Annotated in this window: 52 protein-coding genes, 1 tRNA gene and 3 pseudogenes (1 of these 56 cut by a window edge); 20 read left to right on the top strand and 36 right to left on the bottom strand. The window is 66.6% G+C overall.

Features of this window, described 5'->3' with window-relative positions; all coding sequences use genetic code 11:
- From ACSFCA_RS07195 to fdhD, 6 genes are all read left to right on the top strand, one after another.
- On the top strand, positions 1–687 hold the 3' portion of the coding sequence (locus tag ACSFCA_RS07195; RefSeq protein ID WP_258353295.1) for an ABC transporter ATP-binding protein. Its footprint begins 102 nt before the window's first position; the window shows 687 of its 789 coding nt (coding positions 103–789); its start codon lies beyond the left edge, outside the window; it ends in the stop codon at positions 685–687.
- A 35-nt stretch (positions 688–722) separates the two neighbouring features.
- Positions 723–1,004, top strand: coding sequence for a YlcI/YnfO family protein (locus ACSFCA_RS07190; RefSeq protein WP_258353296.1), 282 nt, complete (start codon positions 723–725; stop codon positions 1,002–1,004).
- The gene (locus ACSFCA_RS07185) at positions 1,001–1,315 is read left to right on the top strand and encodes a type II toxin-antitoxin system RelE/ParE family toxin (RefSeq protein ID WP_258353297.1); all 315 of its coding nucleotides are present in this window, start codon (positions 1,001–1,003) and stop codon (positions 1,313–1,315) included. The genes ACSFCA_RS07190 and ACSFCA_RS07185 overlap by 4 nt, the downstream gene beginning before the upstream one ends.
- 112 nt (positions 1,316–1,427) lie before the next feature.
- The gene (locus ACSFCA_RS07180) at positions 1,428–3,788 is read left to right on the top strand and encodes an FdhF/YdeP family oxidoreductase (RefSeq protein WP_435459389.1); all 2,361 of its coding nucleotides are present in this window, start codon (positions 1,428–1,430) and stop codon (positions 3,786–3,788) included.
- 28 nt (positions 3,789–3,816) lie between these two features.
- Positions 3,817–4,104, top strand: a complete 288-nt coding sequence (locus ACSFCA_RS07175; protein WP_093058009.1) for a hypothetical protein — start codon at positions 3,817–3,819, stop codon at positions 4,102–4,104.
- Between the two features lie 31 nt (positions 4,105–4,135).
- Positions 4,136–5,053, top strand: a complete 918-nt coding sequence (gene fdhD, locus ACSFCA_RS07170) for a formate dehydrogenase accessory sulfurtransferase FdhD (protein ID WP_435459390.1) — start codon at positions 4,136–4,138, stop codon at positions 5,051–5,053.
- Here fdhD and mnmH read toward each other — a convergent pair.
- Genes mnmH through ACSFCA_RS07145 form a run of 5 tightly spaced genes read right to left on the bottom strand, consistent with a single transcriptional unit; the run spans position 4,987 to position 9,398 of the window.
- Positions 4,987–6,057, bottom strand: coding sequence for a tRNA 2-selenouridine(34) synthase MnmH (mnmH, locus tag ACSFCA_RS07165; RefSeq protein WP_435459391.1), 1,071 nt, complete (start codon positions 6,055–6,057; stop codon positions 4,987–4,989). The two genes, fdhD and mnmH, sit on opposite strands and share 67 nt — an antisense overlap.
- A gap of 33 nt (positions 6,058–6,090) precedes the next feature.
- Positions 6,091–6,891, bottom strand: a complete 801-nt coding sequence (phnE, locus tag ACSFCA_RS07160; RefSeq protein ID WP_435459392.1) for a phosphonate ABC transporter, permease protein PhnE — start codon at positions 6,889–6,891, stop codon at positions 6,091–6,093.
- Positions 6,888–7,718 carry a PhnE/PtxC family ABC transporter permease gene (locus tag ACSFCA_RS07155; protein ID WP_435459393.1) on the bottom strand — a complete coding sequence of 277 codons (831 nt, stop codon included), beginning with the start codon at positions 7,716–7,718 and terminating at the stop codon, positions 6,888–6,890. Before ACSFCA_RS07155 ends, phnE begins: the two co-directional genes overlap by 4 nt.
- The gene (locus ACSFCA_RS07150) at positions 7,715–8,530 is read right to left on the bottom strand and encodes a phosphonate ABC transporter ATP-binding protein (protein WP_435459394.1); all 816 of its coding nucleotides are present in this window, start codon (positions 8,528–8,530) and stop codon (positions 7,715–7,717) included. Before ACSFCA_RS07150 ends, ACSFCA_RS07155 begins: the two co-directional genes overlap by 4 nt.
- A 10-nt stretch (positions 8,531–8,540) precedes the next feature.
- Positions 8,541–9,398 carry a putative selenate ABC transporter substrate-binding protein gene (locus ACSFCA_RS07145; protein ID WP_435459395.1) on the bottom strand — a complete coding sequence of 286 codons (858 nt, stop codon included), beginning with the start codon at positions 9,396–9,398 and terminating at the stop codon, positions 8,541–8,543.
- A 74-nt stretch (positions 9,399–9,472) separates the two neighbouring features.
- On the opposite strand from ACSFCA_RS07145, the gene selD reads away from it, so the two are divergent.
- Positions 9,473–10,540, top strand: a complete 1,068-nt coding sequence (selD, locus tag ACSFCA_RS07140) for a selenide, water dikinase SelD (RefSeq protein WP_258353309.1) — start codon at positions 9,473–9,475, stop codon at positions 10,538–10,540.
- A gap of 147 nt (positions 10,541–10,687) precedes the next feature.
- Here the strand turns inward: selD and ACSFCA_RS07135 are convergent.
- The 11 genes from ACSFCA_RS07135 to ACSFCA_RS07085 all read right to left on the bottom strand — a co-directional run bounded on the left by ACSFCA_RS07135 (position 10,688) and on the right by ACSFCA_RS07085 (position 23,647).
- Positions 10,688–10,780 (bottom strand) — tRNA-Sec (locus ACSFCA_RS07135).
- Between the two features lie 14 nt (positions 10,781–10,794).
- Positions 10,795–12,702, bottom strand: a complete 1,908-nt coding sequence (selB, locus tag ACSFCA_RS07130) for a selenocysteine-specific translation elongation factor (RefSeq protein WP_435459396.1) — start codon at positions 12,700–12,702, stop codon at positions 10,795–10,797.
- Between the two features lie 13 nt (positions 12,703–12,715).
- Positions 12,716–13,921, bottom strand: coding sequence for a ferritin-like domain-containing protein (locus ACSFCA_RS07125; protein ID WP_435459397.1), 1,206 nt, complete (start codon positions 13,919–13,921; stop codon positions 12,716–12,718).
- Positions 13,887–14,747 (bottom strand): phosphate/phosphite/phosphonate ABC transporter substrate-binding protein, encoded by an 861-nt coding sequence (locus ACSFCA_RS07120; protein WP_435459398.1) that lies wholly within the window; start codon positions 14,745–14,747, stop codon positions 13,887–13,889. Before ACSFCA_RS07120 ends, ACSFCA_RS07125 begins: the two co-directional genes overlap by 35 nt.
- 11 nt (positions 14,748–14,758) lie before the next feature.
- Positions 14,759–15,874, bottom strand: coding sequence for an acyl-CoA dehydrogenase family protein (locus ACSFCA_RS07115; protein ID WP_258353313.1), 1,116 nt, complete (start codon positions 15,872–15,874; stop codon positions 14,759–14,761).
- A 35-nt stretch (positions 15,875–15,909) separates the two neighbouring features.
- Positions 15,910–17,358 carry an L-seryl-tRNA(Sec) selenium transferase gene (selA, locus tag ACSFCA_RS07110; RefSeq protein WP_435459399.1) on the bottom strand — a complete coding sequence of 483 codons (1,449 nt, stop codon included), beginning with the start codon at positions 17,356–17,358 and terminating at the stop codon, positions 15,910–15,912.
- A complete protein-coding gene (gene fdhE / locus ACSFCA_RS07105; RefSeq protein ID WP_435459400.1) occupies positions 17,358–18,386 on the bottom strand; it encodes a formate dehydrogenase accessory protein FdhE in 1,029 nt (342 codons plus the stop codon). The genes selA and fdhE overlap by 1 nt, the downstream gene beginning before the upstream one ends.
- Before the next feature lie 10 nt (positions 18,387–18,396).
- A complete protein-coding gene (locus ACSFCA_RS07100; RefSeq protein WP_435459401.1) occupies positions 18,397–19,020 on the bottom strand; it encodes a formate dehydrogenase subunit gamma in 624 nt (207 codons plus the stop codon).
- A gap of 10 nt (positions 19,021–19,030) precedes the next feature.
- Positions 19,031–19,984, bottom strand: a complete 954-nt coding sequence (gene fdxH / locus ACSFCA_RS07095) for a formate dehydrogenase subunit beta (RefSeq protein WP_435459402.1) — start codon at positions 19,982–19,984, stop codon at positions 19,031–19,033.
- Positions 19,985–20,167: 183 nt separating this feature from the next.
- Positions 20,168–23,245 carry a formate dehydrogenase-N subunit alpha gene (gene fdnG, locus ACSFCA_RS07090; RefSeq protein ID WP_143047794.1) on the bottom strand — a complete coding sequence of 1,026 codons (3,078 nt, stop codon included), beginning with the start codon at positions 23,243–23,245 and terminating at the stop codon, positions 20,168–20,170.
- 96 nt (positions 23,246–23,341) lie between these two features.
- Entirely contained in the window at positions 23,342–23,647 is a 306-nt protein-coding gene (locus ACSFCA_RS07085) for a hypothetical protein (protein WP_435459403.1), read from the bottom strand.
- A 200-nt stretch (positions 23,648–23,847) separates the two neighbouring features.
- On the opposite strand from ACSFCA_RS07085, the gene ACSFCA_RS07080 reads away from it, so the two are divergent.
- The 3 genes from ACSFCA_RS07080 to ACSFCA_RS07070 all read left to right on the top strand — a co-directional run bounded on the left by ACSFCA_RS07080 (position 23,848) and on the right by ACSFCA_RS07070 (position 28,501).
- Complete coding sequence (locus ACSFCA_RS07080) at positions 23,848–26,364, top strand: ABC transporter permease (RefSeq protein WP_435459404.1); 2,517 nt, start codon at positions 23,848–23,850, stop codon at positions 26,362–26,364.
- A 93-nt stretch (positions 26,365–26,457) separates the two neighbouring features.
- Positions 26,458–28,191: an ATP-dependent nuclease gene (locus tag ACSFCA_RS07075; protein WP_435459405.1), complete on the top strand. Its 1,734-nt coding sequence runs from the start codon at positions 26,458–26,460 to the stop codon at positions 28,189–28,191.
- On the top strand, positions 28,169–28,501 hold the full coding sequence (locus tag ACSFCA_RS07070) for a hypothetical protein (protein WP_258353322.1): 333 nt from the start codon (positions 28,169–28,171) through the stop codon (positions 28,499–28,501). The genes ACSFCA_RS07075 and ACSFCA_RS07070 overlap by 23 nt, the downstream gene beginning before the upstream one ends.
- A 22-nt stretch (positions 28,502–28,523) precedes the next feature.
- Here ACSFCA_RS07070 and ACSFCA_RS07065 read toward each other — a convergent pair whose 3' ends face one another.
- On the bottom strand, positions 28,524–29,438 hold the full coding sequence (locus ACSFCA_RS07065) for a LysR family transcriptional regulator (RefSeq protein ID WP_435459406.1): 915 nt from the start codon (positions 29,436–29,438) through the stop codon (positions 28,524–28,526).
- A 107-nt stretch (positions 29,439–29,545) separates the two neighbouring features.
- Here ACSFCA_RS07065 and ACSFCA_RS07060 point away from each other — a divergent pair, with 107 nt between their 5' ends.
- A complete protein-coding gene (locus tag ACSFCA_RS07060) occupies positions 29,546–31,057 on the top strand; it encodes an MFS transporter (RefSeq protein ID WP_435459407.1) in 1,512 nt (503 codons plus the stop codon).
- A gap of 1 nt (position 31,058) precedes the next feature.
- Here ACSFCA_RS07060 and ACSFCA_RS07055 read toward each other — a convergent pair whose 3' ends face one another.
- The gene (locus tag ACSFCA_RS07055) at positions 31,059–31,955 is read right to left on the bottom strand and encodes a LysR family transcriptional regulator (protein WP_435459408.1); all 897 of its coding nucleotides are present in this window, start codon (positions 31,953–31,955) and stop codon (positions 31,059–31,061) included.
- Positions 31,956–32,078: 123 nt separating this feature from the next.
- Between ACSFCA_RS07055 and ACSFCA_RS07050 the strand changes: the two genes are divergently transcribed.
- The 3 genes from ACSFCA_RS07050 (at position 32,079) to ACSFCA_RS07040 (ending at position 34,054) form a co-directional block, all read left to right on the top strand.
- Positions 32,079–32,822, top strand: a complete 744-nt coding sequence (locus tag ACSFCA_RS07050) for an SDR family oxidoreductase (RefSeq protein WP_435459409.1) — start codon at positions 32,079–32,081, stop codon at positions 32,820–32,822.
- Between the two features lie 45 nt (positions 32,823–32,867).
- Positions 32,868–33,764, top strand: coding sequence for an SDR family NAD(P)-dependent oxidoreductase (locus ACSFCA_RS07045; RefSeq protein WP_435459410.1), 897 nt, complete (start codon positions 32,868–32,870; stop codon positions 33,762–33,764).
- A 65-nt stretch (positions 33,765–33,829) separates the two neighbouring features.
- Positions 33,830–34,054 carry a SlyX family protein gene (locus ACSFCA_RS07040; protein ID WP_007839244.1) on the top strand — a complete coding sequence of 75 codons (225 nt, stop codon included), beginning with the start codon at positions 33,830–33,832 and terminating at the stop codon, positions 34,052–34,054.
- Positions 34,055–34,060: 6 nt separating this feature from the next.
- On the opposite strand, the gene trhA is transcribed toward ACSFCA_RS07040, so the two are convergent.
- From trhA to cyoA, 8 genes are read right to left on the bottom strand one after another with little or no spacing between them, the layout of a single operon-like run.
- Positions 34,061–34,750: a PAQR family membrane homeostasis protein TrhA gene (trhA, locus tag ACSFCA_RS07035; protein WP_177142429.1), complete on the bottom strand. Its 690-nt coding sequence runs from the start codon at positions 34,748–34,750 to the stop codon at positions 34,061–34,063.
- Between the two features lie 36 nt (positions 34,751–34,786).
- Positions 34,787–35,332 (bottom strand): response regulator transcription factor, encoded by a 546-nt coding sequence (locus tag ACSFCA_RS07030; RefSeq protein ID WP_435459411.1) that lies wholly within the window; start codon positions 35,330–35,332, stop codon positions 34,787–34,789.
- Positions 35,313–36,746, bottom strand: a complete 1,434-nt coding sequence (locus tag ACSFCA_RS07025) for an ATP-binding protein (RefSeq protein ID WP_435459412.1) — start codon at positions 36,744–36,746, stop codon at positions 35,313–35,315. The genes ACSFCA_RS07030 and ACSFCA_RS07025 overlap by 20 nt, the downstream gene beginning before the upstream one ends.
- Positions 36,703–37,500, bottom strand: coding sequence for an SURF1 family protein (locus tag ACSFCA_RS07020; protein ID WP_435459413.1), 798 nt, complete (start codon positions 37,498–37,500; stop codon positions 36,703–36,705). The genes ACSFCA_RS07025 and ACSFCA_RS07020 overlap by 44 nt, the downstream gene beginning before the upstream one ends.
- Complete coding sequence (gene cyoD / locus ACSFCA_RS07015) at positions 37,500–37,898, bottom strand: cytochrome o ubiquinol oxidase subunit IV (protein ID WP_258353332.1); 399 nt, start codon at positions 37,896–37,898, stop codon at positions 37,500–37,502. Before cyoD ends, ACSFCA_RS07020 begins: the two co-directional genes overlap by 1 nt.
- Positions 37,895–38,548 (bottom strand): cytochrome o ubiquinol oxidase subunit III, encoded by a 654-nt coding sequence (cyoC, locus tag ACSFCA_RS07010; protein WP_258353333.1) that lies wholly within the window; start codon positions 38,546–38,548, stop codon positions 37,895–37,897. Before cyoC ends, cyoD begins: the two co-directional genes overlap by 4 nt.
- Positions 38,541–40,544: a cytochrome o ubiquinol oxidase subunit I gene (gene cyoB / locus ACSFCA_RS07005; protein WP_435459414.1), complete on the bottom strand. Its 2,004-nt coding sequence runs from the start codon at positions 40,542–40,544 to the stop codon at positions 38,541–38,543. Before cyoB ends, cyoC begins: the two co-directional genes overlap by 8 nt.
- A 1-nt stretch (position 40,545) precedes the next feature.
- Complete coding sequence (cyoA, locus tag ACSFCA_RS07000; RefSeq protein ID WP_093077606.1) at positions 40,546–41,571, bottom strand: ubiquinol oxidase subunit II; 1,026 nt, start codon at positions 41,569–41,571, stop codon at positions 40,546–40,548.
- Between the two features lie 179 nt (positions 41,572–41,750).
- On the opposite strand from cyoA, the gene ACSFCA_RS06995 reads away from it, so the two are divergent.
- From ACSFCA_RS06995 to ACSFCA_RS06985, 3 genes are all read left to right on the top strand, one after another.
- Positions 41,751–43,091, top strand: coding sequence for an MFS transporter (locus tag ACSFCA_RS06995; RefSeq protein ID WP_258353336.1), 1,341 nt, complete (start codon positions 41,751–41,753; stop codon positions 43,089–43,091).
- A 73-nt stretch (positions 43,092–43,164) separates the two neighbouring features.
- Positions 43,165–43,851, top strand: coding sequence for an HAD family hydrolase (locus ACSFCA_RS06990; RefSeq protein WP_435459415.1), 687 nt, complete (start codon positions 43,165–43,167; stop codon positions 43,849–43,851).
- A complete protein-coding gene (locus ACSFCA_RS06985) occupies positions 43,848–44,036 on the top strand; it encodes a hypothetical protein (RefSeq protein ID WP_435459416.1) in 189 nt (62 codons plus the stop codon). Before ACSFCA_RS06990 ends, ACSFCA_RS06985 begins: the two co-directional genes overlap by 4 nt.
- A gap of 120 nt (positions 44,037–44,156) precedes the next feature.
- Here ACSFCA_RS06985 and ACSFCA_RS06980 read toward each other — a convergent pair.
- The 8 genes and pseudogenes from ACSFCA_RS06980 to ACSFCA_RS06945 form a co-directional block, all read right to left on the bottom strand.
- A pseudogene (locus tag ACSFCA_RS06980) lies at positions 44,157–45,103 on the bottom strand (IS3 family transposase).
- A gap of 474 nt (positions 45,104–45,577) precedes the next feature.
- Positions 45,578–45,841 (bottom strand): annotated as a pseudogene (locus tag ACSFCA_RS06975) (helix-turn-helix domain-containing protein); the annotation flags it as partial.
- Between the two features lie 137 nt (positions 45,842–45,978).
- On the bottom strand, positions 45,979–46,194 hold the full coding sequence (locus ACSFCA_RS06970) for a hypothetical protein (protein ID WP_435459417.1): 216 nt from the start codon (positions 46,192–46,194) through the stop codon (positions 45,979–45,981).
- Between the two features lie 486 nt (positions 46,195–46,680).
- Positions 46,681–47,682, bottom strand: a complete 1,002-nt coding sequence (locus tag ACSFCA_RS06965; protein ID WP_435459418.1) for an isopenicillin N synthase family dioxygenase — start codon at positions 47,680–47,682, stop codon at positions 46,681–46,683.
- On the bottom strand, positions 47,679–48,422 hold the full coding sequence (locus tag ACSFCA_RS06960) for an amino acid ABC transporter ATP-binding protein (RefSeq protein ID WP_435459419.1): 744 nt from the start codon (positions 48,420–48,422) through the stop codon (positions 47,679–47,681). Before ACSFCA_RS06960 ends, ACSFCA_RS06965 begins: the two co-directional genes overlap by 4 nt.
- The gene (locus tag ACSFCA_RS06955; protein WP_435459420.1) at positions 48,419–49,129 is read right to left on the bottom strand and encodes an amino acid ABC transporter permease; all 711 of its coding nucleotides are present in this window, start codon (positions 49,127–49,129) and stop codon (positions 48,419–48,421) included. The genes ACSFCA_RS06960 and ACSFCA_RS06955 overlap by 4 nt, the downstream gene beginning before the upstream one ends.
- A gap of 13 nt (positions 49,130–49,142) precedes the next feature.
- Positions 49,143–49,838 carry an amino acid ABC transporter permease gene (locus ACSFCA_RS06950; RefSeq protein WP_258353340.1) on the bottom strand — a complete coding sequence of 232 codons (696 nt, stop codon included), beginning with the start codon at positions 49,836–49,838 and terminating at the stop codon, positions 49,143–49,145.
- Positions 49,839–49,926: 88 nt separating this feature from the next.
- A complete protein-coding gene (locus ACSFCA_RS06945; protein WP_435459421.1) occupies positions 49,927–50,754 on the bottom strand; it encodes an ABC transporter substrate-binding protein in 828 nt (275 codons plus the stop codon).
- A gap of 186 nt (positions 50,755–50,940) precedes the next feature.
- Between ACSFCA_RS06945 and fabV the strand changes: the two genes are divergently transcribed.
- The 3 genes from fabV to ACSFCA_RS06930 are packed head-to-tail and all read left to right on the top strand — an operon-like array spanning position 50,941 to position 53,846.
- Positions 50,941–52,137: an enoyl-ACP reductase FabV gene (fabV, locus tag ACSFCA_RS06940; protein ID WP_435459422.1), complete on the top strand. Its 1,197-nt coding sequence runs from the start codon at positions 50,941–50,943 to the stop codon at positions 52,135–52,137.
- A gap of 27 nt (positions 52,138–52,164) precedes the next feature.
- The gene (locus tag ACSFCA_RS06935; protein ID WP_093057971.1) at positions 52,165–52,584 is read left to right on the top strand and encodes a group II truncated hemoglobin; all 420 of its coding nucleotides are present in this window, start codon (positions 52,165–52,167) and stop codon (positions 52,582–52,584) included.
- A gap of 38 nt (positions 52,585–52,622) precedes the next feature.
- Positions 52,623–53,846 carry an NAD(P)/FAD-dependent oxidoreductase gene (locus ACSFCA_RS06930; RefSeq protein WP_435459423.1) on the top strand — a complete coding sequence of 408 codons (1,224 nt, stop codon included), beginning with the start codon at positions 52,623–52,625 and terminating at the stop codon, positions 53,844–53,846.
- An 11-nt stretch (positions 53,847–53,857) separates the two neighbouring features.
- Here ACSFCA_RS06930 and ACSFCA_RS06925 read toward each other — a convergent pair whose 3' ends face one another.
- Both ACSFCA_RS06925 and ACSFCA_RS06920 read right to left on the bottom strand, forming a co-directional pair.
- Positions 53,858–54,514, bottom strand: a complete 657-nt coding sequence (locus ACSFCA_RS06925) for a Smr/MutS family protein (protein WP_258353344.1) — start codon at positions 54,512–54,514, stop codon at positions 53,858–53,860.
- Positions 54,514–54,666: pseudogene (locus tag ACSFCA_RS06920) on the bottom strand (JAB domain-containing protein); the annotation flags it as partial. The pseudogene ACSFCA_RS06920 and the gene ACSFCA_RS06925, both read right to left, overlap by 1 nt.
- Positions 54,667–54,781 lie beyond the last annotated feature (115 nt).

Raw genomic sequence — 54,781 nt, 5'->3', positions numbered from 1 at the left:
CCGTCGGGCGCGGGCAAGTCGCTGACCTTGCAGGCCATTGCCGGCCTGCTGCATCCTTCGTCGGGCCACGTGCGGCTCGACGGCCGCACGCTGTACGACTCGGCCCAGGGCATCGACGTGCCCGCGCCGGCGCGGCGCATCGGCTACTTGTTCCAGGACTACGCGCTGTTCCCGCACCTGAGCGTGCGCGAGAACGTGGCCTTCGGGCTGACCGCATGGCACCGCCGCAAGCCGGCTGCGAAAGACGCCGAACGCGTGCACGCCCTGCTCGAAAGCTTCGGCCTCGCGGCGCTGGCCGACAGCCGACCGCAGAGCTTGTCGGGCGGCCAGCAGCAGCGCGTGGCGCTCGCGCGTGCGCTGGCCTGCGAGCCGCAAGTGCTGCTGCTCGACGAGCCTTTTGCTGCGCTCAACCCGATGCTGCGCGCGGAGCTGCGCAACGAACTTGCGCAGGTGCGCAGGCAGTGGGGCATTCCGGTGCTGATGATCACGCACGACATCGAGGACGTGCTCGCGCTGGCCGACGTGGCCTTCGTCTACAAGGATGGGCAGGTGGTGCGCGAGATCGACCTGCACAATGCCGAAAGCCGCGACTTTGCGCTGCGCGATATCGCTGGCGTGCAGGCTGTGGAAGAGACGCCGTTGCGCAGCAAGTTGCGCGGGCTGCTGATGCAAGACGTACGCGGCTGACGTTTGTGTATCGCATAAGCGATACAATTTTGGCGATGAAAACCGCCACCATCCCTTCCGTGCGTGTCGAGCCCGAGTTCCGCGACGAAGTCGAGCAAGTGCTCGGCAAGGGTGAATCCTTGTCCCAGTTCGTCGAGGCAGCCGTCCGCGCCTGTGTTCTGCAGCGAAAGAGCCAGGCCGAGTTCGTCGCCCGTGGCATGAAGTCGTTGGCGAGCGCGCGCCGCAGCGGCGAGTATGTCGAGGCTGGCGAAGTGATGCATCGTCTCAAGGCAAAACTCGAAACGGCAAAGAAGCAGCAGAGCGCGGCGCGTCGGTGAGCTACTCGGTCCGGTTCACGCGCCAGGCGGCTGACGACTTGGAGCGGCTGTACGACTTTGTCCTCGAGCGAGAGCTCGCGAGGGGCGGCGATCTGGAGTTGGCCTCGCGGGCCCTCGAGGCTATCGAGCACGGCATTGCCACACTCGGTTTTTCGCCCTTCACTTGCCGCAAGGCGGGCGACAGCCCCTTCATCCGCGAACTTGTGATTCCCTTCGGTGCCAGCGGCTACGTCGCATTGTTCGAAATAGAAGCGAACGACTCGATCGTCGTGGCCGCTGTCAGGCATCAGCGGGAAGACGATTACCACTGAGCGAGCAAGGCCGCGGAGGCCGCTACGGCGATGCCCTTCATTTCCTTTTTGAATCGCCGCATGTCCCGATTCAATTTGACGCTCCGCAGGCCCACGGCGAACACTCGCCGGCATGAGCAGTGAGCAGAAGATCGAGTTTTACAAGGGCCCTGCGGGCGGTTGGGGCGCACTGCGCAGCGTGACGACTGCGCTGCTGCGGCAGGACATTCCCATCAAGGGCGCGAAGACGCTGCTGTCGGCCAACCAGCCCGACGGCTTCGACTGCCCCGGCTGCGCCTGGCCCGACCGCAACCATGCCTCGACCTTCGAGTTCTGCGAGAACGGCGTCAAGGCCGTGGCCGCCGAAGCCACCGCGCGCCGCGCCGGCCCCGAGCTGTTCGCCAAGCACACTGTGGCCGAACTCGCTGCGCAAAGCGACTTCTGGCTCGAAGACCAGGGCCGCCTCACGCACCCCATGGCCTACGACGCGGCCAGCGACAAGTACGTGCCCATCGAATGGGACGACGCCTTCGCGCGCATCGCCCGGCATCTGAACGCGCTGCCCGACCCGAACCAGGCCATCTTCTACACCTCGGGCCGCGCGAGCAACGAGGCGGCCTTTCTGTACCAGCTGTTCGTGCGCGAGTACGGCACCAACAATTTTCCCGATTGCTCGAACATGTGCCACGAGCCCAGCGGCAGCGGCATGCGCCCGCAGTTCGGCGTGGGCAAGGGCACAGTCACGCTCGACGACTTCGAGAAGGCCGACGCGATCTTCATCTTCGGCCAGAACCCCGGCACCAACCATCCGCGCATGCTCGGCGAGCTGCGCTCGGCTTCCAAGCGCGGCGCGCGCATCGTGAGCTTCAACCCGCTGCGCGAGCGCGGCCTGGAGCGCTTTGCCGATCCGCAGGACAAGCTCGAGATGGCGACCATGGGCTCCACGCCCATCAGCACGCACTACTTCCAGCTGCGCGTGGGCGGCGACTTCTCCGTCATCAAGGGGATGATGAAGCACGTCATCGAGCGCGAAGACGAAGCGGTCGCGCGCGGCGAGCCCTCGGTGCTCGACCATGAATTCATTGCCACGCACACCACCGGCTTCGACGCGCTGGCAGCTGACCTGCGCGCCGAGTCGTGGGACATCCTGGTGCAGGAGTCGGGCCTGAGCGAAGCGCAGATCCGAGCCGCAGCCGACGTGTACCTGGGCGCCAAGCGGGTCATCGCCTGCTGGGGCATGGGCATCACGCAGCACCAGCATTCGGTCGCCACCATCCAGATGATCGGCAACTGGCTCATGCTGTGCGGCCACATGGGCCGCGAGGGCGCGGGCGCCTGCCCGGTGCGCGGCCACAGCAACGTGCAGGGTGACCGCACCATGGGCATCTGGGAAAAGCCGCCTGCAGCCCTGCTCGACCGGCTGCAGAAGGTGTTCGACTTCGAGCCGCCGCGGCAGAACGGCGTCGACACGGTCGAGGCCATCCGGTTGATGCTCGACGGCAAGGGCAAGGTGTTCTTCGCGCTCGGCGGCAACTTCGCGGCGGCCACGCCCGACACCTACCAGACCTGGAAGGCGCTGCAGCAGTGCGACCTGACGGTGCACGTGACCACCAAGCTCAACCGCAGCCACGTGGTCCACGGGCGCGAGGCGCTGATATTGCCTTGCCTGGGCCGCACCGAGATCGACATGCAGGCCGCCGGCCCGCAGGGCGTGACGGTGGAAGACTCGATGAGCATGGTGCACATCTCGATGGGCATCAACCCGCCTGCGTCGCAGCACCTGCTGTCGGAGCCGGCCATCGTGGCGCGGCTCGCGGCCGCCACCATCGGCGCGCGAAGCAAGACGCCGTGGCTGTGGCTCATCGAAGACTACGCACGCATCCGCGACAAGATCGAAGCCGTTTTCGACGACTTCAAGGACTTCAACACGCGCGTGGCGCACCCCGGCGGCTTCCGCCTGCGCAACACCGCGAGCGAGCGCGTGTGGAACACCGCGTCGAAGAAGGCCGTGTTCTTCACGCACGCCGTGCCGCTGGACACCCATTCGCATCGCGCCCGCGCGCGCTTCGCGAAGAAGGGCGACACCATCGTCTTCACGCTGCTGACCACGCGCTCACACGACCAGTACAACACCACCATCTACGGCATGGACGACCGCTACCGCGGTGTGTTCGGCCAGCGCCGCGTGGTGTTCATCAACAAGGAAGACATCGGCAAGCTCGGCATGAAGGACGGTGACTGGGTCGACATCCAGACCGTGTGGAACGACGGCCAGGAGCGCCGCGCCGACCGCTTCAAGCTGGTGGCCTACGACATTCCGCGCGGCAACATCGCGGCCTACTACCCCGAGACCAATCCGCTGGTGCCGCTGTCGGCTGTGGCGGAGAACGCGGGCACGCCGACTTCCAAGTCCATTCCCGTGGTGCTGGTGCCGCACGAGCTGCCGATCCAGAAGCTGGCGGAGGACCAGGCGGACGGGATGGTGGCTGCATGAGCCACCGGGCCGCTGCGGAGGTGATCGGATGAGCGCCTTGCTCCAGGACGACCTTTCCGTGGCCATCCTGCGCATGCTCGCGCAGGCGCCGGACGATGCTGGTGTTTCGCTGCCGCGCCTCGGCAAGCGGCTCGGACAGGGCGCGAGCGTGCTGATGCGTCGGCTCACATTGATGGGCGATGCAGCCATCGGCGGCGTGCGCGGCCCCGGCTGGGTCCGCGTGGAGCAGCAGGACGGCCGCTGGGTCGCACACCTCCAGGAGCCCGGACGGGCGCAGGTGCAAACGCTGCCCCCTGAAGACGAAATGGGCGACTGAGCCGACAATGGCAGGCCCACCCGGAGCCACCATGTCGCAGCCAGACCTCGCCGATTCCGAAGACACCCTGCCGCCGCTCTCACGGCACGCCGTGCACGTCTTCGGCGAGCGCGGCGTTGGGCCCGAAGGCGTGGTGCGCGACGACACCTTGGCGGCTGAGGTGCCGGTGGCGCTGGTGTTCAACGGTGTCTCGCACGCGGTGATGATGGCCACGCCGCAGGACTTGGAAGCCTTCGCGCTCGGCTTTGCGCTGAGCGAAGGCATCCTCGACACCGCCGCCGATTGCCGAGGCATCGAAGTGCAGACGGTTGATGCCTCCGATGCCGGCCTGCCCGAAGGCATGCCAGGCATCGAGGTGCAGCTTGAAATTTCCACCCGCAGCTTCGAACGCCTGAAAGACCGCCGCCGCAGCCTCGCAGGCCGTACCGGCTGCGGCGTGTGTGGCGTCGAGAGCTTCGCGGGACTTGATTTGTCACCGCAACGCGTGCCGCAACACGACTGGATCGAACGCGTCGACCTGGCGACAGTGCTGCGCGCCTTCGCCGCCATGTCGCCGCGCCAGATCCTCAACGCCGAAGCCGGTGCGATCCATGCCGCAGCGTGGGCCACGGTCGACGGCGAACTCACCGACCTGATGGAAGATGTCGGCCGTCACAACGCGCTCGACAAGCTGCTCGGCAAGCTCGCGCTGGCAGGGCGCCTTGAGGAGCCGGGTTTCGTGCTGATGTCCAGCCGCGGCAGCCATGAGCTCGTACGCAAGTGCGCGCGCCTCGGCATTGCGGCGATGGCGACCATCTCTGCGCCGACCTCGATGGGTGTGCGCATGGCCGAGCTTTGCGGCTTGCGTTTCTGGGGGCTGTGCCGTGCGCCGCGTGGTGTGCTTTATGCCGATGGGTTTTCGCTCTTGTCGAGAGCCAGCACGGCATCAGCCACCGCTTCGATTCCCTGATCCGACAGATCCGCCGCCGCCACGTTGCGGCGGCTTTCCCACGCCCGAAAGTGCAGCTCCTGCGACTTCTGGTAATGCGGGTCGTAATGCAACGCCATCAGCTCCGCAAACAGATGCGGCAGATCGGCTTCGCGCGCCCACTGCTGCCAGCGCGCCACCGTCTCCTTCCCCTGCATTTCCTTCAGCACACCCATCTTGTCGGCGAGCGCATCGCGGTCGTCGCCTAGATAGGCGTAGTCGCGCAGCAGATAAGCCAGCCGCGCCTCGCGCGTGGCCGCCACCTCGATGCACTGCGCCGCCCGCATCCGCGCCACCAGCGACAACGGCAGCGACAGCCGCCCGATCCGGATGCTCTCGCCCTCCACATACAGCGGGCGCGAAAGATCGACGGTTTCCAGCACCGCCGCGATAAGCGTCTCGAAGTGCTTCTGCGAAGGCTGCGCCACACCCGGCAGCGAGCCGAGCAGCGAGCCTTTGTGACTGGCGAAGTCTTCCAGGTCGAGCACCTGCGCGCCGCGCGCGGCCAGCGCGTGCAGTACGCGGGTCTTGGCGCTGCCGGTGGCCCCGCAGATCACGCGCAGGTCGAGCTTCGGGGTCAGCGTGTCGATCTGCGAGATCACGTGCCGGCGAAAGCTCTTGTAGCCGCCGGCGAGTTGCTGCGCGTCCCAGCCCACAAGGCGCAGCCAGGTGACCATCGAGCCGCTGCGCATGCCGCCGCGCCAGCAGTAGACCAGCGGTTTCCAGTTCTCGGGCCGGTCGGCCAGCGTGTCGCGTAGATGCCGCGCGATGTTGGCCGCGACCATCGCGCCGCCGATGCGCCGTGCCTCGAAGGCGCCGGTCTGCACGTAGACGGTGCCGACGATGCGGCGCTCTTCGTCGTCGAGCACCGGGCAGTTGATTGCGCCGGGAATGTGGTCGAGCGCGAACTCGGCCGGGGAGCGGGCGTCGATCAGCGTGTCGAAGGCGTGGCGGTCGCCGACCCGCACGGGCTGGCGATGACTCATGGCAGGAACCTCATGCCCCCGATTGTCGGGTAGTCAGGCGTACGCAGGCCCGAGGCCACGGCGCAAGCGAGCGCTCGCAAAGTCGACGAAGGTCACCAGTACGAACATCGCGATCAGCACCGTCATCGCCTGCTGCTGCTGGAAGATCGACAGGTGGAAGTACAGCAACTGTCCCAGCCCGCCGCCGCCCACGAAGCCCAGCACGGCCGCCATGCGGATGTTCATCTCCCAGCGGTAGAGCGTATAGGCCACCCACTGCGGCAGCACGATGGGCAGGCTGGCGTAGCTGAAGGCGGTGACGGGGTTGGCGCCCGAGAGCGTCAGTGCGTGCTCGGGTTCACGCGGGGCGTTTTCCAGCGCTTCGGCGAACAGACGGCCCAGCACGCCCGTAGTGTGCAGCGACAGCGCCAGCGCGCCAGCAAACGGGCCGATGCCGGCGGCCAGCACCATCAGCGCGGCCCACACGAGTTCGGGCACGCTGCGCAAGAAGTTCAAGACGAAGCGCGCCACATGGCGCGGCAGCCAGCCGGCGCGGCCCGAGGCCGGCAACGCGAGCACCGCGCCCGCTATGGCCGCCAGCACCGTGCCGAGTGCGGACACGGCAAGCGTCTGCAACGCGCCATTACGGACCTTGGCGAGAAACTCTGGCGACACATCGGGCGGGAAGAACTCGGCAATGAACTTGCCCATGAGTCGGAGCGACTCCGACGAGCCCAGCGCGCGGTAATCGATGCCCAGATAGACAAAGCTCGCAATCACCGCCACACCGATCAGCAGCAGGGCAATGCGGCAGCGCCAGCAGGGCGGCGGGCGTGGGGGCAGCGTCGTTGTCATGCCAGCAGCCTCCGCAACGCATTGCTCAGCAGGTCGGCCAGCAGCACCAGCGCCAGGAACACCAGCAGGATGCTGCTCGCCTCGCCACCGTTGAGCATCTTCATCGACTGGTCCATCAACTGCCCCAGCCCGCCCGCGCCGACGAAGCCCATCACCACCGACGCACGCACCGCGCATTCCCAGCGGTACACAGTGTATGAGGCCAGTTCCTGCGCCGTGTTCGGCAGCAGCCCATAGCAAAGCGCCGCGAGCCGGCCGCTTCCGCTTTCGAGCAGGGCTCGCGCGGGGCGTGTGTCGGTCGATTCGAGGATCTCGGCGTAGACCTTGCCCAGCATGCCGCCGTAAGTGATGGCTAGTGCCAGCACGCCCGCGGCGGGACCGAGCCCGAGCGCGCGCACGAAGAGCAGCGCCCAGACGATTTCGGGAATCGCGCGCAGCACCATCAGCAGCCAGCGCGCGGCCTGCCGCACGATGCCCGCCTGCACGCGACCAGGCCCGGGGCCGATGCGCGAGATGGAGAGCGCGCGCGTCGTCACGAAGCCCAGCGGTGCGCCGATCAGCAACGCCAGCGCGGTGCCGGCCGTGGCCATGGCCAGCGTTTCGAGCGTGGCCTTGAAGAGCAAAGCGAGAAAAGCGGACGAGCCCTCGGGCGGAAAGAAGCCCGCCAGGAAGCCGCCGATGACCGCGAGATTGCTGCCGGCGAACAGCGCCCATGGCTTGAATTCGGACAGCGCCAGCATCGGCCATGCGATGACGAGCGCGGCGATACACGCGGCCAGCCGGCGCGCGGCGTGTGGGTCGCGGTGGGTGATGGCGGTGCTCGTCAAGGGCAGTCCGGCCGATGGAAGGCCGCTTCCATTGCCGCACTTGCAGGCTGCGGCCGCTGCGTTGCGATGCCGCCTTCGCTTGCATAGAGCGCGTCGAGCATCGTGGCCGTTACTTGTGCGGCGGGCAGGTCGAACATCACCTGTCCGTTGCGCATGCCGACGATGCGCGGGAACCAGCGCAGCGCGAGGTCCACCGCATGCAGCGAGGCCATCAGCGTGGCACCCGTCGATTCGCTTTGCGCGACAAGCTGGCCGATGGCGGCGTCGGCCAGCGTGGGGTCGAGCGCGGACACGGGCTCGTCGGCCAGCAGCAGGGCGGGGCGCTGGTACAGGGCCCGCGCGATGCCCACGCGCTGCAGCTGGCCGCCGGAGAGGCGATCGCAGCGGTCGAACAGACGGTCTTCCAGCGACAGGCGCGACAGTACTTCGTGCGCCCCGGCAAAGTCAGAGGGATGAAAGAGCGAGCCCAGCGCGCGCAGCGTAGACCACTCGCCGAGCCGGCCCGCGAGCACGGCGGTAACCACGCGCAGGCGCGGCGCGATAGGCGGCGACTGGTGCACAGTGCCGATGCGGGAGCGCAGTTTCTTCAGCGCCGCGGCCCGCAACTGCCACGGCCTGGCGCCCAGGGCCTGAACCTCGCCTTCCGTGGGCCGCAGCGCCGCGCCAAGCACACGCAGCAGCGTGGTCTTGCCGGCACCCGAGGGCCCGATGACGGCGATGCGTTCGCCATCACGCGCGGCCAGCGTCACCCCCGCCAGCGCTCGCTGGCCGTTGGGGTGCACGACACCCGCGCCTTCCAGCGAAAAACTCATCCGCGCAAACTCACTTGATCAAACCCGCCGACTTCCCCGCCGTCTCGATGCCGTCGTAGTTCGACGACTTGGTCGGAATGAACTTGCTCGCGCGCTGCAGCGCCATGATTTCCTTTTGCGCCGGGTTGGCCGGATCGAGCTTCAGGAACGCGTCGGTCAGCTTCTTGGTGATGGCCGCATCGAGCCCCGGACGCACCGTCCAGTTGTAGTCGTAGTAGGTCGGCGTGGTCGCCAGCACGCGCACCTTGGCGGCGTTGGGGTTCTTCGACTCGACCAGCTTGTCCCACACCGATGCGTTGAGCACACCTGCTTCGGCGCGCGATGCGGCCACGAAGGCCACCGTGGCGTCGTGCGCGCCCGAGAACGCGACCGTCTTGAAGTCTTTCTCGGGGTTGATGCCGGCCTGCAGCAAAAAGTAGCGCGGCATCAGGCTGCCCGAGGTGGACGAGGGCGCGCCGAAGGCGAATGTCTTGCCCTTCAGGTCGGCCAGCGTCTTGGCGGGGCTGTCGATGGGCACGATGAACTTGCTGGTGAACACTTCGTCTTCCGCACGCTGCACGATCGGCACCGCGCCGCCGTTGGTGCGAATGCGCGCCTGCACGAACGTAAAGCCGCCGAGCCACGCCAGGTCGATCTTGTTGGTGGCCAGGCCCTCGACCACGGCGGCGTAGTCGGTCACAGGCGTGAACTGCACGTCCATGCCGGTTTCCTTCTTGAGGTAGTCGCCCAGCGGCGTGAACTTGCGCTGCAGCTCGGTGGGGGCCTCGTCGGGAATGGCCGAGACGCGCAGCACGCCCTGGGCGAGGGCGCCGAAGCTGGCGACGGAAAAGGCCAGCGCGAGCGCCACCTGGGTGAGAGTCTTCTTCATGGATGTGCCTCGAGGACGTGCGGGATAGGAAAGGACGGGATTGTAGAAAGCAGGGCCGCTTCGATAATCAGCCCATGAACCCAACGCTCATGAACCCGCTCGCGCCTTTGCGCCTCACGAGTTTTTCGCATGGTGGCGGCTGCGGCTGCAAGATCGCGCCCGGCGTGCTGTCGCAGATCCTCAAGAACCATGCGGGCGGCATGATCCCGCCCGAGCTCATGGTGGGTATCGAGACCGCCGACGACGCGGCGGTCTACAGGCTCAACGACCAGCAGGCGCTGATCGCGACCACCGACTTCTTCATGCCCATCGTGGACGACCCCTACGAGTTCGGCCGCATCGCCGCGACCAACGCGATCAGCGACGTCTACGCGATGGGCGGGCGGCCGATCATGGCGCTGGCGCTGGTGGCCATGCCGATCAACCAATTGCCGGTCGAAGTCATCGCCGAGATCGTGCGCGGCGGGCAGGACGTGTGCCGCGCAGCCGGCATCCCGATTGCCGGCGGCCACACCATCGATTCGGTCGAACCGATCTACGGGCTCGTCGCCATGGGTCTCGTGCACCCCGACCGCGTGCGGCGCAATGCAGATGCGAAGGCGGGCGACGTGCTGGTGCTGGGCAAGCCGCTGGGCGTTGGCGTGCTGTCGGCCGCGCTCAAGAAAGAACAGCTCTCCGAGACCGGCTATCGCCAGTTGATCGAGAACACGACGAAGCTCAACACGCCCGGCATCGCGCTGTCGGCCCTGGGCGGCGTGCATGCGTTGACCGACGTCACCGGCTTCGGCCTGGCCGGCCACACGCTCGAACTGGCGCGTGGTGCGGGGCTCACGGCGGTGGTCGAATGGTCGAAGGTGCCGTTGCTCGACAACGTGGTGGTGATGGCCGCCGAGGGCATGGTCACCGGTGCCTCGGGGCGCAACTGGGCCGGCTACGGCGCCGACGTGGAGCTGGCCGCCGGCCTGCATGCCACCGTGCAGAACCTGCTGAGCGATCCGCAGACCTCGGGCGGCTTGCTCGTGAGCTGCGCGCCCGAAGCGGTCGATGCGGTGCTGAAGATCTTCCGTGATGAAGGCTTTGGGCAAGCGGCTGTCATCGGCCGTGTCGAGGCGGGAGAGCCCTCGCTGCGCGTGGTGCCCTGACAGAGCGGTCCTATGCCGACTCGTCGAGTGGGCAGTCGCCGTCGCGAGCGGTTCGAGCTTGCGCCGAGAAGCGCAGACGTACATGGGTACGTCGAGCATCGCAGGTGCAAGATCGGACCGCGCAGCAGGCGAATGCCCGCTCGACGGCGGAAGGGGGAAGGAGTCGAACCTTCCCGGCGACGACTGGCGCCACCCACTGGGTTTGAAGCCCAGCCGCCCCACCAGGGACGATCCCCTCCCATGACTCCTGTTGCTCATGGGCTCGCCCTGAACAACGACGTATCGGGCCGCAGCAGGTGCGTGTCCTTCACGCGCCGCGTATAGCCCACACGGTCAAAAAATTCGAGCAACTGGATCGCGCGCTTGCGCCCCAACCCAGTCGCATCGCGAAAACTCGCGGCCTGCAGTCCTTCCGGGCCATCGAGGCAATCACGTGCCATCGCTGCCAGCCGCTCGACAGTCGCCAGCGGATAGTACAAGTCCTTCACCACCTGAAAGACCTCGCCACGCCGCGCGAGGCTCGCGAGCGTCTGCCTCACCATCGGCTCGCTCACCGCACAGTCCTTGGCAAGATCGCGCACCCATGGCGGATCGAAGCCGCCATCGGCCAGGCTGGGCAATAGCTTCTGCGCGAGCTTCTGTTCGGCTTCGCCAAGGCGCGCTGCATGGTCCGGCAGATGCAGCCAGGTGCCGCTGCGCACCAGCGCGCCGCGCGCGACCAGCGCGTCGAGCGCATGGCGCCACAGCGCATCGTCGGTGCGTGGCCCGGCCAGCCGCTTGAGGCGGCGCGCATCGGGTCCGACCTCGTCAGGCGCGGTGCGATGAAAGTCTGCGAGGCGCCCGGTAATCTGCTCTTCGAGCATGTCCAGATGCGTTTGCGCGATGGCCGTGTGCTCGATGCGCACGGCATCGCCGGGCAGCGACAGCGCGGCTTCATCGGCCAGCGAGAGAGCGCGCGCTATTCGCGCGGTGTCGACGCCGAGCGGTGCGTTATGCAGCAGCGCCGCCACGCGCGCGTCGCGGTCGTCGATAGCCCATGCCGCCAGCGTGCGCAGGCGCTCGGGCGTGCGGCGGTAGCGCACCGGTGCGAACGGGTCGAGCACGCGCACACCGGCCACGGTGCGCGTGGCCGAGGCATCGCGCAGCACGCCGCGGTCGCCATGCCATGCGCCGATTGCTTCCCGCAGCACCAGCTGGGCAAAGGCCGTCTCGCCGGGCGCGAGCGCATCGCGGTCGAGCAGCGCGACCGACGCCATCACATCGCTCGCGCCAAGGTGCGCATGCACCGTCGCGCCCGAGCGCAACGGCTTGGCCTCGTCGGGCCACAGCGTGAGCAGCACGTCGATGCGGTCCGTGGCGAGGGCGATGCCCGGTGCGCAGACCCAGTCGCCACGATGCATCTCGTCCTTGGTGACGCCAGCCAATGCCAGTGCGCAGCGTTGGCCCGCATGCGCCGATTCGGTCTTCTGGTTCTGTGCGTGGATACCGCGCACGCGCACCGTGCGGTCGCCGGGCACCACGCTCAGTTCGTCGCCGATGTGCACCGTGCCGCTGAAGACCGTGCCAGTGACCACGGTGCCGACGCCCGACAGCGTAAAAGCGCGATCGACCGCGAGGCGAAACGCCAGGTCGTCTTCGCGCGCACGCTCCTGGCGCGCCACGTCGAGCAGCCGTTCGCGCAGCGCTTCGATGCCTTCGCCGGTCGTCGCCGATACCGCCAGCATGGGCGCCTGCGCGAGTGGCGTGGGCGCAAGCAGCGCGGCAATGTCCGAGCGCACCTCGGCAAGCCGCGCCTCGCGCACGGCCTCGTCAATGCGGTCGATCTTGGTGATAGCCACAGTCGCCTCGCGAACGCCCAGCAGCGCCACCACTGCCAGGTGCTCGCGCGTCTGTGGCATCACGCCGTCATCAGCTGCCACCACCAGCAGTGCATGGTCGATGCCGGTGGCACCGGCCAGCATGGTGTGCAGCAGGCGCTCATGGCCCGGCACGTCGACGAAGCCGAGCGACACGCCATCGGGCACATGCAGGTACGCATAGCCGAGTTCGATGGAAATGCCGCGCCGCTTTTCCTCGGGCAGCCGGTCGGTGTCGACGCCGGTGAGCGCGTGCACCAGCGTGGTCTTGCCGTGGTCGATGTGGCCTGCGGTGCCGATGATCATCGTGGGGGCGTCGTCACATGAAATTGCGGGTGTGCAGCTCGGACAGCCGCTGCGCCTCGTCGCGGTCGAAGCCCAGCCGCGCAAGGCGTGCGCGGCGGCCGGCCGCCATGTCGCGCTGCAGCTGCTGCACGGCCGCGTGGCCGCGCGCGACGGCGGACGGCGACAACTCGCCCGCGGCCAGCAGCACCAGTGCGTCGAACACTTCCTCGTTGAGGCCCGCCGTGCTGGCGAGCGTGTCGTAGCGCACCTCGATGGCGTTGCGCAGCCGCGCCTGATAGTCGGGCTGCACCGAGAGCCGATATTCGAGATGCGCCATGCCGAAGGCGACGTGGCGCGCCTCGTCGCGCGCCGTCAGCCGCGCGATCTGCCGCGTCACCGGGTCGGGCGCGTTCGCCTGCAGGAAGTTGAGCAGGTTCACGAAGCTGCCCTCGCCGAGCACAGCCAGCAGGAAGGTGGCGACGGAAAAATCGGGCGCATCGAACAGCGTGCGCAGCGAGGCCTGCCCGCCGGCCGTCGACAGCGCGGGCTGGTGGCCGCGCAGCGTGGCGCGGCGCGTGAAGACTTCGACGTGACGCGCCTCGTCCGCACATTGCAGCGCGAGCAACTGCAGCACCTCGCGGAAGTGAGGATGAATCTGCCCGAGATGGCGCGCCGGCACCAGCAGCGCGGCGTTCTCGTTCTCGATGAGGTAGGTCATCACCTGCACGACCGCTGCCTCCACGGCGGGTGGCAGATCGAAGGGCGCGTCCCAGTCGATGGCCGTGCCCGGGTCCCATTGGGCTGCTGCGGCCTGCCGGTAGAGCTCGCCCGCCGTCGCGGCCCACACTTCGTCGCGGCGGTGCAGGGCGAAGAAGAAGGGCGGGCTGCCGGCCTCCACTGTGGCGCCGCGCGCCGCCAGGCCCCAGCCGGGCGCGGCGTCTTCGGCGGGCGCGCCGTTGGCGTCGCCTTGCGCGGCGCCGGTCGATTGCGCGCCGAGCCAGCGGCCCTCGGCATGCGGGCCGCGTGTGACCAAAGCCTCTTCCGTTGCCTCGAAGCGCAGCGGATGCCCCTGGCTGCGGCACCACGCTTCCAGGTGCATCCGCCAGTCCGGCGATTGCCCGCGCACGCGCAGCTCGCCGCCCACCGGCCTTTCAGCCAGCGCGCGGCGGATGAGCAGCAGGGCGCCCTGGTCGAGGCCCAGCGACTCAATATCGATAGTCGGGGTTGGTGATGCGGCCATCGCCGTCGTAGAAGTGCTCGTCGTCCACCGCGCGTTCGAGCAGCGCGTAGCCGCTGGTGCGTCCGGCGCGCCATTCGCGCAGGCCTTCGAGTTCGAGCAGCGGGCGCACCTGCGGGTCGTCCCAGCGCATCGCCATCAGCAGCGACACGAAGCGGTCGATCAATGCGGCCGGTGCGCCGGGGCTGGTGGTGAAGTTGCAGTGGTCGTACGCCCCGGTGCGCGCGAGTACGCGCGTGCTGCCCGATGGCAGCGTGCCGTCGAGGCCGAAGGCCAGGTGGTTGCCGTCGATCAGGCAACAGGCGTCGACCTCGCCGGCCATCAGCGCGATGGCCGCGTCGCGCTCGCCGCCGATGTGGTCGCCATGCTTGCCGCCGAGCACATCGAAGTAGCGCACCTGGAAGTCGCGCGACTTCACCATGCCTTCCGTGCGCAGGTGATCGAGCGGGATCAGCGTGGCCTGCGGTGAATCGAGCGCGCCCAGCCCGATGGTCTTGCCGCGCAGATCGGCCAGCGACTGCACCGTGCTGTCGGCACGCACGACGATAGCCGAACGCAGGTCGCAATCGGTGTCGCGCATCGCCACGGCCTGTACCTGCTGGCCACGACTGCGCGCGATGCGCTCGGCGCGCACCCAGGCCAGCGGGGAGTTCCATGCGAGGTGCAGCGTGCCGTCGAACTGCGCCTCGACCTGGCTTTCGTAGTTCGAATACAGCACGTAGTCGAAGGGCAGGCCGTTCTTCGCGAAGAAGGCCTTGAAGCCCTCCCAGATAGTGACGACCTTGGGCGCGTAGGCCACGGCGCCCATGATCAGCGTCGGTTCGGACATGGCGCGGTTCCTCAAAACAGAGGCAAGCCGGTGATGGCCTTGCCGATGAAGTCGTACAGCACGTCGGAGGTCGGCGCCATCACGCTCGATGCGCGCGCATCGCGGAACAGCCGCTCGATGCCGGCTTCCTTGCGGAAGGCCGCGCCGCCGCACACGCGCATGGCGATGTCGGTGACTTCGAGCGCGGCTTCGGCTGCGGCCGCCTTCACTTCGAGCACGCGCAGCATGGTGTCGGGGCGGCCAGCGCCGATGGCGGCCACGGTGTCGTCGAGCAGCGCCTGCACCATGTCGGTCTTGATGCGTGCGCGCGCAAGGTAGGCGCGAATGGTCGGCAGATCAGCCAGCGACGAATCGAGGTGCACGTGCTTCGTCTGGCTCACATGGCCGATGGCACGGCTCAGGGCGCCTTCCATCAGGCCCGTCGAGCAGGCGGCGCTGAGCACCGAGAACCATGGCAGCACCACGCCCATCATGGTGTCGAAGCCCTTGCCGTCTTCGCCGAGCCGGGCGCTGGCCGCGATGCGCACATCCTTCGCGGTGATCGGCGTGGAGGCGTTGCCGCGCAGCCCCAGTCCGTCGAAGCGGCCGGGCTGGCTCAGGCCGTCGGACTTCGCGTCGACCAGCCACAGCGTGCTGGCACCTTCGGCCGCGAGCGGCTTGCTCGACCACACGTAGCTGTCGGCCTCGAAGGCGGACGTAACCCAGCTCTTGCGTGCGTCGAGCACCACGTTCGCTCCATCTGCACGGGCGGTGCCGGTGGGCGCCCAGAAGTGGCTGCGCGAATCCGCTTCCGAAAAGGCCAGCGTGCTCAGGTGCTTGCCCTCGGCAATCGCACGGCGCACGGCCTCGGGGCCTTGCTGTTCGAGCACGGCCGTGGCGCAGTAGTGCATGCACACGACCATCGCGGTGGACGGGCAGGTCTGCGCGATGCGCGACACCACCTGCGCGGCTTCCTTCAGGCCCAGGCCCTGGCCGCCGACCGACGTGGCCGAGACAAGCCCGAGCAGGCCGGCCTGGCCCAGCGCCTGGATCGTCTCTCGTGGAAAGCGTCCCTCGCTGTCGGTGCGCTGGGCCGAGGGCTGCAGCGTTTGCGTTTCGATACCGGCGAGCACTTCGAGGGGATTCATCGCTTTCTCCAGACAGGTGGGTTGAGGGAATCGATCTACCGAAGCCGCTCGCGCAGTGCGCCGAGCTGGGCGGTGAAAGGCGCGCTGTCTTCGAGGCAGCGCAGGTCGAGCAGAAGGCGGTCTTCCGCGATGCGGCCGATTACCGGCAGCGGCAGGCTGCGCAGCGCGGTGGCGAGGGCGTCGAGCGCGGTGCCGAGGCCCTTCTTCGACGTGCCGGCCGGCGCTAGCGCCAGCCCGGCCGAGGGCAGGCGTTCGACCGGCAGCGAGCCGGAGCCGATCTGCCCGAGCAGCGGCACGACTTCGACGGTGAAGCGCGGCGACACCGCCGCCTGCACGGGCGCTTTCAACGCCTCGGCCATCTCGCGGATCGCATCGGCGGGCCGTGTGAGCAGCCGCAGCGTCGGCAGATCTTGCGCGAGCCGCTCCGGCCGCAGGTACAGCGACAACGTGGCTTCGAGCGCCGCCAGCGGCAGCTTGCTCATGCGCAGCGCGCGCTTCATCGGAAACTTGCGGATGCGGCCCACGGCGGCCTTGCTGCCGACGATGAGCCCGGCCTGCGGACCGCCCAGCAGCTTGTCGCCCGAGAAGGTGACCACGTCGCAGCCGGCCGCAAGCATCTCCTGCGGCAGCGGCTCGCGCGGCAGGCCGTAGTGCGCGAGGTCGACCAGCGAGCCGCTGCCCAGGTCGGTCGCCAGCGGCACGCCGCGTGCATGCGCGATGCCGGCGAGCGTGGTTTCGTCGACGGCGGCGGTGAAGCCCTGCACGGCGTAGTTGCTGGTGTGCACCTTCATCACCAGCGCCGTGTGTTCGTTGATGGCGCGCTCGTAGTCCTGCGGATGCGTGCGGTTGGTGGTGCCGACCTCGACCATGCGCGCGCCCGCGCTGGCCATCACGTCGGGCATGCGGAAGGCGCCGCCGATCTCGACCAGCTCGCCGCGCGAGACGATCACTTCGCGATCGCGTGCCAGTGCCGCGATGGTGAGCAGCACGGCGGCCGCGTTGTTGTTGACCACCGTGGCGGCCTCGGCGCCGGTGATGCTGCACAGCAGCTCTTCCACCAGCGAGTCGCGGTCGCCTCGGCTGCCGGTGGTGAGGTCGTATTCGAGGTTGTTGGGCGATGTCATCACCGCGAGCAGCCGCTGCAGTGCCGCGTCGGCCAGCAGCGCGCGGCCGAGGTTGGTGTGGATGACGGTGCCGGTGAGGTTCAGCACGGCGCGCATGCGCGGTGCGAGGCGGGCCTGGATGCGCGCGGCGAGCGCATCGCCAAGTGCGTCGTGCCGCACCTCGGTGACCATCAGCTTGCCGGCCAGGGCCCGCGCGCGAAGCCCTTCGAGCAGGGCCCGTGCTTCCTTCACCACTAGCGTATGGCCATGCTCGGCCAGCAATGCGCCCGGCACGGCGAGGCGCAGCAGTTGATCGACAGAAGGCAGATCCTGGGGCCTTGCCGTCGAGCCGTGGACCACGGACTCTTCGGGCGCTGCCATCAGCCGCCTCCGCCGTCGTCGGGGATCTCGGGGTCGCCGAACAGCAGCATCAGGTTGTGGCCGCTGCGTTGGTGACCGGCTTCGGACACCAGCAGGTCGAGCGTGACGCTGGCGAGGTCGTCTGCGACGGGTTCGACCTCGGGGTCTTTTTCCATCGCGATCTGCTTGAGGTAGTGGCCGCAGCTGTCGCAGCACTCGGCCTTGACAGCGCCTTCGCGCGCGCCGGTGGCTGGCAGTTCCACTCCGGGCTGCGGGGAGAGCGATTCGAAGTGAATGCCCTTGGTGCTTTCGCAGTGCGTGCACTTGATGCGCACGTAGTGCCACTCGGTGCTGCACAGCGAACAGTGCAGGTAGCGAAAGCCCGCTTCGTCGGCGCCGATGCGCGTGATGCTCACGGTGGGCACGCTGCCGCAGCAGGGGCATTCGTTGCCGGGGTCGGTGCGGCCGAAGATGTTTTCGCCGTCGCGTTCGGCCACCTGCAGCACGAGCTGCGTCCAGTAGGCCTGCAGTCCTGCGGCAATCAATGGTGCGGCTGCGAGGTCGAGGCCGAACATGATGCGGCGCGAGAGCCGGTCGGCCTGCTCGTTGATCCACGCATCATCGGTCGCCACCACGCGGTCGAGCGTGTCGCGCGCGGGGCCTTCGGGCAACCGTGCGCGGAAGAGGCCGAGCAGACGGCGAAGCTCCTGCAGCCACACCGGATCGCGCGTCCAGCCGAAAGCGGGCATCGGCGGTTTCAGCACCTTCGATGCGGCTTCGAGCGAATCGGATTCGGGCAACGTGACCGGTGCGTAGTCCTGCAGCACCTGGTGCTGCGCCTGCGCAAGATCGGCGATGAAGATCAGGTACTCCCGCATCGAATGCGAAGCCGCGAGCTGGCGCAGCCGCAATTGCCGGTCGGAGAACACGAGAGACCGAACCGGCAAACGCAGGAACGGCATCTGCCGTCCGGCCTGCATCGCGATCTGTTCGGGATCGAGGATGCGGGTGGTCCGGATCGGCGGTGGGCTGCCGGTGGAACTCGTCATCGGGGCAGTATCACTCACCTCGCGTCATTTTGCGATGCCACAGAGGATGGTTGAGCTTGGCCCATCCCTCCGTGACGGTGCCGCGCGTCATCGCGCGCAGCGTGCCCTTGACCCAGATGGCCGCGTAGATGTGCGTGATGACCGAAAGAATCAGCACCACGGCCGACACCGAATGCACCACCACCGCGATGCGCCGAAGGAGGATCGGGAAGAACCCGACGAACCACGGGCTCCAGAACATGAAGCCCGTCACCAGCAACAGCAGCAGGCTGACACCGAAGGCCCAGAACACCAGCTTCTGCCCCGCGTTGTACTTGCCCACCGGCGGCATGCTCGACTTGTCTCCCTTGAGCATCTTCGGCGCGTTGGCGATCCACTCGCGGTCCCCGCGGTCGAGGATGTTCTCGCGCCACATCGTGAAGAACAGGAACACGAAGCCCAGCACCATCAGAAGGCCCATGAACGGATGCAGGATGCGCGTCCATGGCCCGCCGCCGAACAGCGTGCTCAAAAAGAACAGGCTCGGGTGGAAGAAGGCCAGGCCCGAGAGCGCGGCCGCGAAGAACATGATCGCGACGAACCAGTGGTTCATGCGCGTGGCGTCGCGGTAGCGGCGAAGGTAGTAGCGTGTCATCGCGTTCTCCTCATGCACGGGGCGCGGTGGATGATGCAGGCGGCTCCTCGATCACCACCACGTCGTCGGGCTTGCCGTCGCGGTCGGCATCTGGATGCTCGTCCTTCGGCTCGATCGGGCCGGTCTTCATGTAGTGGAAGAAGCTGCCCACCACGGCGCCGATCATGGCGACCATCGCGAGCGGCTTGGCCACGCCCTTCCACAGCGACACCAGCGGGCTGATGTGCGGGTCTTTGGGCAGGTCGGCATACAGGCCGGGGCGGTCGGCATGCTGCAGCACGTACATCACATGCGTGCCGCCCACGCCGGCCGGGTCGTACACACCGGCGTTGGCAAAGCCGCGCTCCTTCAGGTCGACGATGCGCTCCGAGGCGTACTCGTGCATGTCTTCCTTGGTGCCGAAATGCAGCGCGCCCGTGGGGCAGGCCTTGACGCATGCCGGCTCCAGGCCCACGCCAACTCGGTCGGAGCACAGCGAGCACTTGTAGGCCTTGTTGTCGGCCTTGCTGATGCGCGGTACGTCGAAGGGGCAGCCGGTGACGCAGTTGCCGCAGCCCACGCAGTGCTCGCTGATGAAGTCGACGATGCCGTTGCTGTACTTGACGATGGCACCCGGCGCCGGACACGACTTCAGGCAGCCCGGGTCGTCGCAGTGCATGCAGCCGTCCTTGCGGATCAGCCATTCGAGCTTGCCGGCCTCGGGTTCGACTTCGGAGAACTTCATCACCGTCCATGAGGAAGGCGTGAGGTCGACCGGGTTGTCGTAGGTGCCGTGCATGGTGCCGACCTCATCGCGCAGGTCGTTCCACTGCATGCACGCGACCTGGCAGGCCTTGCAGCCGATGCAGGTCGACACGTCGATCAGCTTGGCCACCTGCTGCACCTGCGGGCGGCTGCGGATGTCGGGCGACGGCGTGGTCGTGGCCGAGCGGGCGGCGATGTCCAGGGTTTGGAGAGAGGACATCAGCGGCTCCGGTTTTCTTCTTGTCCCCTCTCCCTTTGCGGGGAGAGGGTTAGGGTGAGGGAGGCGGCCTTGCAGGCGTCATCGGCCATTCCATCGCCGTCGGCCCTCACCCCAGCCCTCTCCCGCAAGCGGGAGAGGGAGCAAGTCCGGGCGCCGTGGTCATGCATGGTGCTGTGCTTCATGTCATGCCTTCTCGATGTTCACGGTGAACGACTTGTACTCGGGCGTCTGTGTGTTCGCATCGCCCACGAACGGCGTGAGCGTGTTCACCAGATACCCCGGTTTGGCGACGCCGACGAAGCCCCAGTGGTTCGGCAACCCCACCGTGTGCACGGTGCGTCCATCGACCTGCAGCCCGACGATGCGCTTGGTGACCAGTGCTACTGCCTTGATGAAGCCGCGCTTGCTCGACACCTTCACCATGTCGCCATTGGCAATGCCTTTGTCCTTCGCCAGTTCTTCGCCGATCTCGACGAACTGCTGCGGCTGGATGATGGCTGAGGTGCGCACGTTCTTGGTCCAGTAGTGGAAGTGCTCGGTGAGCCGGTAGCTGGTCGCCACGTACGGGAAGTCCTTCGGCACGCCGAGACGCTCGAGGTCGCCCTTGAAGATGCGTGCCGCGGGGTTGGCGCGCGCCTTCTCGTTGTTCGGGTGCATCAGGTTGTTGACCAGCGGCGACTCGAAAGGCTCGTAGTGCTCGGGCAGCGGCCCTTCGGCCATGCCCGTTGGTGCGAAGAGCCGCGCCACGCCTTCGGCCGTCATGATGAAGGGGCGCACCGCGTCGGCTTCCGTCGGGTTCGCGTCGGGCCGGATGTCGGGAACGTCGGCGCCGGTCCACTGCTTGCCGTTCCACGCGATGAGGCCGCGCTTGGCGATCCACGGCTTGCCGGTGGCCGGATCGGTCGAGGCACCGTTGTAAAGGATGCGCCGGTTCGCCGGCCAGGCCCACGCCCAGTTCTGCACCATGCCGATGCCGTACGGGTCGGCGTTGTCGCGCCGGGCCATCTGGTTGCCGGCCTGCGTCCATGCGCCGCTGTAGATCCAGCAGCCGCTGGCGGTGCTGCCGTCGTCGCGCAGCAGGCCGAAGCCCGAGAGCTGCTCGCCGGCCTTGGCTGTTGGCGGCTTGGTCGGGTCCTTCGGGTCGAGCAGGTCGGTCAGCGCGCGGCCGTTGTATTCCATCGCCAGTTCTTGCGCGGAAGGCGAGTGCGGAATCTTGTAGGGCCAGGTGAGGTTGACGATCGGGTCGGGGTACGCGCCGCCGTCCTTCGCGTAGGCCGTGCGAATGCGGTTGAAGATGCCCGCGATGATCTCGATGTCGCCCCTGGCCTCGCCCGGCGGCTCCGCGCCCTTCCAGTGCCATTGCAGCCAGCGGCTGGAGTTGGTGAGCGAGCCGTCTTCCTCCGCGAAGCAGGTGGAAGGCAGGCGGAACACCGTGGTCTGGATGTCGGTGGTCTTGACGTCGTTGAACTCGCCGAAGTTGCGCCAGAACTCGCTGGTCTCGGTCATCAGCGGATCGATGGTGACGAGGAACTTGAGCTTGGACAGCCCGTCGACGATCTTCTTCTTGTCCGGGAACGAGCCCACCGGGTTGAAGCCCTGGCAGATGTAGCCGTTGAGCTTGCCCTGGTTCATGAGCTCGAAGGCCTGCAGGATGTCGTAGAGCTTGTCGATCTTCGGCAGGTAGTGGAAGGCCCACTCGTTCTCGGCCGTGGCCGCGTTGCCCCACCACGCCTTCTGCATGCTGACGAAGAACTTCGGGTAGTTCTGCCAGTAGCTCATCTGGTTGGGGCGCAGCGGTTTCAGCGCGCGGGTCTTGTAGTAGACGTCCAGCGTCTGCTCGCTGTCACGCGCCAGCGACATGTAGCCGGGCAGCGAGTTCGACAGCAGCCCCAGGTCGGTCAGGCCCTGGATGTTGCTGTGGCCGCGCAGCGCGTTCATGCCGCCGCCGGGCACGCCGATGTTGCCCAGCAGCAGCTGCACGATGGCGCCGGTGCGGATCATCTGCGAGCCCTGGCTGTGCTGCGTCCAGCCCAGCGCGTACATGATGGTCATGGTTCGCGTGGAGGTGCTGGTGCTCGCGATGTACTCGCACACCTTCAGGAACTTGTCCTGCGGCGTGCCGGTGATGCGGCTCACCAGCTCGGGCGTGTAGCGCGAGTAGTGCCGCTTCATCACCTGCAGCACGCACTGCGGGTCCTGCATGGTCATGTCGACCTTGGCCATGCCCTGCTCGTCGAGCGCGTAGCCCCACGACTTGGGGTCGTAGTTGCGCTTCTCGGCGTTGTAGCCGCTGAACAGGCCGTCCTCGAACTTGTAGTCAGGCCCGACGATGAACGGCGCGTTGGTGTAGTTGCGCACGTACTCCGTCTGGATCTTGTCGTTGCCCAGCAGGTAGTTGATGACCCCTGCGAGGAACGCGATGTCCGAGCCCGCGCGTATGGGTGCGTAGTAGTCGGCCATGGCGGCCGAGCGCGTGAAGCGCGGGTCGACCACGACAAGGCGCGCCTTGTTCTGCTTCTTGGCCTCGATAACCCACTTGAAGCCGCACGGATGCGCCTCCGCGGCATTGCCGCCCATGATCAGCACGACATCCGCGTTCTGGATGTCCTGCCAATGGTTGGTCATCGCACCGCGTCCGAACGTCGGGGCCAGACTGGCCACCGTAGGTCCGTGTCAAACGCGTGCCTGGTTGTCGAACACCAGCATTCCGGTCGAGCGGAATGCCTTGTGCGTGATGTAGCCCGTTTCGTTGGACGAGGCCGAGGCGCAGAGCATGCCGCTGCTGGTCCAGCGGTTCACGGTCTTGCCCTCGGCGTTGGTGGTCTGGAAGTTGGCGTCGCGGTCAGCCTTGAGCAGCTTGGCGATGCGGTCGAGCGCCTCGTTCCAGCCGATGCGCTTCCATTCGGTGCTGCCGGCTTCGCGTACCTCGGGGTACTTCAGGCGGTTGGGGCTGTGCACGAAGTCGAGCAGTCCCGCGCCCTTGGGGCATAGCGTTCCGCGGTTCACGGGGTGGTCGGCATCGCCCTCGATGTGGAGGATGTCGGACACCACGTTCTTGGCCTTGTCGCCAAGGCTGTACATGATGAGCCCGCAGCCCACCGAGCAGTACGGGCAGGTGTTGCGGGTCTCGGTGGTGCGCGCGAGCTTGAAGTTGCGGGCCTCGGCCAGCGCGGCGGTCGGCGAGAAGCCGAGCGCCACGATGCTGGAGCCGACCAGCCCCGCGCTGCTGACGCGGAAGAATTGCCGGCGGTTCATGTCCATGACGTGACCTCCTGCAGCGGTGAAGTGGGGTGTTTCATCGTGATCTTCTTTTTTTGCCGGGAAACTTGATTGATTGAATGAATCAGGCTGGCCGCGCTACTTGGGCGCCGCAGTGCCGTCGCCACCGCTCGGCGCGGGCGCCGCGCCGCCGGAAGAGCCGCCACCGCCCGGGCCGCTCATGCCGCCGATGGCTGTGCCGCCTTCGGACGGGCCTTTGTGGGAAGCGGAGGATTCGACCTTGTCGCCGGACTCGGCGGGCTTGATGCCCGTCGGACTCGCGCCGGTGGTGCCACTGTCGGCCTTCGGCGTTGGGACCGTGGGAACCTTGGGATCGCAGGCACTCGCCAGCAGGCCTGCGACCAGGCACAGGCTGACGATCTGCAAGCGCTGGCATCGTGGCATCGACACTCCTTGGGGAAGGATGGGTCTGACAACGGGGCTGTTTTTATGGCCTCGTCTGCGCTCACCGGGAGTGCCCGGTTTGCGACAAACGGGATACGTTTGTCGCATCATGCGACAGCATCCTGTCGGGATCAAGGCCCGAAAGGGCGCAATAACCCTTGAATCCAGCCGCGCCCCTGACCGTCGGCTATCGTTCGCGCATGAATGCCTCCCTCCGCCTGGGTTGGCGCACGCTCTGGCGCGACCTGCGCGCCGGCGAACTGCGCCTGTTGATCGTTGCCGTGGTGCTGGCCGTGGCCGCGCTCACGGCTGTCGGCTTCTTCGCCGACCGCCTGCAGGGCGGGCTCAAGCGCGACGCGCGCCAGCTGCTGGGCGGCGACGCGGTGATCGTCAGCGACAACCCGACGCCCGAGGCCTTCGTGGCGCAGGCGAAATCGCTGGGCCTGGAAGGCAGCGGCACCTACGGCTTTCCGACCATGGCGCGAGCCGGGGACGCACAGGGCGGCGCCAGCAAGCTGGTGGCGCTGAAGGCCGTGGCCGCTGGTTACCCACTGCGCGGCAACCTGCAGACCTCCACCACTATCGACGGGCCGGGCGCCGTCACGCGCGACATTCCGCCGCCGGGCGAGGTGTGGGTCGACGCCTCGCTGCTCGACTCGCTCGCGCTCAAGGTCGGCGACACGATGCTGCTGGGCGACACCGGCCTGCGCGTCGGCCGCGTCATCACGCTGGAGCCCGACCGGGGCGCCGGCTTCATGAGCTTCTCTCCGCGCGTGATGCTCAACCAGGCCGACGTACCGCGCACCGGGCTCGTGCAGCCCGCCAGCCGAGTCGGCTATCGCTACGCGGTGGCAGGCAGCGACGCGGCGGTGAAGCGTTTTTCCGACTGGGCCGACGCCACCATCAAGAAGGGCGAGCTGCGCGGTGTGCGGCTCGATTCCTTCGAGGGCGGCCGCCCCGAGATGCGCCAGACGCTGGACCGGGCAGAGAAATTCCTGAGCCTGGTCGCGCTGCTCGCGGCGCTGCTGTCGGCCGTGGCGGTGGCGCTGGCCGCGCGCGGCTTCGCGGCCAGCCATCTCGACGACTGCGCGATGCTGCGGGTGCTGGGCCAGAGCCAGCGCACCATCGCCGTGGCCTATTCCTTCGAGTTCGCGGTGATCGGCATCGTGGCCAGCGGGCTGGGCGTGGCGATCGGCTTCGCGGTGCACTACGTGTTCGTGCTGCTGCTGGCGGGGCTGGTCGAAACCGCGTTGCCGGCGGCCACCTTGTGGCCCGTGGCCTTCGGGCTCGGCATGGGACTCACGCTGCTGTTCGCCTTCGGCCTGCCGCCGGTGCTGCAACTGGCCCGCGTGCCGCCGCTGCGCGTGATCCGGCGCGACGTGGGCGGGCTCAAGCCGGCGTCGCTCGCGGTGCTGGGCGTCGGCGTCGCTGGCTTCGCGGCGCTGCTGATGGCGGCGAGCAGCGACATCAAGCTGGGGCTGATCGCGGTCGGCGGCTTCGCGGGTGCGGTGGCGGTGTTCGCGCTGCTGAGCTGGCTGGCGGTTAAGGTGCTGCGACGCAGCGTCAACGAAACGACGGCGCCGCGCTGGCTGGTGCTGGCCACACGGCAGATTTCGGCGCGGCCGGCGTACGCGGTGGTGCAGGTCAGCGCGCTGTCGGTCGGCCTGCTGGCGCTGGTGCTGCTGGTGCTGCTGCGCACCGACCTCGTCGCGAGCTGGCGCCAGGCCACGCCGCCCGATGCGCCGAACCGCTTCGTCATCAACGTCATGCCCGACCAGAGCGATGCCTTCCAGAAATCGCTGCGCGACGCGGGCGTGGGCAAGTTCGACTGGTACCCGATGATTCGCGGCCGGCTGATCGCCATCAACGACAAGCCCGTGACGCCCGACGACTACGCCGAAGACCGCGCCAAGCGCCTGGTGGACCGCGAGTTCAACCTGAGCAACAGCGTGAATGCGCCCGCGCACAACGCCATCACCGCGGGCAAGTGGACGCCCGATGCGCAGGGCGAGGTGAGCGTGGAAGAGGGCCTGGCCGAGACGCTGGGCCTGAAGCTCGGCGACATGCTGCGCTTCGACATCGGCGGCATGCAGAACGAGGCGCGCATCACCTCGCTGCGCAAGGTCGACTGGGGCTCGATGCACGCCAATTTCTTTGTGATGTACACGGTGGCCTCGCTGGCCGACGTGCCTACCACCTACATGGGCGCCTTCCGCGCGCCCGAGACACGGGGCTTCGACAATGCACTGGTGCGCAGCTACCCGAACGTGACCAACGTCGACATGAGCGCCACCATCAACCAGGTGCAGCGCGTGCTCGACCAAGTGATACGGGCGGTCGAGTTCCTGTTCGGCTTCACGCTCGCGGCCGGTCTGGTGGTGCTGTTTGCGGCGGTGACGGCCACGCGCGAGGAGCGGGCGCGCGAATTCGCGGTGATGCGCGCGGTGGGTGCGCGCGCCAGCCTGCTGCGACAGGTGCAGCGCGCCGAGCTGGTGGGCGTCGGGCTGCTCGCGGGTTTTCTCGCGAGCATCGTGGCTTCGGCGATCGGCTGGGCCCTGGCGCGCTTTGTGTTCGAGTTCACCTGGACTGCCTCGCCGATCGTGCCGGTGGCGGGCGCGCTGGCCGGCGCGGTGCTGGCGCTGGGCGCGGGATGGTGGGGCCTGCGCGATGTGCTGCGGCGCCCGGTGGTCGACACGCTGAGGCGCGCTGCCGAGTAGCCATCTTTTTCTTCAGGGTCGAGCCGAACGGGGTCGTGGAATGCAATACATTCCCCGACCCCGTATTCAATTCACTCGGAAGAATCTTTCTACATGCGCTTGGCGTCATTCCAGATCACCAACTTTCGCTCGATCAACGACAGCGGCCTCATCGACTCCACACAGATCACGGCGATCCTCGGTCGAAATGACAGCGGCAAATCGAACCTGCTGCGCGCACTCCACAGCCTGAACCCCGCAGAGGGCCTGGCCGAACTCAGCCCCATCAAGGACTTTCCCCGCCACCGGCGCCTGGAAGAGTGCACCGGCGACACCCCGGTCGTCTTCACGCGCTGGAGCCTGGACGAGAGCGAGCAGGCCGAGCTCGTCGAGATCCTGCCGCGCGCTGCGGGCGTGCGCCACGTCACCGCGGCCCGCGGCTATGACACGGCACGCTGGGCCGGGCTCGAAGGGCTCACGGCGCTGTCGCTCGACGTGAGCGACATCAAGGGCAAGGTCCGCAAGATCGTGCCGGCCGTGAAGGCCGCCGCCGAAAAAGTCGCCGAGGAAGCAGCGAAGGCCACGCTCGAGCAGGAGGCCGACACCTTCGACGCCGCGATGATCATGAGCCCCGACTACATCAAGTGGTCGGCGGGCGCGGTCAAGGCGGCGCAGGCCCTGCGCAAGGCGTTGGCCGTGGCGGGCGCCGAGCTCAGCGACAAGCAGGAGCAGATGCTGGCCGAGCTGGAAGACATGGCCCTGTCCATCTCCAACGACACGCCCGCGCTCGCCCGCGCGCAGGCCTGGGTGATCGGGAAGCTGCCGCGCTTCGTCTACGTCGACGAATACCCCGCGCTGCCCGGTCGCCAGAACATTGCCGAGTACCTGGGACGCCAGGGCTGGGGCCAGCTCACGCCCGAGCAGCAGAGCTTCGGCAAGCTGTGCAAGGTCGCGGGGCTCGACCCGCAGAAGCTGCACGACCTGCTCGAAAAGAACGACCAGGCCACGCGCAACCAGCTTGTCAACCGTGCCGGCTCGGTGGTGACGGCAGAGATCCGCCGCCTCTGGAAAGACCGCCCGCTGAAAGTGCGCTTCAACCTCGACGGCCAGTACCTCGACACGCTGGTGTCCGACCCGAACGGTGCCTACGAGGTCGAAGTGAACCTCGACGAGCGCAGCCGCGGCTTCCAGTGGTTCTTCTCGTTCTACATCGCGTTCTTCGCCGACACGAAGGGCGGACGCGCGGAAGACGCGGTGCTGCTGCTGGACGAACCCGGCCTGCACCTGCACCCCCACTCGCAGGCCGACCTGCTGGCGCACTTCGAGAAAGACTTCGGCAACCAGATCATCTACACCACGCACTCGCCGTTCATGGTGCCGACGCACCGGCTCGATTCGGTGCGCACGGCCAGCCTCGGCGAGACCAGCGGCACCACCGTGAGCAATGCCGCGGAGGGCGACGAGCGCACGCTGTTCCCGCTGAAAGCTGCACTGGCGCTGAGCCGGATGGCGAGTGAGTCGGTGAAAGTTGAGGCTGTGAAACCCGTGGTGGCCGTGAAGGCAGAGGCGACGAGGCCGGTGGCTGCGGAGGGCGCGAAGCTGGCTAAATCGGCCAAGGCTGCAGAAGCGGTGCCTGCTGTTGCGCCGGCACCCGCGAAGGCGGAGCCTGTGAAGCCAGTGGTTGCGGAGAGCGTGAAGCCTGCTGAAGCGGCGCCGGTCGCCCCAGTAACGATTGCCATGGAGTCGGAACCGGCGAACCCGGCGATCACGGAAAGCCCAAAGCCCGTCGAGACACCTGCCAGCGCCGTGGCCGGGCAAGCAGCCGGTGAACTCACTCAAGCCGCATAACGGCAGCGCTGAGAATCCGCCCGACTCATGCGGTGCTGACCTTGCGCCGCATGAGTGGGCTTTTCAGGTCTCTTTACGCATCTTCTTTTTCCAGCTCGGCGAACACGTCGATCGCGGACCGGAAGTGGCCTTGCTCGATCTCACGGTTGCCGAGTACGAGAACCTTGAGAAGAGCGAGTGCATCCTCGTGTTCCTCATGGGTTCGGGCGTCCGTCAACGTGAGTTTGGCGTCGCCGTTCTGGGCAATGGGCAGGCACTCGCGGGTTTCGAAAAAGGCCTTCTTCACGATGTCTTCGATGTGATCCTTTGATCGGCCTCATTCTGGGCCGAATTCAGCCTGACCTCGTCGCCATGAATCCAGCGATGTCCTTCTCCCTGAACATCCGCTCCCCCGCAAAGTCCACAAACGCCCGCACCTTCGGCGACAACTGCCGGCTCGACGGCCACAGCGCCGAGAACTGCCCCTGCCGCACGAGGTGCGTGGCCAGTACGCGCTGAAGCTCGCCGCGGCACAGCGAATCGCGCGCGAGGAAGTCGGGCATGTAGGCCACGCCGAGGCCGGCCACTGCCGCGCCCAGCATGGCTTCCATGTTGTTGCACAGCAGGCCGGGCGGCAGCTGCGTGGGCAGGCCGGGCAGGTCCCATTCCTCGACCTTGCCGCCGGTCACGAACTTGTAGCGCAGGCAGGCGTGCTGTATCAGGTCGGCCGGCACCTGCGGCACGCCGTGGCGTTCGAGATAAGCCGGTGACGCCACCAGCACGAACTGGAACGGGCCCAGCCGCCGCGCGACCAATTGCGAGTCGACCAGATCGCCGCTGCGGATCGCCACATCGACGCCTTCGGCGATCACGTCGACCAGCCGGTCGTTGAAGTCGAGGTCGAGCTCGATCTCGGGGTAGCGCGCCTTGAAGTCCGGAAGGATCGGCAGCAGGAAGCGGTAGCCGATGGTCGGCAGGCTCACGCGCAAGCGGCCGCGCGGGGCGGCGACGGCGTCTTGCATCATGGCGCGCGCATCGTCCAGCTCGTCGAGGATGCGGCGGCAGCGCTCGTGGAAGAGCGCGCCCTCCTGCGTCAGCCGTGTGTGGCGCGTGGTGCGGTTGAAGAGGCGCACGCCGAGCTGCTGCTCGAGCCGTGCGACGTTCTTGCCCACCGCAGAGGCCGAGATGCCCAACTGCCGGCCGGCCTTGGCAAAGCTCAGCAGGTCGGCCGCGCGCACGAAGGATTCGAGTCCGCTGAAGCTGTCCATGGATTGGCAACCCTAGGTTGGGAGTATGAGGATCAATGGTGCCATTTTCATTCCATTGATTCCTTTCTATCTTCTGTGGCTTCCTTTCTCCTGCGTGAAAGCCTTCGATGTCCACGTCTTCCCTCAACAAGAACTGGCTGCTGGCCGCCGTCTGCCTGGCGGCGCTGGGCATGCCGCTGAGCTTTACCGGCCCGGCGGTGGTGCTGCCCGCGATCCGCGATGCGCTGGGCGGCAGCCCGGTGCAGCTCAACTGGGTGACCAACGCTTTCATGCTGAGCTTCGGCGCCACGCTGATGGCGGCCGGGGCGCTGGCCGATGCCTATGGGCGCAAGCGCGTGTTCCTGCTGGGGCTCGCGGTGGTGGCGCTGAGCAGCTCGCTGCTGACGCTGGCCCCCGGCATCGTCGCCTTCGATCTCGCTCGGGCTCTGCAAGGGCTGGGTTCTGCCGCGGCCTTCGCGGCGGGCACGGCCGCGCTGGCGCAGGTGTTCGACGGCGCGGCGCGCACGCGGGCGTTCAGCCTGATCGGCACTTCGTTTGGCGTGGGGCTGTCGTGCGGCTCCATCCTCTCGGGCTGGCTTGCCGAAAGCTTCGGCTGGCAGGCGGTGATGTTGAGCCCCGGCGCGGTCAGCCTCGTGGCGCTGTGCATCGCCGCGCCGAGCATGCGCGAGTCGCGCAATCCGGACGCCATGGGGCTCGACATGCCGGGCACCGTTACTTTCACCGCCGCGCTGAGCCTGCTGACGCTCGGCGTGCTGCAGGCACCCGACAGCGGCTGGGGCAGCCCGTGGGTGCTTTGCGCGCTGGCGGGCGCGGCGCTGATGGGGGCGGCCTTCATCGCCATCGAGCGGCGCGTGGCGCATCCGATGCTCGACCTGTCGCTGTTCCGCTTTCCGCGCTTCGTGGGCGTGCAACTGTTGGCTGCCGCGCCGGCCTATGGCTTCGTCGTGCTTCTGGTGCTGTTGCCGATCCGCTTCATCGGGCTGGAGGGGCGCAGCGCGATCGAGGCGGGGACTTTCATGTTCGCGCTCTCGGGGCCGATCCTCATCGTGCCGACGCTGGCGGCATCGCTCGCGCACCGGTTCTCGGCGGGCGTGATCTCTGCCGTGGGGCTGCTGGTGTGCGCGGCGGGGCTGTTCTGGCTCAGCCGCTGTGCGCCGGGCACGCCGCTGCACGACATCGTGTGGCCGCTGCTGCTGATCGGCGCGGGCATCGGACTGCCGTGGGGCCTGATGGACGGGCTGGCCGTGAGCGTGGTGCCGCGCGAGCGGGCGGGCATGGCCTCGGGCATCTTCAACACCGTGCGGGTGGCCGGGGAGGGGATCGCGCTGGCGTTGGTCGGAGCTGGATTGACGGCGCTGGTGACGGTGCAGCTGGGGCATGCCGCCGCCGCATCGCAGGCGGCGCAGCGTGTCACGACCGGGGATTTGTCTCAGGCGCTGGCCTTGCTGCCAGGACTGGACCGCGCGGCGCTGCTGCATGCCTATGGCGCCGCATTCGGCACGCTGCTGTGCGTGCTGGCAGGCGTGACGGTGATGACGGCGCTCGTCGTGTTCGCGTTCCTGCGCGGCGAGACGCATGCCGAGGCAGGGGCCGTGGCGCTGGAGTCAACGACCTGCTGACTCAGGCCTTTTCGGCGATCTCGAATATGTCGCGCAGCCATTGCGTGAACACTCGCACCCGCGACGACAACTGCCGGTTCTGCGCATAGAGCACCGAGACCGGCATCGGCGGCGGCGCGAAGCCGGGCAGCAGCACCTTCAGTCGCCCGTCCGCCAGCTCCGCGGCCACACGGTAGCGCGGCACTTGCACCAGCCCCAGGCCCGCGACGGCCGAGCCGGTGTACAGGTCGGCGCCCGTCACCGAGACGATGCCGCCCAGCTGCACGGTCGTCACCCGCCCGTCGACCGTGAATTCGAGCGGCACTGCCTTGCCCGTGGCGCTGGAGATGTAGTGGATGGCGCGGTGCTGTGAAAGCGCTTCCGGGCTTTCGGGCTCGCCATGCTGCGCCAGATAGGCCGGGCTCGCGACCGTGACCTGCGGCAGCAGCGCCACGCGCCGCCCGACCATCGACGAATCTTGCAGCGTGCCCGCGCGCAGCACGCAGTCGACGCCTTCGCGCACCAGGTCGACCAGCCGGTCGTCTTCGCCGATGTGCAGTTCCAAGTCAGGGTAGCGCGCCAGGAAAACCGGCAGCGCGGGCACCACGAAATGCCGTGCCAGCGTGCCCTGCAGGTTCACGCGCAGCAGGCCCTTGGGCGCCTCGTCGCGGAACAGGCCCTCGGCCTCTTCCACGTCGGCCAGCAGCCGCACGCAGCGGCGGTAGTAGGCCTCGCCGTCCTGCGTGAGGCGCACGGTGCGGGTGGTGCGCTCCAGCAGCCGGGTGCCCAGGCGCTGCTCCACGCGCTTGATCAGGTTGGTGACGGTGGCGCGTGGAATCTGCAGGTCTTCGGACGCCTGCGTGAAGCTCTGGCGCTCGGCGATGCGCACGAAGGCCAGCATTTCCTGGAAGCGGTCCATGGCCGGGCTCGGGATCTATTGTTGAAGTAAATGGAATGGTAATGGCGATTGGAGGCTAATTATCTTTGGATCGGAACGATCGAAGATTCGTCTCACCAACCCACCACTGCAAAGGAAACAGCCATGAACCAGCCCTCCAACTCCAAAGTCGCCCTCGTCACCGGCGCATCGCGCGGCATCGGCGCCGCCATCGCACGGCGTCTTGCCAAAGACGGCTTCGCGGTCGCCGTCAACTACGCGTCGAGCCCGGCGCAGGCAGACGCTCTCGTCGCCGAACTGCAGGCCGCCGGCGGCAAGGCCTTCGCGGTCAAGGCCGACGTGGCCAGCGCTGGCGAAGTGCGCGCCATGTTCGACGCCGTCGAGGCGCAGCTAGGCAAGGTCGACGTGCTGGTCAACAACGCCGGCGTGCTCAAGACCGTGCCGCTGGCCGAGCACACCGACGCGCTCTACGACCAGACCTTCGACATCAACGTGCGCGGCACCTTCAACACGCTGCGCGAAGCCGCCACGCGCCTCAACGAGGGCGGCCGCGTCGTCAATTTCTCGAGCACCACGCTCGCGCTGAACATGCCCGGCTATGCGATCTACAACGCCACCAAGGCGGCGGTCGAGGCCTTTACGCACGTCTTTGCCAAGGAACTGCGCGGCCGAAACATCACGGTGAACGCCGTGGCGCCGGGCCCGATCGCCACCTCGCTGTTCCTCGACGGCAAAACCGAAGAACAGATCCAGACCTTCGCGAAGATGCCGCCGCTGCAGCGCCTCGGCCAGCCCGAGGACATCGCCTCGGTGGTGGCCTTCCTCGCCGGTCCGGATGCGGGCTGGGTCAACGGGCAGGTCCTGCGCGCCAACGGCGGCATCGCCTGAGCCATCCCCTTTCTCGGATCAACCCAACCCATACGGAGAAACCTCATGCAAAAGCAGATCATCCTCGTCACCGGTGCTGGCACCGGCATCGGCAAGCTCAGCGCGCAATCGCTGGCCGAATCCGGCCACGTCGTCTACGCGTCGATGCGCGACATCGCGGGCCGCAATGCCGGCCGCGCTGCCGAACTGCGCTCGCTGGCCGCGGCGAAGAACATCCAGCTGCACCCGCTCGAACTCGACGTGCTCTCGCAGGACTCGGCCGATGCCGCCGCCGCGACCATCGTGCGCGAGCAGGGCCACCTCGACGTGGTGATGCAGAACGCCGGCCACCTGGTCGTCGGGCCGACGGAGGCCTTCACGCCCGAAGAGATCGTGAAGGTGTTCGACACCAACGTGCTCGGCGCGCAGCGCGTGAACCGCGCGGTGCTGCCGTACCTGCGCAGGCAAGAGTCGGGGCTGATGCTGTGGATCAGCAGCACCACCACCAAGGGCGGCTTTCCGCCGTTCATGGGCCCCTATGGCGCGGCCAAGGCTGCGATGGATTCGCTGGCCGTCACGCTGGCCTACGAGATCGCGCGCTTCGGCATCGAGACTTCCATCGTCGTGCCCGGCGCCTTCACTCGGGGCACCGACCATTTCCCGAGCGCGGGCAAGCCGGCCGATGCCGCGATCGCCGCCGCCTACAGCCGCTACGACGGCGTGATGGACCAGATCGGCGAACGCCTGTCGGCGCTGACGCCCGACAACGCCGACCCGCAAGCCGTGGCCGACGAGATCGTGCGCATCGTGGGCCTGCCCGCCGGTGCGCGGCCGATGCGTTCGCTGATCGACTTCGTGGGCGACGGTGCGACGGAGGTGTTCGAGGTGTCGGAGCGCGTGCGCATCGAATTCGCGAAGCGCATCGGCATGGGCGACTTGCTCGAAGCGAAGGTGCGGCGCTAAGAGGCTAAGAGGAGGCTAAGGGAGGCGTCATAAAAGGTGGGTCGGTCTTCCTGTCCAATAGCGGCATGGAAAACCCACCCCACGACCTCGCAGAACGCGTGACCGAGCTCGAGATCAAGTCGAGCTACGCCGAAGACCTGCTCGACCAGCTGAACATGACGATCTATCGGCAGCAGCAACAGATCGACCGGCTGATCCTGCAGGTGACGCAACTCAAGGAGCAGGCGCAAAGCGCGGGTCAGGACGGCGCCGCGCGCAACCCGCGCGACGAGCTACCACCGCACTATTGAAGACGCTCAGCCGTGCGAATGCCAGAGCACGGCGAAGAAGTGGCAGGTGCTGCCCGCCAGCACGAACAGGTGCCACACCGAATGCGCGAAGCGCACCTTGTTGTCGAACAGGAACACCACGGCGCCCGCCGTGTAGAAGAGCCCACCGGCCACGAGCCAGCCCAGCCCCGCCGGTGACATGCGCTCATACAGCGGCACCGCAGCCATCAGCGCCATCCACCCCATCGCCACATAGAGCCCGGTCGACCACAGCGGATGCTGCAGCCGGTTGAACAGCTTGGCGCTCACGCCCAGCACCGCCGCTGCGCAGATGGCGCCGAACAGCGTCCACCCCAGCGGCCCGCGCAGCACGCCGAACAGGAAGGGCATGTAGCTGCCGGCGATGAACAGGTAGATGGCCGCGTGGTCCAGCCGGTTGAACCAGGCCTTGGCCCGGCCCATGGGCAGCGCGTGGTACAGCGTGGAGATCAGGTACAGCACGATGGCCGTGCCCGCGAAAAGACAGGCGCCGACCACGCCCGCGGCCTGCCCCTTCTGCACCGCGTTGTAGACCAGGATCGGCAGCGCGGCGATGGCCAGCGCCAGGCCCAGGCCGTGGCTCAGGGCATTGAAGAGTTCTTCCATCGCCGTCTGGTCGCGGGCTGCCAGCACGGAGGTGCGCTGCGAGGGTTGCGTCTGGGAAGGAGCTGTCGTCATCGGGACCTCATGCAGATGAAGGGATGTAGTGGTTGCCTACTTGACCTGCTGCTTGCCCAGCTTGCGCGCCAGCGTACGCCGGTGCATGCCGAGCCTGCGCGCGGTCTCCGAGATGTTGAAGCCGGTTTCGGCCAGCGTCTCGTGGATGCGCTCCCATTCGAGCGTCTTGATCGAGGTCGAGCGGTTGGTCAGCTCGACCTCTGTAGTTCCGGCGGCGCGGCCGAAGGCGGCCTCGATGTCGTCGGTGTTCGACGGCTTGGCCAGGTAGTGGCAGGCGCCGAGCTTGATGGCTTCCACCGCGGTGGCGATGCTGGCGAAGCCCGTCAGCACCACGATCAGCGTCTTGGGGTTGTGCCGGTGCAGCATCTGCACGGCGGCCAGGCCCGAGGCTTCGCCGTTGAGCTTCAGGTCGACCACCGCATAGCCGGGCGACGCGGTAGCCAGCAGGGCCTCGACTTCCGCGAGGTTGCCCGCCTGCGTTACGGCATAGCCGCGGCGCTCGAAGGAGCGGCCGAGCGCGCGCGCGAAGGCATCGTCGTCCTCGACGATCAGCAACTGGCGCTCAGCTTCGGTTTCGGTCATTGCCTTCCACTTCGATGGTCTCGCCGTCGAGGACCTTTTCGTCGTCCTCTTCCGCCTCTTCTTCCAGCACGATGGCCGCGAGCGGCAGCGTGATCTTCACGATGGCGCCACCCTCGGGCCGGTTGGCCGCCGCGACGCGGCCGCCGACAGTGCGCGCCACGTTCACGACCAGGAACAGCCCCAGCCCGCCGCCAGGGCGGCCCTTGCTCGACTGATAGGGTTTGCCGAACTCCTTCAGGATGGCCGGCAGGAAGCCGGGGCCTGCGTCCGTGACCGTGATCGTCAGCGCGTCGGCGTCGTGCGCCGCCTCGAGGCGCAGCCAGTGCGGCGACGCCTCCAGCGCATTGTCGAGCACGTTGCAGATCATCTGCTTGAGGGCCGAGTCGGAGACCATGGGCAGGTCCCGGCCAAAGCGGTTGTCGTACTCGAAGTCTTCCACGGGGCGGGTGGTGCGCCACTCTTCGATCAGGTCGTCGAGGAAGGTGCTGACCGTGGTTTCTTCCGACGACTCGCCGCGCGCCTCGCCGGCCGACAGCAGGATGCCGCTCACGATGCTCTTGCAGCGCTGGATCTGCAGCTCCATCTCGGCCACCTCGGTCAGCAGCTCGGGGTCGGAGCTGAAGTGCGGCAGCCGGCGCCAGTCGCCCAGGATCACCGCCAGCGTGGCCAGCGGCGTGCCCAGCTCGTGCGCCGCACCCGAAGCCAGCAGGCCCATGCGCACGATGTGTTCTTCTTCCGAGGCGCGCTGGCGCAGGTCGGCCAGCCGGGCGTCGCGCGCACGCAGGTTGCGGCCGATGCGGGTGATGAAGATCACGAGCAGCGCGGCGTTCAGCGCAAAGCACACCAGCATGCCCTGGATGTAGGGGCTCCACAGGCCGCGGTTGTGGTCCAGCGGCAGCGCGAGCGGGCGCGAGAACAGCGCCAGCCCGGCAAAGCAGATGCTGGTGATGACCACGATGGTCCAGGTCGACCAGGGCTTCAGCAGCACAGCCCCCAGCGTCACCTGCAGCAGGAAGAGAAACACGAAGGGGTTGGTCGCACCGCCGCTCAGGTAGAGCTGGGCCGTGAGCGTGGCCACGTCGACCAGCAGCGCGAGGAACAGTTCGCCGTTGGTCACGCGCCGGTGGCTGCGCGAACGCAGCAGGCTCACCATGTTGAAGAGCGCGAGGCAGGTCAGCACCTGCAGCATGTGGTCCAGCGGCAGCCGGATCGCGAAGCCGTAGTGCACCACCAGGATGGTGACCACCTGCCCGACCACGGCGAACCAGCGCAGCTGTATCAGCTGCTGCATGTTCTGGTGGCCGGTGGCGTTGTCTAGGCTCGCGACACCGGCGCGGGGAGCGTGCAGCTCGCCCGCGACCGCGGCGGTGTCAGTCGTCGCGCTGAGCATCTTGGGCAGGACGGGCTTCGGCATGGGTCGCATTTTCGCTGCGCCGTACGAACCAGGCCGCGACCAGCACCATCAGGGCCAGGCCGTACCACGTCAGGGCATAGACGAGGTGGCTGTTGGGAAAGGCGATGACCGTCAGGCCGGCGGCGGGCCATGCGGGGGTGTCGATGCTGGCCGTGGCCTGCGCGGGCGCGGCCTCGGCATCGACGAAGTAGGGCGCGACGTCGTTCAGGCCGCGCGCCGCGGCAATGGCCTGCACGTCGCGCGAGAACCAACGGTCGGCAGCCGCGTCGTTCTTGCGCAGGAAGCCGCCCTTGGGCTCGGTGAGGCGCAGCAGGCCGGCGACAGCGGTCTCGCCCTGTGGCTCCGGCGCGGTGCGGGCCGGGCGTTCGCGTGCTTCAGGCGGCACGAAGCCGCGATTGACCAGCACCGCGGTGCCGTCGGCGCTGCTGCGCAGTGGGGTCAGCACCCAGAAGCCTGCACCGAGCTTGGTGCTGGCCTGCACCAGCGTTTCTTTGTCGTGGAGGAAAGTGCCGGCAAGGCGGACATGCCGGTATTCGTCGTTGGCCGCGTTGACGGTGGGCCATTCGTTTCGCCCGGGGGCCGTGCTGGCCGGGGCATGCACGCGCTGGTCGACGCGGGCAATGAGATCGAGCTTCCAGGCCCTGCGCTCGACCTGCCATGTACCGAGCGCGAAGAAGCCGGCAAAGGCGAGGGCTGCGCAGACCGCCAGTGCCACCCGCGCGGCGGTGGAACGCTGGCGGACCGCTGCCGCCATCAGGGCATGTTCTTCATGTCGTGCATCGAGTGCGGCATCATGTTGGTGTTCATGTGGTACATGACCCACAGCGAACCGGCCAGCGTGATGACCACGAGCACGAGCGTGAAGATCAGCGCCAGCATGTTCCAGCCGCCTTCGGACTTGGCGTCCATGTGCAGGAAGTACACCATGTGCACCACGATCTGCACCACGGCGAAGGCCAGGATGACGAGGGCGGTGGTGTTGGGCTTGTCGAAGACCTTGGCCATCACGAGCCAGAACGGAATGGCGGTGAGGATCACGGCCAGCACGAAGCCGGTCATGTAGCCCTTGAAGGTGCTGTGGCTCACCGGGCCATCGTCGTGGCTGTCATGGCCATGTGCGCCGTGGCCGGCGGTTTCGGTGTGCGCGCTCATTGCAGCGATCCCATCAGATACACGAAGGTGAAGACGCCGATCCAGACCACGTCCAGAAAGTGCCAGAACATCGACAGGCACATCAGGCGGCGGCGGTTGGCGGCGGTGAAGCCGTGCTTGGGCAGCTGGATCATCAGCACGATGAGCCAGACGATGCCGAAGGTCACGTGCAGGCCGTGGGTGCCCACCAGCGCGAAGAACGACGAGAGGAAGGCGCTGCGCTGCGGGCCCGCGCCTTCGTGGATCAGGTGCGCAAACTCGTACAGCTCCAGGCCGATGAAGCCCGCGCCCAGCAGGCCGGTGATGGCCAGCCAGACCAGCACGGCGCCCATGCGGCGCTTCTGCATCTCGAGTACGGCAAAGCCGTACGTGATGGACGACAGCAGCAGCAGCGAGGTGTTGATTGCCACCAGCGGAAGGTCGAACAGGTCGGCGCCCGAGGGGCCGGCCGCGTAGCTGCGGCCCAGCACGCCGTACACCGCGAACAGGCACGCGAAGATGAGGCAGTCGCTCATCAGGTAGAGCCAGAAGCCCAGCAGCGTGCCGTTCTCGGGATGGTGGTCTTCGTTGCGGACGTTGAAGACCTCGAACGCGGGCGCGTTCGACGCATGGCCGGCGCTGCCGGCGGAAAGAGCGGTGGTGTTAGACATGGGCAGCTAGCAGGCGCGTGCGCGCGTCTTCGGTGCTGACGACTTCTTCCGTGGGGATGTGATAGTCGCGCTTGTAGTTGAACGTGTGGATGATCACTGCGGCGAGCATGACGACGAAGCCGATGCCGGCCACCAGCCACATCTGCCAGATCATTGCGAAGCCACCCACTGCGGCCAGCGCCGCGATGATGAAGCCGGCGGCCGTGTTCTTGGGCATGTGGATCGGGCTGAAGCCTTCCAGCGGACGCTGGTAGCCGCGGGCCTTCATGTCGGACCAGGCGTCGTTGTCATGCACGCGCGGCGTGAACGCGAAGTTGTAGGCCGGCGGGGGCGACGAAGTCGACCATTCGAGCGTGCGGCCGTTCCACGGGTCGCCCGTGGTGTCGCGCAGCGATTCGCGGCGAATGAAGCTCACCACCAGCTGGATGATGAACGAGGCGATGCCCAGCGCGATCAGCACGGCGCCGAAGGCGGCAACCTGGAACCAGATCTGCAGCGACATGTCCTGGAAGTGGTTCATGCGGCGGGTGACGCCCATCAGGCCCAGGATGTACAGCGGCATGAAGGCGAACCAGAAGCCGACGATCCAGAACCAGAACGAGCACTTGCCCCAGAACGGGTCGAGCTTGTAGCCGAATGCCTTCGGGAACCAGTAGGTGATGCCCGCCAGCATGCCGAACAGCACGCCGCCGATGATCACGTTGTGGAAGTGGGCGATCAGGAACAGGCTGTTGTGCAGCACGAAGTCGGCCGGGGGAACGGCCAGCAGCACGCCGGTCATGCCGCCGATCACGAAGGTGATCATGAAGCCGATGGTCCACATCATGGGCAGCTCGAAACGGATTCGGCCGCGGTACATGGTGAAGAGCCAGTTGAAGATCTTCGCGCCCGTCGGGATCGAGATGATCATCGTCGTGATGCCGAAGAACGAGTTCACGCTGGCGCCGGAGCCCATGGTGAAGAAGTGGTGCAGCCAGACGAGGTACGACAGGATGGTGATCACGACCGTGGCGTACACCATCGAGGCGTAGCCGAAGAGGCGCTTGCCGGAGAAGGTGGAGACCACTTCCGAGAAGATGCCGAAGGCCGGCAGGATCAGGATGTACACCTCGGGGTGGCCCCAGATCCAGATCAGGTTCACGTACATCATGGCGTTGCCGCCGAGGTCGTTCGTGAAGAAGTTGGTGCCGACGTAGCGGTCGAGCGACAGCAGGGCCAGCACGGCGGTCAGCACCGGGAAGGCTGCAACGATCAGAACGTTGGTGCACAGCGCGGTCCAGGTGAACACGGGCATCTTCATCATCGTCATGCCGGGCGCGCGCATCTTCACGATGGTTGCCAGCAGGTTCACGCCAGAGAGCAAGGTTCCGACCCCCGCTATCTGCAATGACCATATGTAGTAGTCGACCCCCACGTCGGGGCTGAAGAGAATGCCCGACAGCGGCGGGTAGGCCAGCCATCCGGTCTTGGCGAACTCGCCCACGAACAGCGACGCCATCACGAGGCCGGCGCCGAAGGTGGTCATCCAGAAGCTGAAGTTGTTCAGGAAAGGGAAGGCCACGTCGCGCGCACCGATCTGCAGCGGCACCACGAAGTTCATGAGGCCCGTGACCAGCGGCATCGCCACGAAGAAGATCATGATCACGCCGTGGGCGGTGAAGACCTGGTCGTAGTGGTGCGGCGGAAGGAAGCCGGCGTTGTCGCCGAAGGCCATTGCCTGCTGGGCCCGCATCATCAGCGCGTCAGCGAAGCCGCGCAGCAGCATCACCAGGCCCAGGATGATGTACATGATGCCGATCTTCTTGTGGTCGATGCTGGTGATCCAGTCGCGCCACAGCATGCCCCACAGCTTGAAGTAGGTCAGTGCGCCGAGAACGGCGATGCCGCCCAGCACCACGCCCGCGAAGGTCGCGAGCAGGATCGGTTCGTGGAAGGGAATCGCCTCCCAGGTGAGGCGGCCGAAGACGAGCTTCGTCAGGTCTAGGTTCTGCAACATCTTATTCTTCGGTGGTGCACATCGCGGTGACGTACTTGCGCTTGGGTGTATCGAGTGAATCGACCTGCCAGGCTTGCTTGGTGGCAACGTTGAAGGCGCCGGGCTTGCCCATGCCGCCGTCGGCGTCGATGGCCATCATTTCCTTCATGCACATCTTGTTGCGGTCCACGCACAGGTTGAGGATGGCGTCGTACAGGGCGGGGTCCACGGCGGCGTAGTGGCGCACGGGTTCGCGCTCGCTCGGCACTTCGAGCTTCTTGTAGAGATCGCGCGTGAGTTCGCCGTCCTTGCCGGCCTTGACCTTCTGGACCCACTGGTCGAAGTCGCCGTTGCTCAGGCCATGGAACTTGAAGCGCATGCCCGAGAAGCCGGCGCCGCTGTAGTTGGCGGAGAAGCCTTCGAACTCGCCCGGCTTGTTGATCACCGCGTGCAGCTTGGTTTCCATGCCCGGCATGGCGTAGATCTGGCCGGCCAGCGCGGGGATGAAGAAGGAGTTCATCACCGAAGAGGCCGTGATCTTGAAGCTGATCGGGCGGTCCACCGGGGCGGCTAGTTCGTTCACCGTGGCGATGCCCTGCTCGGGGTAGATGAAGAGCCACTTCCAGTCGAGTGCCACCACTTCGACCACCAGCGGCTTGGTTTCGGCCGGAATCGCGCGCTGGGCGTCGAGGCGGCGCAGCGGCTGGTAGGGGTCGAGCGTGTGGGTGCTGATCCAGGTGATGGCGCCCAGCGCGATGATGATGAGCAGCGGCGCCGCCCAGATCGCCAGTTCGAGCTGGGTCGAGTGGTCCCAGTCGGGGCTGTAGGTGGCCTCTTTGTTCGACTGGCGATAGCGCCAGGCAAAGAAGATGGTCAGGGCGATCACCGGGATGATGATGATCAGCATCAGCACGGTGGAGACGACGATGAGGCGTCCCTGCTGATTGGCGATGTCGCCGGATGGGTTCATCAGCACCGTGTTGCAGCCCGCCAGGAGCATGGCGGAAAGCAGCAGGAGTGATCGGCGAAGGTTCTTGAGGATGTGCATGCCGAAGGAAAAGAGGTGCAGGGGCGACGCAAAAAGACCCCACAATCTACGCCTGAAGACGGGTTTCGCCTATTGGACGTTTTGTCCTATGGCGGTAAATGTGATTCGGTGCGACGCTCTGGGATCTCCATGGTCTTATGGTGTCGCGCCCCGGCGTGACACCTGAATTACAGCAAGCAATGACGACGTCCAGCATCAGTCCGCAAGGCGCACAGCCGCTGCCGAACTCGCCCGAGCACGGCGGCGCCCGGCAGGGCGACGACCACTCGCACATCGCCCCCGGCGAGATCGCGGTCGGCGTGATCATCGGCCGCGCCTCCGAATATTTCGACTTCTTCGTCTACGGTATCGCCTCGGTACTGGTGTTCCCGGCGGTCTTCTTTCCGTTCGAGCAGCACCTCGAGGGCGTCCTCTATTCGTTCCTGATCTTCTCCTTCGCCTTCATCGCGCGTCCGTTCGGAACTGTCATCTCGATGGTCATCCAGCGACGATTCGGGCGGGAGGCCAAGCTCACGTCGGCACTTTTCGTGCTGGGCACCTCCACCGCCGGCATCGCCTTCCTGCCGGGCTATGCGAGCCTGGGCTTCACGGCAATCGTGTTGCTGTCGGTGTTCCGCTTCGGCCAGGGCCTGGCGCTGGGTGCTTCCTGGGACGGCCTGCCTTCGCTGCTCGCGCTGAACGCCCCGGCCAACCGCCGCGGCTGGTACGCCATGCTGGGCCAGCTGGGCGCGCCCATCGGCTTCTTCATTGCCAGCGCGCTGTTCGCTTACCTGTATTCGAGCCTTCCGTCCGAAGACTTCCTCGACTGGGGCTGGCGCTACAGTTTCTACGTGGCCTTCGCGATCAACGTGGTGGCGCTGTTCGCCCGCCTGCGCCTGGTGGCCACCGACGAATACTCGCGCCTGCTCGAAGAGCGTGAACTGGAGCCCACCAGCGTGAGCGAACTGGTTCGCTCGCAGGGCGCCAACCTGCTGATCGGCGCCTTCGCCGCGCTGGCCAGCTATGCGCTGTTCCACCTGATCACGGTGTTCCCGCTGTCGTGGATCACGCTGTATTCCGACCAGTCGGTCACCGAATTCCTGATCGTGCAGATGATCGGCGCGGTGCTCGGCGCCGCCGGCATCGTGGCTTCGGGCCTGCTGGCCGACCGCATCGGCCGACGCTTCACGCTGGGCGGCCTGGCTGCCGTGATCGCGGCATTCAGCGGCTTCGCCCCCACGCTGCTCGATGGCGGCCGGGTCGGGCAGGACATCTTCATTCTGTTGGGCTTCGTGATCCTGGGCCTGTCGTACGGCCAGGCGGCTGGCGCCGTGACCTCGAACTTCGCGCCCAAGTACCGCTACGTTGGCGCGGCGCTCACGGCCGACCTGGCCTGGCTGATCGGCGCGGCGTTCGCGCCGCTGGTTGCCCTCGGCCTGTCGGCCCACTTCGGTCTGGCCTACGTCAGCATCTACCTGCTGTCGGGCGCCATCGCCACGCTGGCCGCGCTGGCGCTGAACCGGGCACTGGCGCGGGACTGACCGGCAAGGCAGCAGCTGCCACTGTTTCTTTCAAAAGGGGCCGCTTCGGCCCCTTTTTCATTAGGATGCCCCGATGTTCGCCGCCGCAATTTTCGACATGGACGGGCTGCTGATCGATTCGGAACGCCCCATCATGGCCGCCTGGATCGAGGCCGCCCGCACGCTCGACATCGAGCTTTCGCACAGCCAGTACCTGCAGGTCGTCGGGCTGGCCATGACCGAGTCCGAACACATCCTCGCGTCGCTGCTGGGCGGTTCGGACGCCTACAACCACGCCGTGGCCCATGTCCGCCAGCGCCTGCAGCTGGAGCGTTCGGACGGTGCACCGCTGTTTCCCATCAAGCCAGGCGCGGCTGAATTCCTGAGCGCGCTGCGCGAACGCGGCACGCGCTGCGCTGTTGCTTCGTCGTCGACCAGCGGGCAGATCCAGGCTTGCCTTGGCAGCCTCGGCGTGCTGCACCATTTTTCAGCTTTTGCGGGCGGAGACGAGGTTGCGCGCGCCAAGCCCGATCCGGCGCTCTACCTGCTCGCAGCCGAACGGCTGGGCGTGGACCCGGCGGAATGCATCGCCTTCGAGGACAGCGAGAACGGCGCCAAGGCGGCGCTGGCTGCGGGCATGCGGGTCGTGGTCGTGCCCGACCTCAAGCACCCGCCCGCATCCATCATCGAGCGAGCCTTCCATGTGCTCGAGTCGCTGCACGAAGCGGTGCCGCACCTGCCGCGCTGGTTTCCCGCCGAGGCCGCAACAAGGCTCTCATGATCAAGATCGGCACGCTCTGCCATGTGGTCGACAGCTGCCTGGCGTCGCCCTTCACGGAGTGTGCGGTGGGCCGGATCGTGGAAGTGGTTTCGCCACCCTACGAGGCGCCAAGCGAGCGCTACCTGCCCGGCACGTACTACGACGTGCTGTTCGAGGGCTGGACCTTCAACGCTTTTGGAGCGTAGCTAATCATTAGGTCGACAGAATTCGTTTTCTATCAATGAATTAGCTCAGGTAATGTTTTCCACGCTGGCTTGACTACGCAGTCGAGCTGGCCTGCCCCCTTCAGGTGTGCCAACGTTGAGTTAGCGAGTCCAAGGTTTGGGCGATTGCTTGATCTCCGGTGACTGCCTTGCATCGCCAGCGCGCTGGCGATGCAAGGCGGCGAATCTGGCTGGTGGGATGCGCCTCAGTGAGCTGTGGGGCTGCACCTCGTCGTAGTCGCGCCGCCAGCGGGCTATTTTCTGCCTGGCCTGCACAAGCGTCTCGAACCACTGTTCGTTCAGGCATTCGTCGCGGAACTTGCCGTTGAAGCTCTCGATGTAGGCGTTCTGCGTCGGGCACCCAGCATCGTTGAGCAGGCGCCGCACGCCGCGTGCCGCCGCCCAGGGCATGAAGGCCCGACTGGTGAACTCCGGCCCTGGTCGGTGCGGATGGCCAGCGGGTAGCCGCGGAACTGCGCTGCCTGATCCAGCAAACGGACGATGTACTCGTCGCCCATGCCGTGGTCCGCTGCGCGATGTCTAGGCACTTGTGGCGGAAGTCATCCACCATCGTCAAGCACTTGATGCGCCGGCCGTTAGCCAGTGCGTCCATCACGAAGTCCACGCTCCAGATGTCGTTGACATGGCGACCGCTTAGCAAGCGGCTGGCGCTCACCAGCGGGACGTTTGACCTTGCAGCGTTTGCGCATCGATTCGGCGCTCGCTGATGGACAGTTCCTGGACCATCCTGGCAGTCACCTCGCGCCTGGCCGGCGGGGGCAGCGCTTAACCCCGAAGCCCACCTTCAGCGCTTCGATGTGCAGTTGGGCTGCGGCCACCAGCTTCTTGAGCTTGGCATTCTCGCTCTCGATCTCGCACAGCCGCGCGGCCTCGCTGGTATGCATGCCGCCGAATTTGGCGCGCCGCTACTTGTAGGAGGTCGCGTCGCTGTAGCCACCCAGCCGGCACAGTTCCTTGACCGACGTACCGCCTTCTGCCTGCCTGAGAAATCCGATGATCTGCTCATCGGTGAATTTGCTTTTCTTCATGTCCGTTCTTCTTATGAAAACGGACTTTATTGACCTTCAGTTAGTACGCCCTAAGCAGGCCTTTGCAACAGTTGTTGTCAGTATTATTGACATTCAATCTCTATTGTTGAGTATTTTGTCCGCATTGTTAAATCTCCATTTCATCATCAGTTTCGTGAATTAATTACGCCTTTTCCTCATTGCGGGCAGGAATTCTGTACGAATTGCCATCAAAGAAAGCTAACCTCACATTTGAGAATGATTTCCATTCTCTTTAAAACTTTCCTACACATGGAGATATGTATGAAGGAAGACGCCACCTTGGTTGAATCGAACGAACTGATTGAAGCAATTCTTTCAGAATACGAAGCGCATGAAAAAAGCCAAACGACGGTCACAGGCCCGGGATGCCGAGGCATGTGCTGCGTTGAGTCCCGTTAAATAATTGGCGTAAATAGCCAACAAAAACCGACCGAAAAGTTCACCAACAGGCGAGTCTGTGTGGATCTGCCGCAGATTGCGCCGCTGTTTCCGCGATTTGGTGGCCTCGATCGCGAGCCAGGTCGCGAGCTTCTCGGCATAGGGATCGAGCTTGCTCGAGCCCGTCCGCTTGGCGTAGCGCGGCATTTCTTCGCCGCCTCGCAGGTACTTCTTTACGGTGTTGCGAGACAGGCCTGTACGCCTGGCTATCTCGCGGATGGACATCTGCTCGCGCAGGGCCCAACGTCTGATGACACTCAATGTCGCCACGTCTATCACTCCTAGGATCCCCTGCTTTAAAAAACAGCAGGGTAGGGTTTTACGTGGGTCAGTCTTAGACGGAAATTACTGCGCTAGCTGGGTCAATTTTCGACGGTAAACAACATCGCAGATTCAGATTTGATTTGTTTGGAGGGCTAGAGGAAGAAAATTTGGTCCGCTATAGAAACTGCAAAATCTGCGGCGATGAATAAGCATCTTTTCGCATGTGCGATGGCGCCGCAAAAAAGGTAGTAGCGGAAAAACTCGTTGGTCTCAGTACAGCTTTCCATGCTGTCCCACAACAAGATGGGAAAGCCGGGATAGGAACGTCCGCTGATGATCAGTTCCTTGGTGGACGACAGAAGGCGCATCAGAGCTGCTTGGCCTTGATCACTGCAACAGCGCCATTGAAATTGAGTCGCAGGAGGTGCATGGCCATATTCACAGCTCCGCCGCCGCCCCCCCGGTTTGAGCACGTATACATGAAGCACGGACCTGTGCACGCGATCTGGTAGTTGAGCTCACCGACACTCGCGTGCCAACGAGTAGTGCTCGAACTCTTCTAAGGCCTGAAGTCGGCGTCCTGCTTGGCGTGCTCAGCTATGGCATACAGTACGTCGGCCGCCTCTAGCTCGCGCCAGCGTCAAGTTATCCACAACCTTTCGACCCATCCCGCCCCTCCCCCGGACCTCCATCGCTACTCGTCTTGCAGGGAATAGCTCTATTCCTAACTGTTCCCAGGTTCTAGAGCTATTGCCGCGCGACAAGCTCGTACCCATTTCCGACCCCGATGCCGAAATCGAACGCTGGGAAGACGCCTTCCTCAACGAGCCCGTGCCGGCGCCGGCGCCGGCCGCTCAGAGCACTTCGTCGCGCAACTGCGGGAACACCTTCGACACCTTCGCGAGCAGGTAGTCGCCGTAGCGCCCGCTGAAGGCGTGCACGTTGGCGCGGTCCCAGCGTTCGGCGCTGTCGTCACGCGCATCGGCACCTGCGAGGCCTTCGATGCGCTGCACGCGCGCCTCGAAGTTCGGGTCGAAGAACAGCGGAAACGACAGCCGGTCGCGCCCCGAGGTGTTGCGCTTCACGCGGTGCGGCGTCGACTTGTAGAGCCCGCCGGTCATGCGGTCGAGCATGTCGCCGATGTTGCAGACGAACGAACCAGCCACCGGCGGCGCGTCGATCCAGCCGGCGGGCGTGTGCACCGCGAGGCCGCCGATGTTGTCCTGATGCAGCATCGTGAGGAGCCCGTAGTCGGTGTGCTCGCCCACGCCCCACTGCACGTCGAGGCCTTCGGGCACAGCCTGTGTCGGGTAGTTGAAGAGGCGGAACAGGATCAGCGGGTCGGCCGTGTAGCGTTGGGAGAAATAGTCCGCGCCCAGGCCGAGGCTCAGCGCGATGCCTTCCATCAGCCGGTGGCCCAACTGCGTGACGGCCGCCATGTACTCGAGGATGGTCTCGCGAAAGCCCGGCACGTCGGGAAACAGGTTCGGCCCGTGCACAGGCGTCTTCGCCTGCACCAGCGGGTGCGTGGCGGGCAGCTCGGTGCCGAGGTAGAGGCCTTCCTTCCAGTCGGGCCGGCCCGAGGTCAGCTCGCCGCCGAGCGGGAAGAAGCCGCGCCAGGCGCGCCCGCCGAGGGCCATGCGCCACTGCATCTTGGTTTCTTCGGGCAGCTCGAAGAAGCGGTGGCTCAGGTCTTCGAGCCGCTTCACCAGCGTCGCATCGACGCCGTGGCCGGTCACGTAGAAAAAGCCGTGCGCGCGGCAGGCGGCGCCGATCTGCGCGGCGACGGCGTCGCGCTCGGCCGTGCCGGCCACGAGCGGCGCGACGTCGATGAGGGGGAGGGTGGTGTCGGTCATGCGTCTCTCGCAAAAGGCGATCGGATGTCGGACAGGAACTGCTGCGCGCGCGGATGCTGCGGCCGGTTGAAGAAGTCGTCGGGCGTGGCGCGCTCCAGCACCTTGCCTTCGTCCATGAACAGCACGCGGTCGGCCACCTCGCGCGCGAAGCCCATCTCGTGCGTCACGCACACCATCGTCATGCCGTCGCGCGTGAGGTCGCGCATCACCAGCAGCACCTCGCCGACCATCTCGGGGTCGAGCGCGCTGGTGGGTTCATCGAACAGCATCAGCGGCGGTTGCATTGCCAGTGCGCGTGCAATCGCCACGCGCTGCTGCTGGCCGCCCGACAGCTCGCTGGGCCATGCGTTGGCCTTGTTCGACAGGCCCACGCGGTGCAGCAGCGCCATCGCGCGCTCGTCGGCCTCCTTGCGCGTGAGGCCGCGCAGCTGCATCGGCGCCATCGTGCAGTTCTGCAGCACCGTGAGGTGCGGGAACAGGTTGAACTGCTGAAACACAAAGCCGATGCGCGAGCGGAAGGCGTTCACGTCGAGGCCCGGCGCATGGATGTCCTGATCGTCGACGACGATGCGGCCCGACTGGATCGGCTCCAGCCGGTTGAAGGTGCGGATCAGCGTCGACTTGCCCGACCCCGATGGCCCGCACACCACGACGACTTCGCCCTTGTGGATGGTCTCGCTGATGTCGACCAGCGCGTGGTAGCTGCCGTACCACTTGTTGACTTTTTCGAGTTCGATCATGCGGACACCTTGGCGGTGGCTGTAGAGATGCCGCGGCGCGCGAGCCGGCGTTCCAGCCAGTAGGCAAAGCGCGACAGGCCGAAGCAGAGAATGAAGTACGTCCCGCCAAGAATCAGGTAGATCTGCGCGGGCTTGGTGAACACCTGCGTGTTGATCTGCGTCGCGATGAACGACACCTCGGCCAGCCCGATGATGTAGCCCAGCGAGGTCTCCTTGATGGTCGAGACGAACTGGTTCACCAGCGAGGGCAGCATGCTGCGCAGCGCCTGCGGCAGCACCACGAGCCGCATTGCGCGGCCGTAGCCCAGGCCCAGCGCGCGGGCGGTTTCCATCTGCCCGCGCGGCAGGCCTTGGATGCCGGCGCGCACGATCTCGGCGAGGTAGGCGGCGTCGAACACCACGAGCGCGATCAGCATGGTGGTGAACTGGTCGGTCTTCACGCCGGTGACGCTGGGCAGGAAGAAGTAAGCCCAGAAGATCACCATCAGCAGCGGCAGTCCGCGCACCACGAACACGAAGCCCGTGACTGGCCAGCGCAGCCAGCGCCACGGGCTCACGCGCGCCAGCCCGAGAAGGATGCCCAGCGGCAATGCCAGCACGAGCCCGCAGGAGGCCAGCAGCAGCGTGAGCACCAGCCCGCCGAGCGGGCCGTTGGGGTACTGCCCGATGAGGAAGTAGACCCAGTAGTCGTTGATGATTTCTAGCATCGCATCAACGCCTTCAGATCGTTCGCACCGGATACCGGTGGTGGTACCAGGTGGCAAGCCCAGTGATTGCGAGCGACACCGTCAGATACGCCGCGCTCGCGAACGCAAAAGACTCGAAGCTGCGGAAGGTTGCGCTCTCGACCTGGCCCGCCTGGTACATCAGCTCGGCCACGCCTATCACGGTGGCGATGGATGTGTTCTTCCAGAGGCTCAGCGTCTGTGAGATGAGCGGCGGAATGGTCACGCGCAGCGCCTGCGGCAGCACCACGCGGCGCATGGTGGCCAGATAGCTGAAGCCCATCGCGCGTCCGGCCTCGAACTGCACGGAAGGAATCGCGCGGATGCCGCTGCGGATGTCTTCCGCCATGAAGGCCGCCGTGTACAGCGCCAGCGCAATCACCGCGCTGTAGGCCTCGATGTGCCCCGCGTAGAGCCATTGCTTGATGCCTTCGGGCAGCAGCTCGGGTGCGCCGAAGTACCAGAACAACATGTGGGCGAGCAGCGGGATGTTGCGGATCGACTCCACGTACGCAAAGCCCAGCCAGCGCAGCGGCGCGAAGGGCGACAGCCGCAGCAGCGCCACCATCAGCGCGATGGGCAGCGCCAGCACCAGCGCGGCCGCGAGCAACTGCAGCGACAGCAGCAGGCCCGCGATGAGCATGTCGTGGTACTTGCCGGTCAGCAGCAAGGAATAGTCGAACAGGGGCATGGGGGGCGACAGTATCACCGCCGCGAAGGGCCGGGGCCGCGAGCCCCCATCCCGGCCTTCCCCCAGCGGGGGAAGGAGAAACGCGGGCTCAGTCGATCTTGTCGGAGTCGAGCTTGAAGTCGCGCGTCTGGAAGCCCGAAGCCGTCGTCGGGCCATACCACTTGATGAAGATCTTCTGCGCTTCGCCCGACTTCTCGAGTTCGCGCAGCGTGTCGTCCACCACGGCCTTCAGGCCGGTCTCGCCCTTCTTGATGCCGATGGCCAGCGCTTCGGTGCTCAGGTTCTGCTTGAGCACCACGTACTGCGCCTTCTGCGGACCCAGCTTGGCGTAGCTGCGCAGCAGCGCGGCCTCGTCGTCCACATAGCCCACGCCCTTGCCCTGCTGCAGTGCCTGGAAGGCCTGCTGGCTGGTGTCGAAGGTCACGACCTCGACGTTGGGCACGGCCTTGCGGATGTTGGGCTCCTGCGTGCCGCCGCGGATGGTCAGCACCTTCTTGCCCGCGAGCTGCGGCACCTCGTTGATGCCGCTGTCCTTCTTCACGATGGCCTTCTGGCCGGTGACGAAGGTGGTGAGAGAGAAGTCGATCTGCGCCTCGCGCTCCTTGTTGTGCGTGAGGCCGGCTGCCACCAGGTCCACGTGACCTTGCTGCAGTTCCGGAATGCGCGCGGCCACCGCGATCTGCTTGAGCACAGGCTTCACGCCGATCTTCTTGGCGATGGCGTTTACCAGGTCGACTTCGTAGCCGACGATCTGGCGCGTCTTCGGATCGACGAAGGTCGCGGGCTCGTCGGTGCCGAGCACGCCGACGACCAGTTCGCCCTTTTTCTTGATGTCGGCCAACTGGTCGGCGTGGGCGACGGTGCCGAGCAGGAAGGTGGAAGCGGCGACGGCCGCGGTGAGCAGGGTGTGGCGCATGGGTTGTCTCTCTCCTAAAGGAAATTCAGGGTCGAACCATATCAATAAAACCCCTGATTATTAAATCGTCAATCGACATATGCATATGGACAAGCTGAAGGCGGTTATTACGGGCTGGGTTAAATTCGCGGCGCCAAAAACGTGCTCCCGCCGTTTTCTTCCTGCATCTCATCCAGCGAGATCCTCATGATCATCAAACCCCGCGTGCGCGGCTTCATCTGCGTCACGACCCATCCCACCGGCTGTGAAGCCAACGTCAGGCAGCAGATCGACTACGTCAAGGCCCAGGGGCCCATCGCGGGCGGACCGAAGAAGGTGCTGGTGATCGGCGCATCGACCGGCTACGGCCTGGCTGCGCGCATCACAGCTGCCTTTGGTTGCGGCGCCGACACGCTAGGCGTGTTCTTCGAGCGCCCGGGCAGCGAGACCAAACCCGGCTCGCCCGGCTGGTACAACACCGCCGCCTTCCATCGCGCCGCGACAGCCGAAGGCCACTACGCGAAGAGCATCAACGGCGACGGCTTCTCCGATGCGGTGAAGCAGCAGGTCATCGACACCATCCGCGCCGACCTCGGCCAGGTCGACCTCGTCGTCTACAGCCTGGCCGCGCCGCGCCGCACGCATCCGAAGACCGGCCAGGTCTTCAACTCGGTGCTCAAGCCCATCGGCAAGTCTGTGAGCCTGCGTGGCCTCGACACCGACAGCGGGACCGTGAAGGAAACGGTGCTCGAACCCGCGACACAAGAAGAAATCGACAACACCGTGGCCGTGATGGGCGGCGAAGACTGGCAGATGTGGATCGACGCGCTGCAGCAGGCCGGCGTGCTGGCCGACGGCGCGAAGACCACGGCCTTCACCTACCTGGGCGAGCAGATCACGCACGACATCTACTGGAACGGCTCCATTGGCGCCGCCAAGAAGGACCTGGACCAGAAGGTGCTGGGCATTCGCGCGCAACTGGCGGCCAAGGGCGGCGATGCACGCGTGTCGGTGCTGAAGGCGGTCGTCACGCAGGCCAGCTCGGCCATTCCGATGATGCCGCTGTACCTGTCGCTGCTGTTCAAGGTGATGAAGGCGCAGGGCACGCACGAGGGCTGCATCGAGCAGGTGCACGGGCTCTTTGCGGAAAGCGTCTACGGCAGCACGCCGCACATCGACGAGGAAGGCCGCCTGCGCGCGGACTACAAGGAACTGGCGCCGCAGGTACAGGCTCGCGTGCTGGAGCTCTGGCCGCAAGTGACCGGCGACAACCTCGACGAGCTCACCGATTTCGCGGGCTACAAGACCGAGTTTCTGCGCCTCTTCGGCTTCGCGGTGGAGGGCGTGGACTACGAGGCCGACGTGAACCCTGACGTGGCCATTCCAGACCTCGTGCAGGTCTAGCAAGCGCCCGGAGGGATACTCCCGCCCATGCAGATTCAAGAAAAGCCGCCCGCCGGCACGCCGTTCGACTGGATCGGCGGCGAACCGAAGGTAGAGGCGCTGGTCGAGCGCTTCTACGACCTGATGGACCTCGAGCCCGCCTATGCGCAGCTGCGCGCAGTGCACGGCACCAGCCTCGACAACGCGCGCCAGCGCCTGTTCTGGTTTTTGTGCGGCTGGCTCGGCGGGCCGCAGCACTACACCGACCGCTTCGGCCATCCGATGCTGCGCGCGCGCCACCTGCCGCAGAGCATCGGCGGCCACACCATCGGCATCAAGGAGCGCGACCAGTGGCTGGCCTGCATGGACCAGGCGATGGGCGAGACGGGCGTGCCGGAAGACTTGCGCGAACGTCTGCGCGACTCCTTCTTCAAGACAGCCGACTGGATGCGCAACCGCGGCGAGTGACTGACCGACCACACAACGATTTCGAAAGACGCTTCTCCATGAATTCCATCGTCATCATCGGCGGCGGCCACGCCGCGGCCCAGCTCTGCGCGGGCCTTGCTGAAGCCGGGCAGGGCGCGCGCGTGCACCTGGTCTGCGAAGAGGCCTGCGAGCCGTATCACCGCCCGCCGCTGTCCAAGGCCTTTCTCAAGAGCGCGGAAGAAACCACGCAGCCGCACAAGGCCGCTGACTGGTATCGCGAAGCGGGCATCACGCTGCACCTGGGCGATGCCGCCGTGGCCATCGACCGCGTGGCGCACACCGTCACGCTGCGTTCGGGCGCGATCTTGCCGTGGCAGCAGCTGGTGCTGGCCACCGGCACACGCGCGCGCCAGATGCCCGACCTGAAGCCGGGCCTGGAAAACGTCGCGAGCCTGCGCGCGGCCGACGAAGCGCATCGCCTGCGCACGCGGCTCGCGGCGGCCGAACATGTGACGGTTCTCGGCGGCGGTTTCATCGGGCTCGAAGTGGCGGCCACCGCCAAGGCGCTGGGCAAGTCGGTGCAGGTGATCGAGAGCGCGCCGCGCCTGCTGGGGCGCGCCGTCTCGCCCGAGCTGTCGGCGCACGTGCTTGCTACGCACCGCGCGGCCGGCATCGACATCGTGCTCGGCGCGCAGACCGGCGCATTCGAAGTCGAAGGCGACCGGCTGGTGTCGGTGCAGGTCAACGGCGTGAAGCAGCCTGTCGATCTGCTGCTGCTCGGTATCGGCGCCGTTCCTGAGACCGCGCTCGCGCAAGCAGCCGGCATCGAATGCGCGGACGGCATCGTGGTCGACGGCCACATGCAGACCAGCGCGGCCGACGTGCTCGCGGTGGGCGACTGCACGCGCTTCCCTGATCGCCGCGCGGGCCGCGCGCTGCGGCTCGAATCGGTGCAGAACGCCAACGACCAGGCACGAACGGCAGTGGCCACGCTGACCGGCGCTGCGCGCACGCATGACGCGGTCGCGTGGTTCTGGTCCGACCAGGGCGGCATGCGGCTGCAGATGGTGGGCCTGATGCCGGCCGAAGGCACGCCGGGCCTGAGCAGCGTGCGCCGCGCGGGGCCGAAGCCCGATGCGTTCTCGCTGTTCCATTACGTCGACGGGCAGCTCGTGTGCGTCGAGTCGGTGAATGCGCCGGTCGATCACATGATGAGCCGCAAGCTGCTCGAAGCGGGGCGCAGCCCTGATGCGGCGGCAGTGGCGGATGCGGCGGTGCCGCTGAAGAACCTGCTGGCCTGAGGAGAAGCGGCTCAGCGCCGCGCGGGCGCCAGCAGCACGACGAGTGCGCCGGCCCCGCCTTCAGCAGGCTTGGCCTGTACGAAGGCGATCACTTCGTTCTTCTGGATCAGCCAGCGCTGGGTCTTGGTCTTCAGCACAGGCTGCTTGCCCGGCGAGCCTAGGCCCTTGCCGTGCACCACGCGCACGCAGCGCAGCCCCTGCTTGTAAGCAGTGCGGATGAAGCCGCCGAGCGCTTCGCGCGCCTCGTCGCTGCGCAGCCCGTGCAGGTCGACCTGCGCCTGGATCGCCCAGTCGCCCTTGCGCAGCCGCGCCGTCACGTCGGTGCCGATGCCGGGGCGGCGGAAGCTCATGGCGTCGTCCACGTCGAGCAGCGTGGTCACGTCGAACTCGTCGGAGAGCGACTCGCGCAGCACGCGCTGCTCGTCGAGCTGATGCTGCACGGGGATGGGCGCGGGCGGCTCCGGCGCGAGCGGCACGGCGGCCTTGCGGCGCAATGGTTCGGTGGCGCCGATGGCTCGGGCGAACAGGTCTTTCTCGGCAGCGCGCTTGCGTTCGGCCGCTGCCTTGGCGGCGGCCTCGGCGGCTTCGCGCTCGCGGGTTTCGGCGAGCACGCGCTGCACCTGCTTGAGGTCTGCGAGGTTCTTGAGTGAGGGCGCGCGCGAGGCCATCAGAGCAGTCCCCTCTCGGCCATCGAGAAACTCTGCCCGGGGCTCACGATGATGTGGTCGAGCACCCGCACGTCCACCAGCGCCAGGGCGGCTCGCAGCGTTTGCGTGAGCGACTCGTCGGCACGCGAGGGCTCGATGTTGCCGCTCGGGTGTTAGGTTGCATTGGAGAGTGTCAACAGGGTTGCCTGATCTGACGAGTCGCCGAACACTGGGAACTGCCCGAGCAGCCCAAGCCTCTTTCAGAGGCGAGTAGCCCGGCGCGCCGCA

The sequence above is a fragment of the Variovorax multivorans genome, assembly GCF_051216835.1.
GTDB lineage: Bacteria > Pseudomonadota > Gammaproteobacteria > Burkholderiales > Burkholderiaceae_C > Variovorax.
Note: the sequence above shows the minus strand (reverse complement) of the source record. Positions and strands in the feature narration are given on the sequence as shown.

Bases quoted from the DNA above. Each gene is read 5' to 3' on its own strand.
- ACSFCA_RS07040 (WP_007839244.1), top strand. From the start codon at position 33,830: ATGGAAAACCCACCCCACGACCTCGCAGAACGCGTGACCGAGCTCGAG.
- ACSFCA_RS06970 (WP_435459417.1), bottom strand. From the start codon at position 46,194: ATGCGCCTTCTGTCGTCCACCAAGGAACTGATCATCAGCGGACGTTCC.
- ACSFCA_RS07100 (WP_435459401.1), bottom strand. From the start codon at position 19,020: ATGACACGCTACTACCTTCGCCGCTACCGCGACGCCACGCGCATGAAC.
- ACSFCA_RS07150 (WP_435459394.1), bottom strand. From the start codon at position 8,530: ATGAGTTTTTCGCTGGAAGGCGCGGGTGTCGTGCACCCCAACGGCCAG.
- ACSFCA_RS07175 (WP_093058009.1), top strand. From the start codon at position 3,817: ATGAGCGCCTTGCTCCAGGACGACCTTTCCGTGGCCATCCTGCGCATG.
- ACSFCA_RS07075 (WP_435459405.1), top strand. From the start codon at position 26,458: ATGCGCTTGGCGTCATTCCAGATCACCAACTTTCGCTCGATCAACGAC.
- ACSFCA_RS06950 (WP_258353340.1), bottom strand. From the start codon at position 49,838: ATGCCCCTGTTCGACTATTCCTTGCTGCTGACCGGCAAGTACCACGAC.
- ACSFCA_RS07080 (WP_435459404.1), top strand. From the start codon at position 23,848: ATGAATGCCTCCCTCCGCCTGGGTTGGCGCACGCTCTGGCGCGACCTG.
- mnmH (WP_435459391.1), bottom strand. From the start codon at position 6,057: ATGAGTCATCGCCAGCCCGTGCGGGTCGGCGACCGCCACGCCTTCGAC.
- ACSFCA_RS06985 (WP_435459416.1), top strand. From the start codon at position 43,848: ATGATCAAGATCGGCACGCTCTGCCATGTGGTCGACAGCTGCCTGGCG.
- ACSFCA_RS06995 (WP_258353336.1), top strand. From the start codon at position 41,751: ATGACGACGTCCAGCATCAGTCCGCAAGGCGCACAGCCGCTGCCGAAC.
- ACSFCA_RS07120 (WP_435459398.1), bottom strand. From the start codon at position 14,747: ATGTCCGAACCGACGCTGATCATGGGCGCCGTGGCCTACGCGCCCAAG.
- fabV (WP_435459422.1), top strand. From the start codon at position 50,941: ATGATCATCAAACCCCGCGTGCGCGGCTTCATCTGCGTCACGACCCAT.
- cyoB (WP_435459414.1), bottom strand. From the start codon at position 40,544: ATGTTGCAGAACCTAGACCTGACGAAGCTCGTCTTCGGCCGCCTCACC.
- ACSFCA_RS06955 (WP_435459420.1), bottom strand. From the start codon at position 49,129: ATGCTAGAAATCATCAACGACTACTGGGTCTACTTCCTCATCGGGCAG.
- ACSFCA_RS07145 (WP_435459395.1), bottom strand. From the start codon at position 9,398: ATGAAGAAGACTCTCACCCAGGTGGCGCTCGCGCTGGCCTTTTCCGTC.
- fdhE (WP_435459400.1), bottom strand. From the start codon at position 18,386: ATGACGAGTTCCACCGGCAGCCCACCGCCGATCCGGACCACCCGCATC.
- selA (WP_435459399.1), bottom strand. From the start codon at position 17,358: ATGGCAGCGCCCGAAGAGTCCGTGGTCCACGGCTCGACGGCAAGGCCC.
- ACSFCA_RS06990 (WP_435459415.1), top strand. From the start codon at position 43,165: ATGTTCGCCGCCGCAATTTTCGACATGGACGGGCTGCTGATCGATTCG.
- ACSFCA_RS06935 (WP_093057971.1), top strand. From the start codon at position 52,165: ATGCAGATTCAAGAAAAGCCGCCCGCCGGCACGCCGTTCGACTGGATC.
- fdxH (WP_435459402.1), bottom strand. From the start codon at position 19,984: ATGTCCTCTCTCCAAACCCTGGACATCGCCGCCCGCTCGGCCACGACC.
- ACSFCA_RS07050 (WP_435459409.1), top strand. From the start codon at position 32,079: ATGAACCAGCCCTCCAACTCCAAAGTCGCCCTCGTCACCGGCGCATCG.
- ACSFCA_RS07020 (WP_435459413.1), bottom strand. From the start codon at position 37,500: ATGGCGGCAGCGGTCCGCCAGCGTTCCACCGCCGCGCGGGTGGCACTG.
- selB (WP_435459396.1), bottom strand. From the start codon at position 12,702: ATGATCATCGGCACCGCAGGCCACATCGACCACGGCAAGACCACGCTG.
- ACSFCA_RS07060 (WP_435459407.1), top strand. From the start codon at position 29,546: ATGTCCACGTCTTCCCTCAACAAGAACTGGCTGCTGGCCGCCGTCTGC.
- ACSFCA_RS07045 (WP_435459410.1), top strand. From the start codon at position 32,868: ATGCAAAAGCAGATCATCCTCGTCACCGGTGCTGGCACCGGCATCGGC.
- phnE (WP_435459392.1), bottom strand. From the start codon at position 6,891: ATGACAACGACGCTGCCCCCACGCCCGCCGCCCTGCTGGCGCTGCCGC.
- ACSFCA_RS07065 (WP_435459406.1), bottom strand. From the start codon at position 29,438: ATGGACAGCTTCAGCGGACTCGAATCCTTCGTGCGCGCGGCCGACCTG.
- ACSFCA_RS06930 (WP_435459423.1), top strand. From the start codon at position 52,623: ATGAATTCCATCGTCATCATCGGCGGCGGCCACGCCGCGGCCCAGCTC.
- ACSFCA_RS07125 (WP_435459397.1), bottom strand. From the start codon at position 13,921: ATGGCCGCATCACCAACCCCGACTATCGATATTGAGTCGCTGGGCCTC.
- ACSFCA_RS06925 (WP_258353344.1), bottom strand. From the start codon at position 54,514: ATGGCCTCGCGCGCGCCCTCACTCAAGAACCTCGCAGACCTCAAGCAG.
- cyoC (WP_258353333.1), bottom strand. From the start codon at position 38,548: ATGTCTAACACCACCGCTCTTTCCGCCGGCAGCGCCGGCCATGCGTCG.
- cyoA (WP_093077606.1), bottom strand. From the start codon at position 41,571: ATGCACATCCTCAAGAACCTTCGCCGATCACTCCTGCTGCTTTCCGCC.
- selD (WP_258353309.1), top strand. From the start codon at position 9,473: ATGAACCCAACGCTCATGAACCCGCTCGCGCCTTTGCGCCTCACGAGT.
- ACSFCA_RS06945 (WP_435459421.1), bottom strand. From the start codon at position 50,754: ATGCGCCACACCCTGCTCACCGCGGCCGTCGCCGCTTCCACCTTCCTG.
- cyoD (WP_258353332.1), bottom strand. From the start codon at position 37,898: ATGAGCGCGCACACCGAAACCGCCGGCCACGGCGCACATGGCCATGAC.
- fdhD (WP_435459390.1), top strand. From the start codon at position 4,136: ATGTCGCAGCCAGACCTCGCCGATTCCGAAGACACCCTGCCGCCGCTC.
- ACSFCA_RS07180 (WP_435459389.1), top strand. From the start codon at position 1,428: ATGAGCAGTGAGCAGAAGATCGAGTTTTACAAGGGCCCTGCGGGCGGT.
- ACSFCA_RS07055 (WP_435459408.1), bottom strand. From the start codon at position 31,955: ATGGACCGCTTCCAGGAAATGCTGGCCTTCGTGCGCATCGCCGAGCGC.
- trhA (WP_177142429.1), bottom strand. From the start codon at position 34,750: ATGACGACAGCTCCTTCCCAGACGCAACCCTCGCAGCGCACCTCCGTG.
- ACSFCA_RS07030 (WP_435459411.1), bottom strand. From the start codon at position 35,332: ATGACCGAAACCGAAGCTGAGCGCCAGTTGCTGATCGTCGAGGACGAC.
- ACSFCA_RS07190 (WP_258353296.1), top strand. From the start codon at position 723: ATGAAAACCGCCACCATCCCTTCCGTGCGTGTCGAGCCCGAGTTCCGC.
- ACSFCA_RS07115 (WP_258353313.1), bottom strand. From the start codon at position 15,874: ATGAATCCCCTCGAAGTGCTCGCCGGTATCGAAACGCAAACGCTGCAG.
- ACSFCA_RS07025 (WP_435459412.1), bottom strand. From the start codon at position 36,746: ATGCCGAAGCCCGTCCTGCCCAAGATGCTCAGCGCGACGACTGACACC.
- ACSFCA_RS07085 (WP_435459403.1), bottom strand. From the start codon at position 23,647: ATGCCACGATGCCAGCGCTTGCAGATCGTCAGCCTGTGCCTGGTCGCA.
- ACSFCA_RS06960 (WP_435459419.1), bottom strand. From the start codon at position 48,422: ATGATCGAACTCGAAAAAGTCAACAAGTGGTACGGCAGCTACCACGCG.
- ACSFCA_RS06965 (WP_435459418.1), bottom strand. From the start codon at position 47,682: ATGACCGACACCACCCTCCCCCTCATCGACGTCGCGCCGCTCGTGGCC.